Here is a 54886-nt window from a genome sequence, read left to right as displayed (position 1 = left end):
GCCACGCCATCCTGCAGGAAGTCCACATCCACGAAGTCACCATCCGGCGTCTCCCAGCGCTCGCGGCGGTACTCGGGGCGGGGCCCGAACACCCGGCGCGAGTACAGGGCCGGCCAGATGGTCTGGAGCTGGCCTCCGGGCAGCCAGCGGGGTGCTACATATTTCATAGCTGCCAGCGCTTACAGTTCCGGGGCAAGAAGGCAAAAAGGCTCGAACATGGGAAGGCCATCGGCTCAATGGAGCACGGGCCGCTGCGCGTCCGCCGTCTGCACGTCCGGCGCGGCCCCGGGGCTGGCGTGGTGCGCCACCATGCGCCAGCCTTCGGGGGTCTTGTGGTAGACGTTGGTGGCCAGCACCACGGCCTGGTGCAAGCCGTCGGGCAGCATCACCTCCACCTGTTCGGCGACGCTGTGCACGGCGCTGGTGAGGGCCACCACCCGGTGCACCTGCACGGGCCGGGCCCGCACCGTGCCATGCGAAAACATGGCCTCGAATGCCGCCCGGATCGCCCCCGCGCCCAGCAGCCGCGGCCCGCCGGGGTGCACGCAGACGATGTCGTCCTCGTCGGCCCAGCAGGACATCAACAGCTCGATGTCGCCACGCTGCAGGGCCTCGTAGAACGCGGCTTCGGTTTCGTCCGAGGAACCTCCGAGGGTGGCGGCGCTGGAGCGGGGACGGGGCATGGTGATCGGCAGGATGGGGTGAAGGAAAGGCATGGCGGCCGGGGGCCCGTCCACGCGCAGGGCACTATTGTGCGGCCATCCCCTTGCGGGCGTGGTGACCATGTGCGGCCTGCCCGGCACCGGAAAGCGGTGGCGGCACGCGCACTTGTTGCAGAATCTGCCGGGCGGCCACTGTCTGGCCCATTCGCACCCCGGTCCCTTGTCCTGACTCCACCTGGCGAACACCACCATGATGATGAAACGCATCCTTGCACTTCTGGCAGCCGTGCTGGCCCTGAGCGGCTGCGGCTACAACGACTTCCAGCGCCTGGACGAGCAGTCCAAGGCCGCATGGAGCGAGGTCCTCAACCAGTACCAGCGCCGTGCCGACCTGGTGCCCAACATCGTCGCCACCGTCAAGGGCGAGGCGAACTTCGAGCAGGAAACCCTGACCCGCGTGGTCGAGGCGCGCGCCAAGGCCACCTCGATCCAGGTCACGCCCGAAACCCTGAACAACCCCGAGGCATTCAACAAGTTCCAGCAGGCGCAGGGCGAATTGTCGGGTGCGCTGTCTCGGTTGATGGCGGTCTCCGAGCGGTATCCCACGCTGCAGGCCAACCAGGGCTTCCGGGACCTGCGCGTCACGCTGGAAGGCACCGAGAACCGCATCACCGTGGCGCGCAACCGCTACATCCAGACCGTGCAGGAGTACAACGTGCTCGCGCGCAGCTTCCCCACCAACCTGACGGCCATGGCCTTCAGCTACCAGCCCAAGCCCAGCTTCACGGTGGCCAACGAGGCCCAGATCTCCGCGCCCCCCACCGTGGATTTCTCCGCCTCCAAACCCAAGCCCTGAGCGGACTTGCCCTTCCACCGGACAACCGAGAAAATATGCCCCTAGCGCTTATCCACAAAGCGCTGATAGCTATATTTTTTATAGCATTCGCCTTGCCCTGGGCCCGGGCCGATGGGGGCCTGCTACCCGTGCCTGCGCTCACCGGCCCAGTCATCGACCAGACCGGCACGCTGGACGCCGCCGACACGGCGGCGCTGGAAGCGCAGCTGCGCGCGCTGGAGCAGGCCCGGGGTGCCCAGATCGTGGTGCTCATGGTGCCCACCACCGCCCCCGAAGACATCGCGTCGTTCGCCAACCGCGTGGGCAACACGTGGAAGATCGGCCGCAGGGAGGTGGGCGATGGCGTTCTGGTGATCGTCGCCAAGAACGACCGCAAGATGCGCATCGAGGTCGCCAAGGCCCTGGAGGGCGCCATCCCCGACATCGCGGCGGCGCGCATCATCGACGGCGCCATGAAGCCCAGATTCCAGCAGAACGACTATGCGGGCGGCCTGCGCGACGCCATCGCCCAGCTTGGCGCGCGCATCGCCGGCGAGGCACTGCCTGCGCCCACGGATACCGGCACAGGCCCATCGACGCCGCAGGACAGCGGCCGCGGAGGCTTCGACTGGACCGACCTGGCGATCTTCCTGTTCTTCGGCGTGATGGTGGCCGGTCCGCTGGCGCGCAGCATCTTCGGCGGCCGGCTGGGAGGCCTGTTCATGGGTGGGGGCGTGGGCTTTCTTGCCTTCGTGTTCACGTCCAGCCTGCTGGTGGCCGGCGGCGCGGGGATCATCGCACTGCTCTACACCTGGCTCTTCAGCGGCGTGGGCGGCGGCGCCCGGCAGGGCCGAAACGCCGGCCCGATCGGCGGCTGGGGCCATGGCGGCGGCGGTGGCTGGGGAGGCGGCACCAGCGGCGGCGGCGGGGGCTTCAGCTCCGGAGGGGGTGGAGATTTTGGTGGCGGCGGCGCCTCGGGAGACTGGTGACATGGGCCCTGAAACTGCAGCACCCTCGACCTTCCCGGGCCTGGCCACCGCCCTGTGGCGCCTTGCGCAGCATCGCTGGGGCGAACCCGGTGCACGCCGTGCGCTCTCCAGCGAAGCCCTGGAGCGGCTGGCCGCGCGGGTTGCGGCCAGCGAGCGGCGGCACACGGGCCAGATCCGCATCGTCGCCGAAGCCAGCCTGCCCTGGAGCTACCTGCGCCGCCATGCCAGCGCGCGCGAACGCGCCATCATGCTGTTCAGCAAATACCGCGTGTGGGACACCGAGCACAACAACGGCGTGCTGATCTATCTGCTGCTGCCCGAGCATGCGATAGAGATCGTGGCCGACCGGGGCCTGACCCGCCACGTGGCGGGCAGCGAATGGCGCGATGTGATCGCACAGATGTCCACCCACTTCCGCCAGCGGCACTACGAGGAAGGCCTCGCGCAAGCCATCGAGGCCGCGTCGTCCCGCCTGGGCAGGCACTTCCCGCTGACATCGGACACGCCCGGCGACAACGAATTGCCGGACGCCCCCGTGGTGCGCTAGGAGTCCACCCGGCTGCAGCCCGGGGCGCACCGAGCGCCGCCGGAGACGGGCGGGCGGACCGTGCGCGCCGGGACCGCGTGCGAGGGACGCAGGTGCGCCGCCACCCTTCGCAAGGGTGCGGCAGCCGCCGCGACGGCCTTTCCCAAGCCATTCACACTGTCCCAAACTCGCACCAGGGTTTTCCTCTAAAAACGGCTTCGAATGCCGCGTCGTGCCGCGAAATCCGACGGGTTGCGGCAGAGTTCCCTCTTCATTGTTTCCAATACTGGAACAGTTAGTTTGCGACCCGGTGGTTTTTCTTCGCGCCCCATCCACGTACAGTTCATCCCATCGATGAGCCGAACCCGCAAGGCGACTCACCGAACCCGGTTTGAAGCAGTTGTCACTTTCCGCTTTGTCCCGGTTTTTCTGAGACGCTTTTTTAACTTCAAGGATTTTCATCATGAACACGACCGCACGTTTCCTCTCCATCGCCGCTGTGGCTGCTTTCGCTTCTTTTGGTGCCCAGGCCGACGAGGCCGATGCCTCGCAGTTCGCCACGAAGTTCGACACCAACCGCACCCGCGCCGAAGTGGCCGCCGAAGCCGCCACCGTGGCCCAGACCCGCTCCATCGAGCCCGCAGGTTCGCGTGTGGTGACCTACCAATCCACCGCCGACCGCGCCGCCGTGCGTGCCCAGGCCGCAGATGCCGTGCGCACCGGCCAGATCCCTTCGGGCGAGCGTGGTTGATCAGCGTTTGATTCGCTGAATCCAGGCCCTCTCCTGCTGCGTATTTCCCAGTACATCGCCCTCATTTTTTTGAATTTCACCGGAGTTTCACCATGAACAAGACCGCACGTTTCCTCTCCATCGCCGCCGTGGCCGCTTTCGCTTCTTTCGGTGCCCAGGCTGATGAAGCCGATGCTTCGCAGTTCGCCACGAAGTTCGAGACGAACCGCACGCGCGCCGAAGTGGCCGCCGAAGCCGCCACCGTGGCCCAGACCCGCTCCATCGAGCCCGCAGGCTCGCGCGTGGTGACCTACAAGTCCACGGCCGACCGCGCTGCCGTGCGTGCACAGGCTGCTGAAGCCGTGCGCACCGGCCAGATCTCGGCGGGCGAAATCGGCAACGCCATGTAATGCCCAGATCCCGCATGCGGCGCATGCGGGACGGAAGGTGCAGATGCAAGCCAAAAAGGCTGGGGCCCCGCGAAGGGCCCCGGCCTTTTTCGCATGGGCCGGTCGGTCACAATGGCCGGGCTGATGGTTCCCACCACGCCGCCGCCATGCCCCCCTTCCAATCCATCGACCACGTCATGCTGCGGCTCCCTGCGGCAGAGCCTCTGTTCGAACTGTTCAGCCGAACCTTCGGCCTGCCCGTGGCGTGGCCCCTGCAGCGCACCGGCTTCGCCACCTATGGCTGGGTGCACGTGGGCAACACGGACCTGGAGTTCTGGGCGGCAGCCGACAATGGCGACCTGCCGGCCTGCGCGCGGCCGCCGCTGGTCCATGGTTTCGCATTGGAGCCCTCCGGGCCCTTGCCCGGCGCCATGGCCCACGCCACCTCGCTGGGCATCGCCTGCAAACCTGCCCGCCCCTTCCAATCTGCAGGCCACCGAGGCGAAGTGGTCACGAACTTCACCAACTCTGTCCTACTGGATCTGTCAGCCCCCAGCTGTTGCGTGTTCTTCTGCGAATGGGCACCGGGCGCCCCCATCTACCCCTGGGACGATGCCACCACACCCGTGGAACGCCGAATGCGGCACAGGCAGGTGCTGGAGGCAAGCGGTGGCGGCCCCCTGGGGTTGCTCGGACTGCACGCGGTCCGCATGGGCACGCCGGATCTGGCGGCCCATCGGCGCCAATGGCAGGCGCTGAGCTGCTCTTCTCCCGGCGGCCACTCCATCGCGCTCACCCCGGAGGTCTCGCTGGAACTGGTGCCGGGCGAGCACCTGCGGATTGAATCGCTGTCCTTCAGGGTCCGTTCGCTGGCCGTGGCACGCGCCTTTCTGGCCCACCACCAACTGCTGGGGGCCGGCACGGAGGATGATCAGCTTGGCGTGGCCTGCGAAGGCCTGCACATCCATCTGGTGGAGGCACCGGCTCCGCCCGGCGTCCGCGGCTGCGGCTGCGGCAGTCCATGAAACACCTGCGCCCGCCCAGGCGCTGCAGCCCGGACAGCGCGGGGTGTGGAGGCTCCTTCATTGCATTGCGGCATAAAAAAACCCGGCAAAGCCGGGTTTTCTCTGGGCAGATCCGCGAGGGCCTGAATTGCTTACTTCTTCTGGCGGAACTTGCGCAGTGCCGCGATCTGCGCAGCCATCACCGCCAGTTCGGACTGCGCCTTGGCCAGATCGATCTCGCTCTTGGCATTCTTCAGTGCTTCCTCGGCAGAGGCCTTGGCAGCATTGGCCTTCTCGTCGTCCAGGTCCTTGCCGCGGATGGCGGTGTCGGACAGCACGGTCACACAGTTGGGCTGCACTTCCAGAATGCCACCGGCCACGAAAACGAACTCTTCGCTGCCGTCGGCCATTTCGATGCGCACCGAGCCCGGCTTGATGCGCGTGATCAGCGGGGTGTGGCGGGGAAAGATGCCCAGTTCGCCAGCTTCGCCAGGCAGCGCGACAAAGCGTGCTTCACCGGAGAAGATGGACTCTTCGGCACTGACCACATCAACGTGGATGGTGTTCATCATTGCTCCTAGGAAAAGGTGGGTTGCTTGATTGCTGAAGGCCGAGCGGCGGTAGGCTGCTCAGCCGCCGGGCAATCAGGCCACCTTCTTGGCCTTTTCGAAGGCTTCGTCGATGGTGCCCACCATGTAGAACGCCTGTTCCGGCAGGTGATCGCATTCGCCGTTCACGATCATCTTGAAACCACGGATGGTTTCCGACAGGGGAACGTACTTGCCTGGCGAGCCCGTGAACACTTCGGCCACGTGGAAAGGCTGCGACAGGAAACGCTGGATCTTGCGCGCGCGGGCCACGGCCAGCTTGTCTTCAGGAGCCAGTTCGTCCATGCCCAGAATGGCGATGATGTCGCGCAGTTCCTTGTAGCGCTGCAGCGTGCCTTGCACCGCACGGGCCGTGGCGTAGTGGTCTTCGCCCACGACGTTCGGGTCCAGCTGGCGGCTGGTGGAGTCCAGGGGGTCCACGGCAGGGTAGATACCCAGCGAGGCGATATCACGCGACAGCACCACGGTCGAATCCAAGTGGGCGAACGTCGTGGCAGGCGAGGGGTCGGTCAAGTCATCGGCTGGCACGTACACGGCCTGGATGGAAGTGATCGAACCCACCTTGGTGGACGTAATACGCTCTTGCAGGCGGCCCATTTCCTCGGCCAGCGTAGGCTGGTAGCCCACGGCGGAAGGCATGCGGCCCAGCAGGGCGGACACTTCGGTACCGGCCAGCGTGTAGCGGTAGATGTTGTCCACGAAGAACAGCACGTCACGGCCTTCGTCACGGAAGGACTCGGCGATGGTCAGGCCGGTCAGCGCCACGCGCAGACGGTTGCCTGGGGGCTCGTTCATCTGGCCGTACACCATGGCAACCTTGGACTCTTCGAGCTTCTCCAGGTTCACCACGCCGGAATCGGCCATTTCATGGTAGAAGTCGTTCCCTTCGCGGGTACGCTCGCCCACACCAGCGAACACCGACAGACCGCTGTGGGCCTTGGCGATGTTGTTGATGAGCTCCATCATGTTCACGGTCTTGCCCACGCCGGCACCACCGAACAGACCCACCTTGCCGCCCTTGGCGAACGGGCACACCAAGTCGATCACCTTGATGCCGGTTTCCAGCAGCTCTTGCGAAGGCGACAGTTCGTCGTACGCAGGGGCCTTGCGGTGGATGGATGCCGTCAGTTCCTGGCTCACGGGACCACGTTCGTCGATGGGCGCGCCCAGCACGTCCATGATGCGGCCCAGCGTCGCCTTGCCCACGGGCACGGTGATGGAGTTGCCGGTGTTGGTCACCATGATGCCGCGGCGCAGGCCGTCGGACGAACCCAGCGCAATGGTACGCACCACGCCGTCGCCCAGCTGCTGCTGCACTTCCAGCGTCAGGGTCGAACCGTCGAGCTTCAGAGCGTCGTAAATCTTGGGCATCTGGTCGCGTGGGAACTCAACGTCCACCACAGCGCCGATACATTGAACAATCTTGCCTTGCACTTGAGCCATTTTTCGCTCCAATAAAGATGTTGGTTGAGCTGCTTACACAGCAGCGGCGCCAGCCACGATTTCCGAAAGTTCTTTCGTGATCGCTGCCTGGCGCGTCTTGTTGTAGACCAGCTTCAACTCGCCAATGACGCTGCCGGCGTTGTCGGTGGCGGCCTTCATGGCCACCATGCGTGCCGACTGCTCGGACGCCATGTTTTCCGCAACCGCTTGGTAGATCAGGGACTCGACATAGCGGACCAGCAGATCGTCGATCACGGTCTGTGCATCGGGCTCGTAGATGTAGTCCCAGCCATGCTCGGTCTTCTCGGCCTGCATCTGCGCGGACGACAGGGGGAGCAGCTGCTCCACCACCGATTCCTGCTTCATGGTGTTGATGAACTTGGTGTACGAGAGGTACACCGCGTTGATCCTGCCTTCCGCATAGGCGTCGAGCAGCACCTTGACCGGGCCGATCAGCTTGTCCAGATGGGGCGTGTCGCCCAGGCCCGTCACGTGCGAAACCACCTTGGCACCGACACGGTTCAGGAAACCCAGGCCCTTGTTGCCGATGGCAACCGCCTCGGTGGACACGCCAGCGCCCTGCAGCTCACGCAGCTTGGACGTCACGACGCGCAGCACGTTGGTGTTCATGCCACCGCACAGGCCCTTGTCGGTCGTCACCACGATCACGCCGGCCGTCTTGGCATCGTTCACCTTCATGAACGGATGCACATATTCCGGATTGGCGTGGCCGAGGTTGGCTGCAATGTTGCGGATCTTCTCGCTGTAAGGGCGGGCAGCCCGCATCCGTTCCTGCGCCTTGCGCATTTTGGATGCAGCCACCATTTCCATGGCTTTGGTGATCTTCTTGGTGTTTTCCACCGATTTGATCTTGCCGCGTATTTCCTTGCCTGCTGCCATGATGGATCCTCGTCCGGTTTAAGCGAACGACTTCTTGAACGCGGCGATGGCAGCGGTCAATTCGGCTTCTGCGTCCTTGTCCATGGCCTTGGCCTGTTCCAGCTTGGCCAGCAGTGCGGCGTGGCTGGTCTTCAGGAACTGGTGCAGGCCGTGTTCGAAGTCGAGAACCTTCTTGACGTCGATGTCGTCCATGAAGCCCTTGTTCACTGCAAACAGCGTAGAGGCCATCAACGAAATGGACAACGGGCTGTACTGCGCCTGCTTGAGCAGTTCGGTCACGCGGGCACCGCGGTCCAGCTGCTTGCGGGTGGCTTCGTCCAGATCGGAAGCGAACTGCGCGAACGCAGCCAGTTCACGGTACTGGGCCAGGTCGGTACGGATACCGCCGGACAGGTTCTTCACCAGCTTGGTCTGGGCAGCACCACCGACGCGCGACACCGAGATACCGGCGTTGATGGCGGGGCGGATACCGGCGTTAAACAGGCTGGTTTCCAGGAAGATCTGGCCGTCCGTGATCGAGATCACGTTGGTAGGCACGAAAGCGGACACGTCGCCGGCTTGCGTTTCGATGATCGGCAGTGCGGTCAGCGAACCGGTCTTGCCCTTGACTTCACCCTTGGTGAAGGCTTCGACGTAGTCGGCGTTCACGCGGGCTGCGCGCTCGAGCAAACGGCTGTGGAGATAGAACACGTCGCCAGGGTAGGCTTCGCGGCCTGGTGGGCGGCGCAGCAGCAGCGACACCTGGCGGTAGGCAACAGCCTGCTTGGACAGGTCGTCATACACGATCAGGGCGTCTTCGCCACGGTCGCGGAAGTACTCGCCCATCGTGCAGCCCGAGTAGGCCGACACGTACTGCATGGCGGCCGATTCGGAGGCCGATGCGGCCACGACGATCGTGTATTCCATGGCGCCGGCTTGTTCCAGCGCGCGCACCACGTTCTTGATCGACGAAGCCTTCTGGCCGATGGCGACGTAGATGCAGGTCACGCCCTGGCCCTTCTGGGCGATGATGGCGTCGATAGCCACGGCGGTCTTGCCGGTCTGGCGGTCGCCGATGATCAGCTCGCGCTGGCCACGGCCCACGGGCACCATCGAGTCGATGGACTTCAGGCCGGTCTGCAGGGGCTGGTCCACCGATTTACGGGCGATCACGCCCGGCGCGACCTTTTCGATCACGTCGGTGAGCTTGGCGTTGATGGGACCCTTGCCGTCGATAGGCTGGCCCAGGGCGTTCACCACGCGGCCGATCAGCTCGGGGCCGACCGGCACTTCCAGAATGCGGCCCGTGCACTTGACGGTGTCGCCTTCGGAGATGTGTTCGTACTCACCCAGAATCACGGCGCCGACAGAGTCGCGCTCGAGGTTCAGGGCCAGGCCGTAGGAGGGCTGGCCGTCCTTGGTGGCGGGGAACTCGAGCATTTCGCCCTGCATCACGTCCGACAGGCCGTGAACGCGCACGATACCGTCGGACACGGACACCACGGTACCCTGGTTGCGGATATCGCTGCTGGCGGCCAGACCTTCGATGCGGCTCTTGATGAGTTCAGAAATTTCTGCGGGATTGAGTTGCATGACTCTTTCCTTCTTTCTTTGGTTCGCTGTCCTCGCCGCGCGTTACGCGGTGAGGGCCGCTTTCATTTGTTCAAGACGGGCCTTGACCGAAGTGTCCAGCACCTCGTCACCCACCACTACGCGAATGCCACCGATCAGGGATTCATCCAGCTGAACGGTGAGATTGAGCTTGCGGCCAAAGCGCTTTTCCAGCGCAGCGCTGACCTCGGCCAATGCTGCTGCGTCCATCGGAAAGGCGCTGTGCACCACGGCATCCGAAGAGCCGCTGCGGCGATTCACGAGGGCACGGAACTGCGCGGCGACTTCCGGCAGCGCGTTGAGGCGCCCGTTGTCGATGACCGTGCGCAGGAAATTCTTGGCCGTGTCGGACAGCGCCGAACGCGCAACCCCCGTGACAACGGCAAACACCTGGTCTGCCGTCACCTTGGGGTTGTCCGCCAGCTGACGCAACTGGGGGTTGGCGGCAATGGCCGCCAGTTCATCGACCCAGGCAGCGGTGCTGGCCAGGTCCATGCCCGCACCCGCGGTAGCGGCCTTGAACAGGGCATCGGCGTAGGGGCGGGCAATGGTGGCGAGTTCAGCCATGTGTGTCCCCTTACAGCTCGGTCTTCAGGCGGTTGAGCAGGTCGGCGTGAACGCCGGCATTGACTTCCTTGCGGAGAATCTGCTCAGCACCCTTGACGGCCAGCGCAGCCACCTGCTCGCGCAGGGCTTCGCGGGCTTGCACCGTTTGCTGTTCGGCTTCGGCACGGGCGGAAGCAACGATCTTGTTGCCTTCTTCCGTGGCGCGTGCCTTGGCTTCTTCGATGATGGCCTGGGCACGTCGGTCGGCGTCCGCAAGACGCGAGGCCGTTTCGTTGCGTGCCTGTGACAGTTCCTTCTCGACGCGCTGGTTCGCAGCGGTCAGTTCGGACTTGGCACGGTCGGCAGCAGCGAGGCCTTCGGCGATTTTCTGGGCTCGTTCATCCAACGCCTTCGCGATCGGGGGCCACACGAATTTCATCGTGAACCACACCAGGATCAGGAAGACGATGGCCTGAATGAACAGGGTCGCGTTGATACTCACGGCAACACCTTTCTAGAGTGGCGTTGAGTGGGAATTACTTGGGCAGGTTGACCAAGAACGTGGAGACGAAGGGGTTGGCGAATGCGAACAGCAGGGCGATGGCCACGCCGATCAGGAAAGCAGCGTCGATCAGACCGGCCAAGATGAACATCTTGGTTTGCAGTTCGTTGATCAGCTCAGGCTGACGTGCCGACGATTCGAGGAACTTGCCACCCATCAGTGCGATACCGATGGAAGCGCCGATAGCGCCCAGACCAACGATCAGACCACAAGCCAGAGCGACGAGACCGAGAATGTTTTCCATGATGACTCCTGAGTTAAAAAAGAAAGGTTGAAAAGGAAAGAGAAACGAAAGGGAACCGTTAGTGCGCGTTGTGCGCCTGACCGAGGTAGATCAGCGCAAGCATCATGAAGATGAAGGCTTGCAGCGAGATCACCAGAATGTGGAACAGCGTCCAGATGGTGCCAGCGATGACGTGGCCCACAGGCAGCAGCACACCCGACAGCGACAGTGCAGCCGCGCCACCCATCAGGGCGATCAGCATGAACACCAGTTCGCCAGCGTACATGTTGCCGAACAACCGCATGCCATGCGACACGGTGTTGGCGACATATTCAATGACCTGCATGAGCAGGTTCACCACGCCCAGGATCAGGGCGAAGATGGGATTCTTGCTGGTGCCGAACGGGGCCGACACGAGTTCGTGCGCCCAGCCGCCAGCGCCCTTGATCTTGACGCTATACCAGAAGCGCAGCACCAGGATGGCGAACGCCAGGCCCAGGGTGGTGGACAGGTCGGCCGTGGGCACGACGCGCAGGTAGGCGTGGTGCGGGTCGTGGCCGGCGGCGCCATAGATCTGGGCCCAGATCGCGGGCAGCAGGTCCACGGGCAGCATGTCCATGAAGTTCATCAGGAAGATCCAGACGAACACCGTGAGGCCCAGGGGGGCGATGAACTTGCGGCTTTCGGCGTTGTGGATGTTGGCCTTGGCCTGGTTGTCCACCATCTCGACCAGCATCTCCACAGCCGCCTGGAAGCGGCCCGGCACGCCGGAGGTTGCCTTACGGGCAGCTGACCACAGGATCAAAAGAGTGAGGGCACCCAGAACCAAACCCACGATGATCGAGTCATAGTTGATGACCGTGAAGTCAACAATCTTGGTCTGGTTGATGTTTTGAAGATGCTGCAGGTGGTGAACGATGTATTCACTTGCAGTCGGAGCGTGCGCTTCTGCGGCCATCGGACAACTCTTCTCTCTATCAATCGGTTTTTCGGACACCGGGCCGCACCAACAGTGCCACCCAGTACGTTTTCATTGTGATCACCATGCCTACCAGCAGGGCAATCCAGTTCAGGCCCGCCACCAGCCGGGGTGCCGCTGCGAGCAGCGCCACCGTCAACACGATCTTGGCGATTTCCCAACCAAAGAACCCCACCATGGCGGCACGCGGATTGGAAGACGCCTTGTGGCGCAACACCCCCCGTGCAAACAAGCCAGCCGGAACCACCACCGCCAGAGCGCCATAAGCCGCAGACCAGCCCACCGACGCCCTGCCCGTCAGAAGCCAGGCCACCAGGGCCACCAGCATCCCGACCAGCGCCTGACCCGCCACCACCTTCCATACGGAGATGGGAGGATTGCGACTACGCCACTGTTCGGCCTCTTGGGCCGTCAGGGGCTTGAAGTCAGATTCTTCAGCCTCAGTTTCAGTCTCAGGCGCGATTGTTTTCATTGTTGAATGACGCCCGCGTTACAGACTGCAACTTTCACAAAGCCTCTAATTATAAGTAAAAACCCGTGGCGCTCGACAAAGACCCGCAACCCCGGTCCAAAACCGGTGCGCAAGCCTGCGCCGTTGTGGTGACGGGCCAACGGCTTTTTCCCTTTCCCTGCGGCCCCCGCGCACCGATCTGGCGCACGCCGCCCGGCCAGGGTTTTCACAACGGACACGCCGTTGAAGCACAATGGCAAAGCCCTGCCAGCTCCTGAAACCGAAGCACTTTCCGCCATGACATCCTCCAGCCTGCCGCCTGAAAACGGCCCCGACACACAGCCTAACGATCCCCGCAAGGACTCTCTGATCGAATACCCCTCCAGGTTCCCGATCAAGGTCATGGGTGCGAAGGTGGATGGCTTCGTGCATGCCGTGACGGAACTGGCCCGCCAGTTCGACCCGACCTTCGACGCTGGCACCATTGAACTGCGCGACAGCCGGGCCGGCAATTACCTCGGAGTTACCATCACCATCACCGCGACCAGCCGGGAGCAGCTCGACAATCTGTACCGCGCGCTGTCGTCGCACCCCATGGTGAAGGTGGTGCTGTAAGGCCCGCGCCCGCATCAGCCAGACAGAGATAGATAGAGATAGCACTCATGGCCATCGACCTTCGCGTGCTTGGCCGCGTGGACTATGCCGCCACGGTGCAGGCCATGCAGGACTACACGGCCACCCGCGCAGCCGAGACCGTGGATGCGCTATGGATATGCGAGCACGCGCCGCTGTACACCCAAGGGCTGGCCGGCAAAAGCGACCACCTCCTGCACCCCGGAGATATTCCTGTCGTTGCCACCAACCGGGGGGGCCAGGTCACTTTCCATGGCCCCGGCCAGGTCGTGGCCTATCCCCTGATCGACCTTCAGCGCGCGGGCTACTTCGTCAAGGAGTATGTGTACCGCGTGGAGGAAGCCGCGATCCGCACGCTGGCGCACTTTGGCGTCACGGGCCATCGCGTCGCCGGGGCCCCCGGCATCTACGTGCGCCTGGACGACCCGCACAGCCATGCACTGCTGCCGCAGCGCCCCCAGAAGCGCCCGGAGAACGGCGCCATCGCCGCGCCGGACTTCACGGGCCTGGGCAAGATCGCGGCCCTGGGCATCAAGGTCAGCCGGCACTGCACCTACCACGGCGTGGCGCTCAACGTGGCGATGGACCTGGAACCCTTTGAGCGCATCAACCCTTGCGGTTACGCAGGATTGCGAACGGTGGACCTTTCTACAATCGGGGTCCACACCACCTGGGAGGAAGCCGCACAGGTGCTGGGCCAGCAGCTCAGCATCCGGCTCGCGCCCTGAACCGCCTACACGCCATGAGCACCCCTGAAGTCGTCCGCGAAGCGCAATCCACAGAAGCCTACAACCCGCTGGCCAAGCAGAAGGCCGCGGCCAAGCTGTCGCGCATCCCCATCAAGGTGGAGCAGGGCGAGGTGCTCAAGAAGCCTGAATGGATCCGGGTGAAAGCCGGCAGCCCGACAACGCGCTTCTATGAAATCAAGGAGATCCTGCGCGAGCACAAGCTGCACACGGTCTGTGAGGAAGCCTCCTGCCCCAACATCGGCGAATGCTTCGGCAAGGGCACGGCCACCTTCATGATCATGGGCGACAAGTGCACGCGACGCTGCCCGTTCTGCGACGTGGGCCACGGCCGCCCCGATCCGCTGGACAAGGACGAGCCGCTGAACCTGGCCAAGACCATCGCCGCCCTCAAGCTCAAGTACGTGGTGATCACCAGCGTGGACCGCGACGACCTGCGCGACGGCGGCAGCGGCCACTTCGTGGAATGCATCCAGAACATCCGCGAACTGTCGCCCGCCACGCAGATCGAGATCCTGGTGCCCGACTTCCGGGGCCGCGACGACCGCGCGCTCGAGATCCTCAAGGCCGCGCCGCCCGACGTGATGAACCACAACCTGGAGACCGCGCCCCGCCTGTACAAGGAAGCGCGCCCCGGCTCCGACTACCAGTTCAGCCTGAACCTGCTCAAGAAGTTCAAGGCGCTGCACCCCAAGGTACCGACCAAGAGCGGCATCATGGTGGGCCTGGGCGAGACAGACGAAGAGATCCTGCAGGTGATGCGCGACATGCGCGCGCACGACATCGACATGCTGACCATCGGCCAGTACCTGTCGCCCAGTAACAGCCATCTGCCGGTGCGCCGCTACGTGCATCCCGACACCTTCAAGATGTTCGAGCAGGAGGCCTACAAGATGGGCTTCAGCCACGCTGCGGTGGGCGCCATGGTGCGCAGCAGCTACCACGCGGATCAGCAGGCGCACGCCGCAGGCGTCGCCGCCGCCTAGTCCGAACGCCTCGCGAAGCCAGGCGGCCGGGGCCTTCGCCCCCTAGCGGGCAGCGGCGGGCCGGGGCGCACCCGTGGGCTGCGCGGGCAGCGTGGCACGCGGGCGTGCCGGCGTATCGGCAACCGCCCTCGCCTTGTCCACGGCGATCGATACAGGGACTTCGGCGGGACACAGATCGGCGGGGTCGATGCCACTGCGCTGCTGGCCCGCGTCTGCGGGCGAGGGCATGTCGGTCCGGCTCACATTCAACGCGGCCAGCAGCTGCCCCATCGCGCCCAGGGTCCGCGCCTGCGCCACCACCTGGTCGTAGCGCGCGTTGACATAGGCCCGGCTCGCCTGGAATGCCTCGTTCTGCGTGTCCAGCAAATCCAGCAGGGTGCGCTGCCCGAGATCGAATTGCTGGCGGTAGGCTTCCCGGGCCTTTTCCGTCGACAGGCGGTGCTGGTCCAGATAGGTCATCTGCTCCACCAGCCTCCGCGCATCATTGAACGCGATCGCCGTGGTCTGGCGCACGTCCCTGCAGGCCTTTTCCTTCAACTCCCGGGCCTGGAACTTGTTCTCCACCGCCTGCTGCTCCCGCGCCTTGTCGGCACCGCCCCTGAAGAAGTTGTAGGTCAGCACCAGCTCCACGGTGCTGTCGCGCGAGCGCCCCTGCTCCCCGATGAGGTTGCGGTCCCACGACTGGCGGGCCCTGAAGTCGACCCGGGGCATGAAGCCGGCCTTCTGCGATGCAATGCCTGCCTCGCTGGCCAGCATGTTCTCGATGGCAGCGTTGATCGTGGGACTGTTGTTGAGCGCAAGGGCCACCACCTCGTCGGTCTTTTGCGGCAGCTGGGTGAGCCGAAAGCCTTCGGGCAAGGGCGGCAGCGCGGGCGGCGGCAGCTCGCCCACCAGCCGCTGGTAGCGGGCGCTGACATCGTGCAGGTTGGAGATTTCCGTCAGCAGATTCGACTCCGCCAGCGCGAGGCGGCCCGTCGCCTGTTCGAGATCGACGCGGCGCCCCACACCCGCGGAAGTGCGCTCGTCAATCTGGTTGGTGGTCAGCTTGTGCTCCACATAGTTCTGCTTGGCCTGCTCCACCAGTTCGCGGTACCGCGCCACATCGGCATAGGCGCGCACCGCTTCCAGCGCCGCTGTCTCGGAGGCCTCCACCAGTTCGTAGTACCGCGTGAGCTTGGCGTGGCCGAGCCGCCGCACTTCACTGCTGGTGAAGAAGCCATCGAACAGCATCTGGTTCAGCGTGAGCGCCGCGCCGGTATGGTGGTACGAGCCCGTGCTGCCGGAAGGCCGCACACGGTTCTCGCGGCCGGTGCTGGCCACCGCGTCCAGCTGGGGAAGGAAGCCGGCGCGCGCAACGCTTCGCTCTGAATCGGCTGCCCGGAAACCGAACCATCGCGCCTGGACGTCCGGGTTGCTCACCACCGCCTTTCGGGCTGCGTCCACAAGGCCTTCCGGGAGAGCTTGTGCGGATGCACTAGTGCTGACCACGACGGCCGCGGCGATCAGGGTAAGAGGAAGTTTCATGACAACTCCGAATCATTTGTGATGCAGAATTGAAACGTAGCATTTCGATTGAAACTCGCACAGTTTTTTTTTACAACTCTGCAACTACTGGTTGAATCCAGTTACTTCCGCGCAAGGTAGCCGCGTTCCGCGTGTTCCATGCATTTCCTGCAGCCACTTTTCCAGCACGCGCCCCGGGCCACCGCGCACTTCCGGGTGGTGCTGGCATTGGCCGTCGCAACCCTGCTGGGGGCCGTATTCAGCGCCCCTGACCTGGACAGGATTCAAGCCCTCGCCCTCCAGCGCCACGGCCCCAAGGGGGCCGAGCAGGTCAGCGCCTGGCGCGCCATGCTCAACGAGGGCCAGCACCTGAGCGAGGTGGACAAGCTCGCCCACGTCAACAGCTTCTTCAACCGCCGCATGCTGTTTGAAAGCGATGCGGTGGTCTGGCAGCAAAACGACTACTGGGCCACGCCGCTGGAGTTCATGGGGCGCGGCGCGGGCGACTGCGAAGACTTCTCCATCGCCAAGTACATCACGCTGCTGCACATGGGCGTGCCCAACGACAGGCTGCGGATGATCTACGTGAGGGCCCGCATCGGCGGCCCCGGCAGCAGCAAGAGCGAAGCCCACATGGTCCTGGGCTACTACGCCCATCCGGCCGAAGAGCCGGTGGTGCTGGACAACCTGATCACGGCCATCCGCCCGGCCTCGTCCCGGCCGGACCTGTCCCCCGTGTTCAGCTTCAACAACGAAGGGCTGTGGGTGTCCGGCGCATCCACATCGTCGGCAGACCCGACGACGCGGCTGTCACGCTGGCGCGACGTACTCGAACGCATGCGGCAAGAGGGTTTCTGACCCCTGCACCAATCACCGGAGATAGCGACCATGTCACTCACCAAACAACTCTGGCTTGCCATCGGACTGGTCATGGCGCTGGCCTTTGGAGGCAGCATGCTCGTCAGCGTCCTGTCCGCGCGGCACTACCTGCAGCAGCAGCTGCAGATCAAGAACTTCGACAACGCCACGTCACTGGCGCTGGCGCTTTCGCAGCTCGACAAGGACCCGGTCACGGTGGAGCTGCAGGTCGCCGCGCAGTTTGACGCTGGCCACTACCGCTTCATCCGCATCGCCTCGCCCACGGGCCAGACGCTCGTGCAGCGCACCTTCGACGGGCAGCTGGAAGGCGCGCCCGGCTGGTTCGCCCGGCTGATCCCGATCAGCGCGGAGCCTGGCAGGGCGCTGATCCAGGATGGATGGAAACAATATGGAACGCTGACCCTCGCAAGCCACGACCAGTACGCCTACCGCAGCCTCTGGAGCGGCACGCTGGAGCTGCTGGCCTGGTTCGTCCTGGGCAGCCTTGTCGCGGGCGGCGCGGGAACCATCGCGGTGCGCCGTATCACGCGCCCCTTGCGCGATGTGGTCGCGCAGGCCGAGGCCATAGCGGAGCGGCGTTTCATCAAGATCACGGAGCCGCGGACACCCGAACTGCGCAGCGTGGCGCGGGGCATGAACGACATGGTCGCGCGCCTGCGGTCCATGTTCGGGGAGGAGGCGGCCCGCCTGGAAGGGCTGCGCAAGAAGGTCAACCGCGATGCAGTCACCGGCCTCTCCAGCCGCGAGTACTTCCTGTCGCACCTGCGCGAAGCCCTGGAAGGCGAGCAATTCCTCTCATCGGGCAGCCTGGTGATTGTCCGCCTGGCCAATCTGGAGAGGCTGAACGCGCAACTGGGCCATCAGCGGGTGGATGCCCTGCTCAAGCACCTGGGCTCCGTGCTCTACAAGAGCGGCGAGGGCAAGCCCGGCCAGCGCGCGGGGCGCCTCAACGGCGGTGAGTTCGGCGTCCTGTGCCCCTCCACACCCTCCCCTTCCGAGGCCGCGCAGGATATCTTCGCGCGCCTGTCATCGCAATGGCTGCCCCACTGGTCTGCCACGGCCCCCGACCTGTTCCACATCTGCGCCGTGGGCTACCGGCGCCAGGAAACCCTGGGCGCGCTTTTCAGCCGGGCGGACGAGGCGCTGGCGCGGGCGCAATCCCTGGGCCCCAACAGCATGTTCGCCGACGAAGGCGAGCACCCCGCCGAGGCCCGCCCCGCCGAACAATGGCGCACGCTGCTGACCGAAGCCGTCACCGGTGGCAGGCTGCAGCTGGCCTTCTACCCCGTTGTCGACGGACGCGGCGAAGGCGCCATCCACCAGGAAGGCGTGATCCGCCTGGCGTCAGACGCCTCGGGCGCCCTGCTGTCCGCGGGCGACTTCATGCCGATGGCAGCGCACCTGAACCTCACAGCCCCCATCGACCTGCGCGTGGTGCGCCTGGCCATCGAGCACCTGCGCGGCACGGCCGGCGACATCGCGATCAACCTGTCGTCCGAGACCATCGCGGACTTCCACTTCCGCAACGAGCTGATGCAGTTGCTGCGCGCCTATCCCGACATCTGTCCACGCCTGCTTTTCGAGGTGCCGGAGTACGGGGTGTTCCGCGCCTTCGATGCGTTCAAGGAGCTTGCCCACACCCTGCAGCAACTCGGATGCCGCGTGGGCATCGAATACTTCGGCCAGCGGTTCACCGAAGGCAACAAACTCGCCGACCTGGGGCTGGACTACATCAAGGTGCATCCCAGCTATGTGCGCGGCATCGCGGGCAATCTGGGCAACCAGGAGTTCCTCAAGGGGCTGTGCAGCATCGCCCATGCCATTGGTATCCAGGTCATCGCGCTGGGGGTCGAATCGCGGGACGACCTGCCCCTGCTGGCCTCGCTGGGCTTTGATGGCGCCACGGGGCCGGGCATCCGTTGAGGCGTTCCGGCGGCGCCTGGCATCTTCCTTGCCATCCTCGCGCGCTGCCGCACGCAAGGGATGCCGCTCTGGCGCGGCGTCATGCGCCGCGGTGGCTCCGCGCGACATGAAGGGTCCGGTGCCAGCGAGGGCGAAGGCACTCTGCCGCCGGCCTCTTGCCTGTCATCAAAACAGATAGCTGCCACCGCTTGATCCACAAGCGGTGGCAGCCTTTTTCTTGCCCATCCACAACCCACGCACCCCAGGCCCCTTGCGCCTGGGGTGCGTGGCTCAGTCGTCGTTTGGCTTGGTCACCGTCGCCACATCGGGGGTCCCCAGGGCCAGGTCCACGGCCAGGGCCTCCGGCGTGGTGTCTTCCACCACCACGGTCTGGGACGCTCCGCCCGCCGCCGGTCCGTTGCTGTCCACCGCGATGTTCGTGTCGCCCGAGGCATCCGCCGCCAGAGGCAGGCTTGCGAGCAGGTCGCCACCGTCGTCCGTCAGCAGGTCCACCACCTCGATCTTGTCGCCCTCCTCCAGGTCCTTGACGACATCCTTGTCGGTGCCGCCGGGGCTGCTGTCCGCGAGGTTGATCTCGATGGTGTCGTCGCCATCGCCGCCGGCCAGGATGTCGCTGCCAGGGCCCCCATCCAGCACATCGTCGCCGTCACCTCCCTGCACGGTGTCATTGCCCTCGCCAGCCTGCACGGTATCGTCGCCCGCGCTGCCCACGATGGTTTCCGGCGCATCGCCACCCTTGATGGCCAGCCCGCCCGCCGCCGCATCGGACAGCTCCACCTCGTCGCCATCGAGCGTGTTGCCGGTGTCGATGACGATCTTGACGTCGATCGGGTCCGCCAGCGTGTCGCCGTCGCCATCGACGATCACGGCCTGCAGGTCGATCCACATCTGGTCGGCATAGACAGGCGTCGTGACCGGAGGTGTCGTCACCGTCTCGGTGTAGGTCAGGGTGGCCGCATCGGTCACCCGGTAGTCCGTGCAATCCTCGGCGGTGAACTGGACGGTGTTGAATGTGGCCGAGCCCGCCGGATCCACCCTAACGGGCGTCTCCACGCTGGCGGTACCACCATTGGTGTTGCCGCCGCTGGCCGTGCCCTCCTGAACGATGGGCGATCCCACCACGGTCGTGGCGCCGCCGCTGCCGGTGTTCACCGCCGTGACCACGGCGGCTTCCTCCTTGCCCAGGTGGTCGAGCTTGAAGTCGGCGGAGGTCACGTTCAGGCGCGTGCCGTCGGCCTTGAAGAACTCGACCACCAGGCGCTCGCCCGCGCCGTCGCCGGCCTTCACGGCATCGCTCCTGTCGGAATCGCGCTCGCCCACCGAGCTGTCGTTGCCGATGAAGTTGTCGCCGACGCCAAAGCCCCCGCCGCCATTGCCGTTGCCCGTGGACGACCAGTTGACCTCGGGGTCGTTGGCCTGGTTGCCGTCGGTCTGCAGCGAGGTGTCGTCCTGGGTGACCTCCCACTTCCCGTTCTTCCACTGCACGGTGTTGGCCTTGGTCTCGTCCTTGTCGGCCGAGATCTGCATGTAGATGCCCGTGGCGGAGTCCACGTACCGCGCGCCCATTTCGCTGCCGCCAGCCGACGAGTGGGTATAGCTGCTGGGCTTGAACACATCGTCGTTCTTGCTGTCGCCAAAGACCACGGTCTTCTCCACGGTCGTCGTGCTGCCGGGTGTGACCGTCTCGCCCACCTGCACCTTGTCGGCCACCGCCACCATGTTGGTGACGTAGCTGGTCGTGCCGTCGGCATTCACCACGCCGTTCACGGTGAACGCGGTCTTCAGCACACCGCCGTCGTCGTACACCGCCTTGATGCTGCCGTCGCTCGTGGCCTGGTAGAACACCTTGTTGCCGTCCACCGTCATCACGGTGGAATGCACATCGCCGCCCTGCAGGTACGACATGGAGACATACCGCACGGGGGACGTGCCCACGGTGGCGGCCGAGGTCGCCGTGAGGTTCACGTCCGCCCCCACCACGTCGGCACCCACGCGTGCGCCCAGGTCCGCCGTGACCTCGCCCACGCCGCTGTTGGCGACCAGGGTGTCCTGCGTACCGCCCACGTAGACCGGCGCGTCGTCCTGGATCTTGATGTTGAAGCCCTGGACCTCGGTCTCGCCGTCCACCGTCTTCTGCGCCACCAGCTGCAGGTACAGGTTTTCCTCGCCGCTCTCGGTGTAGGCGTGGTCCACCTGGCCCTTGAGTTCCACCTTGTACTGGCCGCTGTCGTCGATGGTGGCCACGGCCACCGTGCGCACATCGGCGCCCGCGCCGGCCGTGCCGGTCAGGGTCTTGCCATCGGCCGACGTGCTCCAGCGCACCTCTTCGCCCGCCGAGGTGATCTTCTGCACCGGGGCCACCAGCGCGTAGGTGGCGCCCCCCATGCCCAGCGTGCCAGCCGTATCGGTGGTGTGCGGGCTGCTGTCCACGTTGCCCGTGGCCAGGCCGTCCTCGTACACCATGCCCAGGCCCTGAGTGCTCTGCTGGTGGCCGGTTTCGATGGTCAGCGTGGCACTGTCGGTGTCGCCATCGCCGTCCTTCATCTGGTAGCTGAACGTGTCCGTCGTCTTGGGCGCCACGGCTTCCTCGAAGCTGACCGCCTTGACGAAGTAGTCCGAGCTGTCGCTGCCCTTGTCACCGGCGAGATAGTCCACGCCCGAGAACACCACGTTCTGGAAGGCGATGGGGTTGCCGTCGGCGCCCAGCACCTCGATCTCCACCTGGCCCTGGTGCACGGGGTCGCTGCCGTTCGCACCGTTGTGGAACAGCGCGCCGCCGATCATGCCCTCGCCCACCTTGTTGCCGGCGGCATCGAACGCCTCCCAGCGCCCGGTCTCGCCCTGGTTGCCCGTCTGGCCCGATTCGTTCTGGAACAGGTTGGAAATGTCCACCACGGCCCGCACGGCCATCGTGCCCAGGTCCACCGACAGGGCCTCCGTGCCCTGGCTGGGCGAGTAGCCCACCTGCTCGGGTGTGCTGGCGCCCACGTCGCCCGGCACGGGCTCGGTGGGGTCGTCCACGCCCGCGCCATTGCCCTGGCTGGTGACCACGGCGCCGCCGGTCTGCGCGGGCGTGGGGCTGGTGATCAGCTGCTCGCCCAGGTTCGTGGTGTAGGGCTTGCCGTAGTCGAAGGCATCGGTGCCGGCCGGCACGCCCGCGCCCCCTCCGAGCTGCACGGTGGTCTGGTGCCCGGTGTAGGTGTAGTCGCCATCGGACTCGATGGTGAGCGAGCCGTACTGGCCCGCCACCGTGGCGCTGCCGCCGCTGGCCACGGCCGTGCCAGGCGTCCACACAGCGCCCTCTGCACCCGCGCGCACCTGCACGACCTCGGCCTTGGCGCCGTCCTGCATGCCCTCGTGCTGGTCCTTGCCGGCATCGCCCGAGGTGGTGCCCGCCCCCGTGAGCACGTTGCCGGTGGCGACCCAGTGGTCCACCACCCACTGCGTGCCATCCGTGTCGTCCTTCGCCACGGGGCCATCGTCCGCGATGAACAGCATGCGGCCCAGGTCGATGCTCGCGTTGACATGGTCGCCATCGCCATCGGTGGCCGTGAGCTGCAGGCCGATCTTGCCCGCCAGCGCCGACTGCACCTCGTTGGAGTCGCCCGGCGTCGAATGCACCACCGTGCGCTGCTGGTCGAACGTGACCTCGCCCGTAGCGGCATCGACCGACAGCTGGAAGACCGTCTTTTCCACGCCGTCCACCGTCACGTAGCCGATGAGCGTGCCGCCGGGCCCGCTCTTGAGCAGCACATCGGCGGGCTGGCCGTTCGAGTACTGCGCGGTGTCCTTGAAGCCCGAGGGCGTGCCTTCACCACCGGTCAGGACCAGCCCATAGGCCTTGCCCTGCAGCGCGGCCGCACCGTCGGCGCCGTAGCTCACGGTGAAGCGCGTGGAGCCCACATCGGACTCCGCGTCGATGTTCAGGAAGCTGTCGTCCACCAGCAGCGGCATGGTGACGTTGAGCAGCACGTCGTTGTAGTCCAGGTCGCCGCCGCCCGCGATGTCCTCCCAGTTCTGATTGCCCGAGACAGGGCCCACCGCGAGGGTGTTCACATGGGACAGGCCGTCGAGATTGAGCGCGCTGTTGTCGAACAGTGCGGCCGCGCCCTGCCCGGCGAGCGGAGCGCCACCCGCGTGCGCGACCCACTGGCCGCCGCTGTCTTGCGAGAAGGTGACCGCCGTGTTGTTGCCCAGCGAACCATTGAGGCTGTCGCCATTGGGGATCATGAAGAAGCCGACCTGGCCGGGCAGCACGCCCGGCGGCAGGGTGACGCTGGTCACCGGCTGGTTCTTCACGTTGTCCCACACCACCGTGCCCGTGGTGGGCATGCCGCTGGCGTCCTTGATGTAGTAGCCCCAGGTGTTGTTGTAGCCCGCGTCGCTGCCCACCAGTTGCACGGTGATGCCCGGCACGGGCACGGGCTCCACCGTGGTGATGACGGGGATGTCGTCCTTCACGCTGGCGGCCAGCTCCACGCCGATGGCGTCGCCGTCACGGTCCTCGCCCACGATCTGCACGCGGCCCAGGTTCAGCGTGTCCTCGCCTTGCGCCGAGTGCAAGAGCGCCCCCGTCACCGTGAGCGTGTACTCGCCATTGGCCTGGACCTCCAGCACGGCAGCCGCCCCCGTGGAACTGCCTTGCGGCTGCCCGTCGGCATTGAAGTACACCTTGCCCCCCGTGCCCAGATCCACGTTCACGGTGGTGCCGCCGAACTGCAGGCCGGTGACCTTGCCGAAACCGTCGGCGCCCCACTTCACGGCGCCGGTCATCACCTGCACGCCGGTCGATGCCTCCAGCTGCGCGCCATGGACCAGGTCGCTCGCATCCCGTTCGTCATTGCCGATCTTCGCGCCGCCACGCAGTGCGGACTCTTCCTCGAGCGTGGCGCTCAGCACCATGGCGGCGCCATCCACGAGCCTGGCGGTGGGGGCGTCGTCCTCCACCGTCACCTTGAGCGCCATGGTGTCCGTGAGGCCGGTGGACGGGTTGAGCGGGCGGTCGTTCGCGATGACGGTGAAGTTCAGTTCCTTCACATCGCCATCGGTGGCAGTGCCCGCGGGGGGCGGTGCATGGTCCACGGGGCCCAGCAGCACCACGCTGCTGGTGTAGCCGCTTTCATAGGTGCCCCCGATGGTCACCTTGATGATCTCGGTGCCGCCCACCTTGCCAATGAGTTCCGTGCCCGACGCGTTGGGGGTCCAGACGATGGGCGCACCGCCCGAGGTCAGCGCTGGCAGCAGGCTGCCCGTCGTATCGAAGCGCACGCCCACGGTGTCGCCGATGTCGGGGTCGGCCACACCGAAGCTGGCCGCATCCGTGGTGGTCTGGTCCGGGCTCTCGCGGTTGCCCGGCTCCAGCGCGTCTTCCTGCACGCTCACCGCGATCTGGTCGGCATTCGGCCCGGAATAGCGCGAGACCTCGTCGCCGTCCTTGTTGCCATCACCATCCTTGTCCACCCAGATCTCGGTCGTCTGGTCGTTGCCGGTCACGAATTCGGGCGCGTCGTTCACGCCCTGCACCGTCACGCGCACATTGGCCACGTCGGTGTCGCCATCCGCATCCTTCATCTGGTAGTTGAAGCTGTCGGTGACCGAGGCGCCTTCGCCCAGCGCCATCGCCTTGAGGTCATTCAGCGCATAGGTGACATCGCCATTGGCCGCGATCCTGAGTGTGCCCAGGGTGCCGTTGGCATCGAACGACGGGCCGTCCAGGTCGGTCGTGTTGCCCGACCTGTCGCCACCGGCGCGGTTGAACACCACCTCGGCATGGGCGCCATCCGCCTTGGCCTCGTACATGTCGTTGCCCAGCACATTGCCCACGGCATGCTCCGTGGTGCCCATGGTCCCCGCCGAGGCCGTGAGATTGGCGGCATCGTCCGCAGCCACCGGGCCCGTGTCCTGGAAGTTGATCTGCCGGCCGATGTCGTAGGTGGCGGTATTGGACTTGTCGCCATCGCCATCCTTGGCCTGCGCGGTGAGCTGGATCACGCCGCCGCCGATGTTGACGATCTCGTGCGGATCGTTGGTGGGGTGCACCACCGCGCGGTACTGCTCCACCGTCACCTGGCCGTTGTTGGCCGCGTCGCCCGCCACCGAGACCTTGAACACATTGGTCTGCACACCGCCGATGAGGATGTAGCCGACGGCCGCACCGCCCTCCATCTTCACCAGAACGGCAGAGCCGGTCGCGGTGTCCTTCAGCGCCGACGCCTGGCCCTGCGCGCCGACGCTCAGGCCGAAGGTCTTGCTGCCGCTGGCCGCCGCGCCATCCGCGCCGAAGTGGAACTGGAAGCTGCCCGACAGCGCCTTGCCGTCGTTGTCCGCACTCGTTCCCAGATCGGCTTGCGCATCCTTGACCAGCAGCGGCACGTTCCAGTTCAGGTCCAGGTTGACGTCGTCGTAGTCCTTGTCCGAGCTGCCGGAGGTGATCTTGAGATCTTCCCAGTTGAAGTTGCCCCTGCTGTCCTGGCCGGCCGCCGTGCCCGACGGGGTTTGCTGCAGGTGGGACTGCCCGTCGCTGTTGAGCGCCTGGTCGGAGAAGTAGATGGGTGCCCCCTCGCCCGCGAGCGGCGATCCGCCGGCGAACGCCGTCCACTTCCCGCCCACGAGCTGGAACGACACCGCCTGGGCGTCGCCCAGCGCGCCGTTCTGGCTGTCGCCGTTGGGGATGATGAAGAAACCGATCTGGTCGGCCGTCACGCCCGTGGGCAGCGACACGGTCATGCCGCCTTCGGTCTTGACGTTGTCCCACAGCACGAACCCGCCCCTGGAGGTGTCGATGGAACCATCCGGGTTCTTGAAGTAATAGCCGAAGCTGTTGTTGTAGCCGGCCTCGCCGCCCTTGTACTCCACCGTGAAGCTGTGCTCGGCGACCGGCACGGCGTCGGACACCGTCACGATGGGCACGTCGTCCTGGATGGAGGCGTTCAACTCCACGCCGATCCTGTCACCATCGCCATCCTCGCCCACGAAGGTGATCCTGGGCAGGTTCAGCCAGTCTTCGCCCGCGCCTTTGTGGATGAGGTTGTCCAGCACCTCGAACCGGTAGGCGCCGTCCGCATCCACCGTCAGCACCGCCGCGCCGCTGGTGGCTCCGGGGGGCAGGGCCTTGCCGTTCTGGTCGAAGTACACGGTCACCACGCCGGCCACCGGGCTGTAGCTGTTCTCGGTGAAGATGCCCGTCTGCACCTTGACGCCCGTGATGCCGCCGAAGTCATCGGCGCCCCACTTCACGGCGCCCTGGAAGCCCGTGGCGTCGGTGTGGGCGTGGCTCAGTCCATCCGCCGTTTCGTTGTTGCCCAGCGTGCCGCCGCTGTGGGGCACCGACTCTTCCTCGACTTTCAGGCTGAGCTTGACGACACTGCCATTCTCCCTGGCGTGCTCGGGCACATCATCCTGGATCTTGGCGTAGAGATCCACGCCGATCCGGTCGCCGTCGCCATCAATGCCCACGAAGGTGAAGGTGCGCAGCATCAGGTTCTCGCCCTGGCCCGGATCGTGGTCCAGCGGCCCGATGACCGTCAGGCGGTAGCCGCCCGTGGCGCCGTCGATGCGCAGTTCGACCGACCGGGGGGTTGTGGTGTCCCCATCTGCAATGGGCTGGCCCTCGCGGTCCAGGTACACGGTGGCAATGGTGTTGCCCACGGCATATTCCTGAGCGCCGACCTGGACGGCGGCCACGCCGCCGAACTGGTCTGCGCCCCAGCGCACCACCCCCGTCATGGACTGGGCACCCGTCGACGCGCTCAGCGAGCCCACGGGGATGATGGCCAGCCAGTCGAGCGACTCGTCATTGCCGATCACGCCGCCGTCGCCGTTGGAGGCGGATTCCTCCTCCAGCAGCGCGACCAGTGGCACCGGGATGCCCAGCAGCTTGACGTGCACGGGGATGTCGTCCTGCACCCGCGTTTCCAGCGCGACGGTGATGGCATCGCCGTCGCCATCTTCGCCGACGAGGCGCACGGTTTCGAGATTGAGCCAGTCCTCGCCCTGCACCACGGTGCCGCCCGCGGCGTGGTTCATGGTGGCAAGCACCGTGAGCGTGTAGCTGCCCGTGGCCTCGACCACCAGGCTGGCGGCGGCCCCGTCGGGCTGCGCTCCACCGGGGCCCGAGGGAATCACTTCGCCGTTGGCATTGAACCAGACCGCCTGGCCAACAGGAACGTTGGTCGCGCCTTCACCGCTGCCCACGCGCACGCCCGTGAGCTTGCCAAAGCCATCGGCGCCCCAGTTGATCGCGCCATTGATCTGGGTCAGACCTCCACTGTCGGCGGATGTGAGCGGAAGGTCGTTCTCGTCGTTGCCTATCGTGTGTCCGCCCTCCATGGCGGACTCTTCTTCGGCCTGCAGCGAGAGGACGCGCTCCACGGGTTCCCCGGGGCCCTCGCCCTGCCCGGGGGCCTCGTCATAGCGGTGGACCGGCACGTCGTCGCCAAACAGCAGGCGCCCGCCCAGGTCCAGCTCGGCCGCCACGGTATCGTCGTCGTTGTCGGTGGCCTCCAGCACCACGCTGAGAACCCCGGTTCCCAGCGCCTGCAGCTCGTCGCCGCCGCCATCCACGCCATCGGGCGCGGCATGCCGGATGGCCCCGGTCTGCGTCATCACCACGGCACCGGTCTGCGGGTCGATCTGCAGCGTCAGGATCACGTTGCCGCTGCCGTCGCGCCCCACCACCACGGAGGGGTCCCCGGTCGTGCTCAGCACAATCTCGGTGTTGGTGCCGGTGGCGTAGAGCCCCGTGGCTCCGCCATTGCCGATCTGGAATGCGAAGGCATAGCCGTCGCGCACGGCAGGGCCTTCTCCCTCGCTGCCGCCAGGCAGCAGCTTGGGGCCGTCCGCCCCGAAGGACACCACAAAGGCCGTGCCGTTGAAGGTGTTGCTGTCCGTGTCCGAGTCCACGGCGTCCGGGTTGTTCTCCGTGCCCTCGTACCCCGTGTTGGTGGCCTGGTTGACGCCGCGGTCCGACGTCGTCAGCGTGGGCGCATCCTCGGCGCTGGTCGTGATCACGGGGATGTCGTCCTGCACCGACATGTTCACCTCGGCGGTGAACTCCCCGCCCTCTCCGGTGACGCCGTTGAAGGTGATCAGCGGCAGCGCCAGGAAGTTCTCACCGTCTCCGGGCGCGTGGTGCAGGGGCCCCACGACCGCCAGCGTGAAGCTGCCGTCCGGCAGGATCACCAACAGCACCGCGGGCTGGGCGCTGCTGTCTCCCTGGGGAATGGGCTGCCCCAGGGCATCGAAGTAAATCGTCACGCCGCCCGGCGGCACCGGCACGCCGGCATAGCCGGGCAAGGTGACGGAGAAGATCGAGCCGCCGCCCAGGTCGAAGTTTCCGTTGCGCACGCTGGACAGGCCATCGTCCTCGTCGTTTCCGATGACACCGTTGCCCCCCGAGCTGTTGCCCTGGTTGCCGCCCGCCGAAGCCACGGACTCTTCCTCCAGCGTCACATTCAGGTTGACCCGCACGGGCCCCGGTGGCGGAGGTGGCGGTGGCGCAGGAGGGGGTGGACCGGGAGGGCCGGGTGGGGGCGGAGCCGGCGGAGGAGGAGGTGCGGGCACCGGGGGAGTGGGTGGCGCAGGGGGAGGAGGCGCTGGCACCGGCGGGGGCGGCGGAGCCACGGGCGGGGGCGGCGCCGGCGTGGGGGCCGCGTCGACGGTGAGCACCGCCAATGGATTGAAGTCGATGTCGGGCGCCGATTGCGGTGTGAAGCTGTATTGGTAGGCCAGCGGGTCCACCCCCTCGAAGATGCGCAGCAGCTGCACGAAGCTGCTGCCCTCGCCTTCGCCCCCGGCACCGCCGCCCAGGCCGGCGGCCGTGGCGTCCAGCTGCTCGTTGAGGTCGCCCCCACGCTGCAGCGCCTGGATGACCGTGTCGATGGTGCCCTGCCCGACGCTGGCCTCCTGGGCGGTGGCGCGTTCAGCGGTCTGCGTGACGCTGTCATCGATCTTGACGCTTTGCGCGGGCGCCACGGCCAGCGTCTGGCCGTCGTCCAGCAGCAGCTCCACCCGGCCTCCTGCCGTGGTCTGGACGATTTCACCCTTTTGCAAGACGTCTCCGGCCTTGAGGGGACGGCGATGGCCATCGGCATCGACCGCGAAAGCGGTGCCGGTGACGGCAACCACGGTGGCGATTTGGGACATGGGCTGGCTCCGGTAAACCCCTACGCCCTGCGCAGCGGCAGGAAGTAACGGCATGTGACTGATGTCAGTGAAGGCTACTGACGCCACCCCGTATCCACTATTGGACTTAGGTCCACTTTTGGGCCCGCCGGCCCCGGAAACTCAAATAGTTTCGTTGCCCGAATCGTCACCCAATAGATCCAGGCTATTGCTCAGGCGGGCCCGGGTCTCCTTGCGCTCCAGGAGCTTGTTCTGCGCAGCCAGCGGCAGGTCGGTGAAGCGGATCACGCCGTGCACGATGAGCAGATCTATCAGGTCCTCGGTCACCCGGGCCAGCCCCGCGTCGGAGGAGCTCAGCGGATTGCCATGGGGCGGCAGGCTCTTGTCAGGCATGGGAAGCGGGCCCCTGTGCAACCTGCGGGCCCTGGTTCATGCGCAGCACGAGCTGCACCCGGTCGCGCACGCCGAGCTTCTCGAAGGTGGCCCCCAGGTGCGCCTTGACGGTGCGCTCCGAGATGAACAGCCGGTCCGCGATCTCCTTGTTGGACAACCCCTGGGCCACCGCGCGCGCGACCTCCAGCTCCCGCGAGGACAGCCGCAGCTGCAGATCCTGGTGCGCCTGTGGCACGGCGTGCGGCGCCGTCAGGCCCGCGGTGGCGGCGGCCAGGCGCGACACCAGTGCCCGGCCCACCCACAGGCCGCCGTGCTGCACCACCAGCGCCACTTCCTGCAGCATCTCGGGCACGGCAAACAGGTGGCAATAGGCGCGAGCGCCTTCGTTGATGGCCTTCAGGCCTTCGCGGTCGTCCGGTACGCCGGTGGCCACGACCACGCGCGCGCGCTTGTCCGACTGGACCAGTTCGCCCAGCAGCGCCGGCCACTCGGGGTACTCGGTGCTCAGCCACACGATGGCCGAGCGCCCCCCGCCGCCGTCGCGCAGCGCGGCCACCATGGCGGGCCACTGCGCCTTGTCGATGCGCGTGCCGTGCGGGAATGCGGCCCCCCAGCGGTCCAGGGACTGCGGCACATCGCTGGCCAGGTAGTGGTTCATCGCATTCACCTCTCGGACAAGGCGTTCGCCTTGGCGCGCAGCACCGGCTTGAGCAGGTAGGCCAGCACGGTCTTCTTGCCCGTGAGGATGTCCACCTGCGCCACCATGCCGGGGATGATGGGCAGGTTCGCCCCCAGGCTGGCCTTGCGCGTGCGCACGCGCACCAGGTAGTTGGCATTGCCCTTGTCATCGACGACCGAGTCCGCGCTGATGTTCACCACCTCGGCCGCCAGGCCGCCGTAGATCGAAAAGTCGTAGGCCGTGAACTTGACCATGGCCTCCTGGCCCGGGTGCAGGAACGCGATGTCGCGCGGACTGACCTGCGCCTCCAGGATGAGCGCGTCGTCCAGCGGCACGATCTCCACCACCTCCTTGCCAGGCTGCACCACGCCGCCCACGGTGTTGACCAGCAGGCGCTTGACGGTGCCCCGCACCGGCGAGCGGATGTCCGCGTGCTTGACCTTGTCGGCCAGCGCCCGGCCGCCCTCGGACAGGCTGGAGAGCTTGCTCATGGTCTCCGACAGCTCGGCGCTCATCTGGTTGCGGGCCGTGAGCTGCACCTCCTCGATGCGCCGCGAGGCCTCCTGGATCGCGGCCTGCACGCGGGAGATCTGCGCATCCGCCTGCTCGCGGTCGCCGCGCAGGCGCGCCACCTCGCGGTCCAGCCGCAGCACCTCCACCTCCGACACCGCGCCCGTGGCCACCATGGGCCGCGTGGCGTTCAGCTCCTTGAGCATCAACTCCAGGCCACGCTCGGCCTGCTCCTTGCGGGCACGCACCTCATTGAGCTCCTGCTGGCGCTGCAGGAGCTGGTTCTGCGAGATGGACACCTGCGCGCTGATCTCCTCGCGCCGCGAGCGGTACAGGCGCATCTCCTGCGCAACGATGTCCGGCGCGTCCCGCAGGAGGTCCGGCGGAGGAATGAATGTGCCGCCCTGCGTCAGGGCCTGCAGGCGCAGGGCCTTGGCCTGCAGCGCGAGCAGGCTCGCCCGGCTTTCCAGCATGTTCGACATGAACCGGGTGGAGTCCACGCGCAGCAGCAACTGGCCCGCTTCGACGATCTGCCCCTCCCGCACCGGCAGCACTTCCACGACGCCGCCATCCACGCTCTGGATGACCTGCACCTGGCTCGTGGGCACCACCTTGCCGTCGCCCCGCGTGACTTCGTCGAGCTCCGCATACGCGGCCCAGAGCACCAGCAGCAGCAGAAAGAGCACCGCCAGGCGCAGCAGGACCCGGGCGCGCAGGGGCTCCTGCTGCAGCCGCGCCCAGTCGGCATCGTCCGCCCAGTCCAGCGTGTCGGCCGCGCCCGCGGGCGTCAGGCGCCGGACCATGCGCCCGAAGACGGATTCGCTGGCCGCCCCGCCCGTCCTGACGGCACGGCCGATCTGCTCGAAGGCTTTCTCGTTGAGTTCGGCCATCTCACACCGCCTTTCCGATGCGGCCCTGGCGCAGGGCCTGCACCACCTGCTCCTTGGGGCCATCGGCCACGATGCGGCCCGCGTCCATCACGATGATGCGATCCACCAGGGCCAGCAGCGAGGTCCTGTGGCTGATGAGCACCAGCGTGCGCCCCTTCGAGAAATCGGCCAGCCTGCGCTTGATGTCCTCCTCGCTGGAATGGTCCATGGACGAGGTGGGTTCGTCCAGCAGCAGCACCACGGGATCGTTGATGACGGCGCGCGCGATGGACACGCCCTGCCGCTGCCCGCCCGACAGCGACTCGCCCCGCTCCCCCACCAGCATGTCGAAGCCCTGCGGGTGCGCATTCACGAGCGGCAGGATGCCGCCGATCTCGGCCGCCCGCACCACGGCCGCGTCGTCGGCCAGCGGGGCGCCCAGCGTGATGTTCTCGCGCAGCGAGCCATAGAAAAGCACCACGTCCTGCTGCACGTAGCCCACCTGGCGGCGCAGCTCGGCGGGGTCCAGCTGGCGCTGATCGATGCCGTCGACGAGCACCGCGCCCGAGGTCGGCCGGTACAGCCCCAGCATCAGCTTTTGCAGCGTGGTCTTGCCCGAGCCGATGCGCCCGAGGATGGCCACCCGCTCGCCGGGCTTGATGGACATCGTCACGTTGCGCAGCGAGGCCGTCTGCTGGCCCGGGTAGGTGAAGCCGACATCCCGGAACTCGATCGCGCCCTGCAGCCGCCCCCGGCTGATGAAGCTGGCGCCCTCGGGGCGGTCCACCTCGCGCTTCATCATCTCGTTGAGCGAGGTCAGCGCCGTCGATGCCGTGTGGTACTGCACGAGCAGGCCCGCCACCTGCCCCACCGGCGCCATGGCCCGCGACGCGAGCATGGTGCATGCGATCAGCCCCCCCATGGTGAGCTGGCGCTCGCCGATCATGTGCACGCCCACGATCACGATCACCAGGTTGATGAGCTGCTGCAGGAAGGCCGAGGTGTTGCTGGCCGTGGCCGACAGAAGGCGCAGCTGCACGCCCACGCGGGCCAGCAGCGCCGTGCTGCGCTCCCACTTGCGCTGCAGGGGCGCCTCCGCGCCCAGCGCCTTCACGGTCTCGAAGCCCACCAGCGCCTCCACCAGCGTGGCATTGCGCTGCGCGCCCGCGCGGTAGGTGGTTTCGGACAGCGCGTGCATGCGCCCCTGCACGGCCAGGGCGTAGAGCAGCATCACCGCCGCGCCGCACAGCAGCGGGATCAGCATCGGCCACGAGATCCAGCCGATCACCACGATGAAGATCAGGCCGAACGGCAGGTCGATGAACGCCACGACGGAGGCCGAGCTGATGAAGTCCCGCACCGACTCGAACGAGCGCAGGTTCGACGCGAACGAGCCCGCCGAGGCCGGCCGCTGCTCCATGCGCGTGCCCAGCACCTTTTCCATGATGTAGGCCGACAGCTTCACGTCGGCACGGCTGCTGGCCAGGTCCACGAAGCGCCCGCGCAGCGTGCGCAGCACCAGGTCGCCCACGAGCATGATGGACAGCCCCAGCGCCAGCACCCACAGGGTGTCGATGGCGTTGTTGGGCACCACCCGGTCATAGACATTCATCGTGAAGATGGGCATGCCCAGGGCGAACAGGTTGGCCAGGAAGGCGGCCATGAGCACGTCGCGGTACAGCCCGTGGTTTTCGGCCAGCACGGTCCAGAACCAGTGCCCATGGCGGCCCGCCCTGACCTGCGGGGCACGCGCATCGAAACGCTGGGAAGGGCGCACATACACCGTGGTGCCCAGGTAGTCCGCCTCCAGCGCCGCGCGCGACACCTGGATGGGCGCGTCCCCCAGTTCGGGCAGCACGACACGCGCTTCGCTGCGGCCGTCGCTCCAGCCCAGGAGCACGCACGCGCGCTCGCCCTGCAGCAGCAGGACCGCCGGGAGCAAGGCGTCCTTGACGCGGGTCAGCGGCTCCCGCACGAGACGGCTGCTCATGTGCGCGCGCTGGGCCGCACGGGCAAAGAGGCCGGGGGTCAGCCGGTGGTTTTCAGCAGGCAACCCGGCCATCACCGCCTCGGGCGTCGAAGGCAGGCCGTGGGCCTTGGCAACAATGAGCAGGCACGCCAACAGCTCGTCGGAACCGCTGCCTGAAAGTTCTGCAGGCTGCGCCAAGCCCGCACTTGAAACCATATGAATTCCTTGTTGCCACTTGTTGAAATTCACTCTAGCAACATAAATTCAAAGCGCGAAGGAAAAAATCGCCACCCCGGCGCGCGCCCGCCCGGCTGGTGGTCCGTGTGCGGTTGCAGCAAAATCCACGGTGCACATGCCCTCCTCCGAACAGCTTTCGCTGCGCCGCTACGGTGCCTCTCCCGGCAGCCACAGCCATGACCACTTCCAGGTCCTGCTGGGGCTGTCCGGCGCCCTCGACCTCGAAGTCGAGGGGCGCGGCGTGCGCGTCAGCCCCGGCGGGGGGTGCGTGATCGCCCCGGGCGACCGCCATGACTTCGAGTCGGCGCGCGGCAGCCTGTGCCTGGTGCTCGACAGTGCGCAGCCCGGATGGGCGCGCTGCCTGCGGCCGCACGGCCAGGGCGCCAGCGCGCCCCCCGCCGAGGCCCTGCCGCTGGCGCACTACCTGGCGGGCGCACTGCAGCAAGGCCGCCCCCTGGCGCAGGCCCACGGCCCGGCGCTGTTGCTGGAGGCGTGGCTGGCAGGCTCCGGCCCCCGCGCCTGGCCCCCCGGCCTGGCACCCTCGCGCCAGCGGCCGATCGACTGGGCCGCGCTGCGGCAGTGGGCCGCGCAGCAGTGGGACGGGGCGCTCTCGGTCGCCGACCTGGCCGCGCGCGTGCACCTGAGCCCCAGCCAGTTCGCGGCCCGCTGCCGCGACGAGCAGGGCCTGGGCCCCATGGCCTGGCTGCGCGGCCAGCGGCTGGCGCAGGCCCGGCTGCTGCGCGGCGGCGGGATGGCCGTGGCCGAAGTGGCGCAGCGCACGGGCTACCGTTCACCCTCGGCGCTGACCGCGGCGCTGCGGCGCCAGGCGGGCCCGGCGGGGAGCCCGGGCCCGGTGAATGAACCGGCGAATGGGTGAGTGAGCAAATGAATGGATGAATGGATGCATGGATCGGTGAGGGAATGACCGGTGCGGCGCCGCCGCACCCCCGCTGCGCGACGAGCGGCCGCCGTTGCGCGACGATGCGGGCCGCCGCTCGCGCATACAGTCAAGCCCATGCAAGCCAATCTCTATGCCCTCGGCGCCATCGCCCTGTGGGCCTCGCTCGCCTCGCTGGGCGTGTCGCTCACCCACATTCCGCCGTTCCTGCTCACGGGCATCGCGCTCATCATCGGCAGCGTGCCGGCCTGGCCCTTCGTGCTGCGCGATCCGTCGCAGTGGCGCATTCCGGCGCGCACGCTGGCGCTGGGGGTGTACGGCCTGTTCGCCTACCACTTCCTGCTGTTCATCGCGCTGCGCCACGCGCCGCCGGTCGAGGCCAACCTGGTCAACTACCTGTGGCCGCTGTTCATCGTCGTGCTCTCGCCCGTGGTGCTGCCCGGCGTGTCGCTGCGCACGCCGCATGTGCTGGCGGCACTGCTGGGCTTTGGCGGGGCCGCCATCGCCATCGCGGGCGGGCGCGCGCTGAGCGGCACCCTCGCCTGGGGCTACCTGCCGGCGCTGGCGGCGGCCTTCATCTGGGCCACCTATTCGCTCATGACCAAGCGGGTGGCGGCGTTCCCCACCACCGCCATCGGCCTGTTCGGGCTGGTGTCGGGCGTGCTGTCGCTGCTGTGCCACGCGCTGCTGGAGCCCGCCGTGGCGCTGCAGCCGCGCGACTGGGCGCTGCTGGCCGTGCTGGGCCTGGGCCCGCTGGGCGCCTCGTTCTTTCTGTGGGACAAGGCACTCAAGCTGGGCGACGCGCGGCACATCGGCATCCTGAGCTACATCACGCCGCTGGCGTCCACCGCGCTGCTGATCGCGGTGAGCGGCCGCCCGTTCACCTGGAGCATCGCGCTGGCCACGGTGATGATCATCGGCGCGGCCGTGATGGGCATGCGGGCGCGCTGATTCAATCAAAATGGCCCAGGCGCTTGCCCATCAAGCGCTGATAGCTATCTATCCGATAGCAAACCCGATCCTCGCATGGACACCCTCCCCATCCCCGGCACGGCGGGCTATGGCACGCACGCCGCCGCGCTGGCGGCGCAGTATGAAAGCATCGCGTTCGCCGATGTGCACCGCAGCACGCTGCACCTGTTCCCGCGCGCGCCCAGCCGGGTGCTCGACATCGGCGCGGGCTCGGGGCGGGACGCTGCCGCGCTGGTGCGCGCGGGCCACCATGTGGTGGCCGCCGAGCCCACGGCGGCCTTGCGGCAGGAGGGGCAGCGCATCCACGCGGGGCTGCCCATCGAGTGGGTGGACGACCACCTGCCCGCGCTCACCGGCCTGCGGGGCCGCCAGTTCGACCTGGTGCTGCTGACCGCCGTGTGGATGCATCTGGACGCCGCGGAACGCGCCGCCGCCATGCGGGCCGTGGCGGACCTGCTCGCGCCGGGCGCGCTGGTGGTGATGTCTCTGCGCCATGGCCCCGTGCCCCGGGGGCGGCGCATGTTCGACGTGTCGATGCAGGAAACGGCGGCGCTGGGCGCACGGCACGGGCTGGCCACCGCGCACAGCGGCAGGCGGGACGACGCCCAGGGGCGGCCGGACGTGCGCTGGAGCGTGCTGGCCCTGCGGCGGCCCGTGTGAATCTGCATCCAGCGGGCCTCCCGTGCTTGTCCGGAAAGCGCGGAAAGCTATCTATTCAGGAGCAATTCACGGCATGCGCGGGGCCGCGCGCTCCCGGCGCACGCGCAGGTAGAGCCAGCCGGTGATGGAGAGGTTCAGCAGGTTCCAGCCGATGCCGTTGAGAAAGGCGGCGTGGTAGCTTCCCGTGGCGTCGAATATCCAGCCGGAAAGCCAGCCGCCCAGCGCCATGCCGACGAGCGTGGCCATGATGACGCCCCCCACCCTCACGCTCGCCTGGCCGGGCGGGAAGTACTCGCGCACGATGATGGCGTAGGTGGGCACGATGCCGCCCTGGAACAGCCCGAATAGCCCCGAGATGACGTACAGCGGCACCAGGCCGTCGTAGGGAAGGAAAAGCACGAGGGCGATGCCCTGCAGCGCCGATCCCAGCAACAGGGTGCGGATGCCGCCGATGCGGTCGCAGATCAGCCCGAACACAAGACGGCTCACGATGCCGCAGGCCAGCATGAGCGACAGCATCTGGGCGCCCTGGGCGGCGCCGAAGCCCAGATCCGTGCAGTAGGCCACGATGTGGACCTGCGGCATGGCCATGGCGACGCAGCACGCGATGCCTGCCAGGCACAGCAGCGCCATCGCGTGGTTCGGAGCCAGGCCGAAAGGGCGGGCACGGTCCGGCGCCGCCCGGTTCGCGCCCGCTGCCGCAGACGCCGGAATCGCGGGAGGGCGCTGGCGCATGCGCAGGGACAGCGCGAGCATACCCACGCCGCAGATGCTGCCCAGCACCATGTAGGTAGGCCGCCAGCCGATGGAGTCGACGCCGTATTGCACGATGGGCGGCCAGACCGCGCCCGCCACGTAGTTGCCGCTGGCGCACACCGCCACCGCGATGCCCCGCCGGCGATTCCACCAGAGCGCCGTATCGGCCAGCAAGGGCGCGAACGTCGCGGAGCCGCCAATGAACCCCATCACCGCGTGCGCAAGGCCGAAAGCCCAGATGCTGCCCGACAGGCTCGCCCCCATGAAGCCGCCAAACACCGCCAGGGCACCCAGCCAGAGCACGGGCATCAGGCCGTGGCGGTCCGCCAGCCGCCCTGTCCATAGCCCGCCCAGGCCCAGGCAGACCATCATCAGGGTATAGGGCAGCGAGGCGCTGGCGCGGCCGATTCCGAACTCGGTCTGCACCGCCGGAAGCACCACCGACACCACGTACATGCTGCTGTTCCCCAGCACGACGAGGCCCAGGGTCGCAAGAAGCCGCCGCAGGGCCTGGGGCGAGTCGATGAGGGACGGGTCTGCGTGGGCGAGCTGCATGGGAGGCATGGGTTTTTCTGGATGCAGCGCAGGCCATCAGAACGGGCGGAGAGAAGTGCATCCGCCGGCCTTGCAGGCTGGCGGACGCCGCGCTTCACTTTTCAAAAAAATCTGGCGAAACCGGCCCCTGGCGCCGGTCCATCAAGCGCAGAAAGCTATCAATTAAGGAGCATTTCAGCATCACCCTACGGCGCCAGCGCGGCCGCGGGTTCGTCCCCCTCCAGCACCTGGCGCGCCCACGGCGCGAGCTTGCGCGTGTCGGCGCGCAGCACCTCCTGCTTGATGGCCAGGATCTGCGCGGGGTGCATGGAAAAGCTGCGCAGGCCCAGGCCCAGCAGCAGGCGCGTCATGGTCACGTCGCCGGCCGTTTCGCCACACACGCAGACGCTCTTGCCCTGGCGTTCGCCCTCGGCGATCACATCGCCCACCAGGCGCAGCACGGCGGGGTGCAGCGGGTCGTACAGGTGCGCCACCGCCTCGTCCGCGCGGTCGATGGCCAGCGTGTACTGGATCAGGTCGTTGGTGCCGATGGAGAGGAAATCGAAATACCGCAGGAAGGTGCGCACCATGAGCGCCGCCGCAGGCACCTCGATCATCGCGCCCAGCTGCACCGGGCCGTAGGGCACGCCGCGCGCATCCAGCTCGGCGCGGGCCAGGTCCACCTGCGCGATGGTCTGCTGGATCTCGTGCGTGTGCGCCAGCATCGGGAACAGCAGGTTGACCTTGCCATGCGCCGCCGCGCGCAGCACGGCGCGCAGCTGGGTGCGGAACATGGCCGGGTCGGCCAGGCTCCAGCGGATGGCGCGCAGGCCCAGGGCCGGGTTCAGGTAGCTGTCCTTGTGGCTCTTGTGGTCCAGCGGCTTGTCGGCGCCCACGTCGATGGTGCGGATGGTGACGGGCAGGCCCTGCATGCCGTCGATGGCTTCGCAGTAGGCGCGGTACTGCTCGTCCTCGCCGGGCAGGTTGCCGCTCTTGCCCATGAACAGGAACTCGCTGCGGAACAGGCCCACGCCCACGGCGCCGGCGCGCACGGCGGCGGCGGCGTCGCCCGGTTGCTCGATGTTGGCCAGAAGCTCGATCTTGTGGCCGTCGAGCGTGATGGCCGGGGTGTGGCGCAGCCGGGCCAGGCGCTCGCGTTCCAGCTCCACCTGGCGCTGGCGAAAGCCATACTCGGCCAGGATGATGGGCGACGGGTCCACGATGACCACGCCCGCATCGCCGTCGATGATGACCCAGTCGTCCTGGCGCACCAGCTGGCTGGCCGCGCGCGCGCCCACCACGGCCGGAATGTCCATGCTGCGCGCCACGATGGCGGTGTGGCTGGTCTTGCCGCCCACGTCGGTCACGAAGCCCGCGAACACGCTCTGCTTGAACTGCAGCATGTCGGCGGGCGAGAGGTCGTGCGCGACCAGCACCAGGGGCACGTCCACCGTGTCGTCGAGCAGCAGGTCCTGCTGGGTCTTGCGGCGCGGGCTGCTGGCGGGGGGCGCCACGGGGCTGGCCACGCCCTTCATGTAGCGCAGGATGCGCTCGACCACCTGTTCCAGGTCGGCCTTGCGCTCGCGCAGGTATTCGTCCTCCATCTCGTCGAACTGGCGCGCGATGACTTCGAGCTGCGTGGTGAGCGCCCACTCGGCGTTGTACAGGCGCTCGGTGATCCAGTGCTTGACCCCGCCCGTGAGGGCCTCGTCCTGCAGCAGCATCAGGTGCACGTCGAGCAGCGCGGTCAGTTCATGCGGCGCATCGGCGGGCATCTCCACCTGCAGGCGCTGCAGCTCCTCGACCACGGCATTGCGCCCGTTGCGCACCCGCTCGATCTCGCCCTCGATCTGCTCGGGCTTGACGAAATAGTGCGCCACGTCCACCCGGCTGGACGCCACCAGCACCGCACGGCCGATGGCGATGCCGCGGGCGACTGCGAGACCGTGGACGGAGAAGGTCATTCACCCTCGCCAAACTTGTCGGCAATCAGGGCCAGGAGCCCGTCCATGGCCTCCTGTTCGCGCTCGCCGCTGGTTTCGATCTCCACCTCGGTGCCCATGCCGGCGGCCAGCATCATCACGCCCATGATGCTCTTGGCGTTGATGCGCCGGTCGCCACGGCTCATGAAGACATCGCAGGGAAAGCTGCCGGCCAGCTTGGTGAGCTTGGCCGACGCGCGGGCATGCAGGCCCAGTTTATTGTTGATGGTCGTACGGGTCTTGATCATGTCGGTTGCGGGTATTCTGGTTCTGCGGTGCGGAGATGGCCACCTGCATGACGCCCTGGGTGCCACCCACCACGGCGCGGGTGACCACCGAATCAAGGGGCTCGTGGCGGTAGCTCACGGCCCGCAGCAGCATGGGCAGGTTGGCGCCCGTCACCAGGCGCGAGCGCACGTTGCCGATGAGGCGCTGCGCAATGTTGCAGGGCGTGGCGCCGAACACGTCGGTGAGCACCAGCGTCGAATCCGCGCCCAGTTGATCGAGCATGATGCGGGCCTGCGCCAGCGACTCCTCGGGCGGCTGGTTGGGCTGCACGTCGAGCGCGGACACGCTGCCCCCGCAGTCGGGGAACACATGCAGCGCGCATTCGCGCAGCGCATGGGCCAGCGGGGCGTGGGCGATGATGAGGATGCTGGTGGTGCTCATGGCGCGGTGGTTTGCAGCACATTATGGCGCCGCCCCCGCAGCAGGAACCACGCGTAGGCGCCCGCGTTGCACGCGAGGTACACCGCCATCGCGGCCTGGAAGGACTGCACCGCGGACAGGCCCGCGGCGGCGAAGGCGTCCACCGCCAGGCCGATGCCCCACTGCACCACGAACACCCCCGCAAAAATCACGAGGTTGTAGGCCGACAAGGCCCGCCCCGCGAGCGCCTGCGGGAACGCCATGGCCACCGCGGGCTGCGACAGCGATACGAACGTGCACGACATGCAGAACAGCGCCCACGCCCCGCCCCCGGCCCGGGGCCCCGCCACGATGGTGCCCAGCAGCACCACCAGGCACAGCGGGAGGCCCGCCGCCATCAGGCGGTCAGCCCCCAGCCCTTTTCGCAGCAGCCAGGGGTTGAGCATGCCCCAGGTCCAGAACGTGCACAGCATGGAGACATTGATCCAGAAGAGGCCCGTGGCGGCCTCCAGCGGCGTGTAGCCCGCCACGCGCTGCATCCAGGGCCCGGCCCACAGGGTCTGCATGGCCACCATGCCGCCGTACACGAAGAACCCCAGGGGCGCCAGGCGCTGGAAGTAGGGATGGCGCCACACCATGGCGTAGCCGTGTTGCGCGCCCTCGGTGGCCCCGGCAGGAGACACCGGTCCGTCTGCCCGCGGGGTGGCGGCGCCCCAGGCCGGCACCCAGACGGCAATCACCACCATCGATACCGCGATCAGCGCGGCCAGGACCCAGAACAGGGGCCGCCATCCCACCAGCGGCAGCGCCCACTGCACCGGCAGCGTGGACGCCACCATGCCCAGCGAGCCGGTCATCAGCATCCACGAGTTCGCCCGCATCTGCAGGGTGGGCTCGAACCAGCGCCGGTAGCCGGTGAGGGGCGCCATCAGGCAGGCACTGACGCCGGCGCCGCACAGCACGCGGCCGGCCAGCAGGCCCGAGAACCCCGTCGCCACCGAGAACACCAGGCTGCCCACCACGGCCACGCCCAGGAAGCCGAGGGCGACCTTCTTGGGCCCGTGCCGGTCCAGCCAGGTGCCCAGCGGCAGCTGCGTGGCCGCGAACCCCAGGAAGTACCCCCCGGCCAGCAGCCCCAGGTCGCTGGCGTGCAGCGAGAACTCCTGCGACAGCGTGGGCGCCAGGGTGGCCGTCACCGCCCGCACCAGGGCCGACAGGAAATACGCGAAGGCAAACGCCAGGAAGACAATCACCGCGGCCCGCCGCGGCAGCACGCCGGGGGCCGTCATTGGAGCGTGAGCCCGGCAAAGAACTGGTCGGCCACCTCGGGGCGGGGCTTGGGGGTGTAGACCACCGCGTGGTACAGCCGCACCTGCGGGCCCACGGCGCGCGCGAACCACACGGCCTGGGCCGTGACGGCGCTGCCATCCGGGCGCTGGCCCTGGACCACGGTGCGCACCGACTGGGGCAGGGGCAGCACGCCCGGCGGCGCGTACGGCGTGTCGACCGCGCGGGCGGCCGCGCCGCTGCCCAGGTTGGCGATGGCGGCCGCCCGCCAGTGCGTGAGCGCCGCGCCCACCTGCGCGGGGTCGGCCAGCGCGGCATGCGACACCGCAAAGGTCGCGCCATCCGCATCGCAGCCCGCCATGGCCAGCTCGACGGGCGAGCCCGCCAGCTCCACCGGGCGCACGGCCCGGTCGGGCTTGCAGGGCAGCGTGATGGTGATGGCCGCCTCGGGCAGCGGCACGCTGCGCCAGTTGAGCGCGGGGCTGCAGCCTGCCAGCCACGCCAGCAGGAGCATGGGCGGCAAGGCGGCCGCGCGGGTTGGTGTTCGGTTCATTGGCCGATTATCGGCACAGCACGCAGCGCGGGCCGCGTGCGCCGTTTTGCGCGAACTTTTGCGCAGCACACGACTCCACCCAAGCTGCGACAATCGGGGCACCGGCTGCGGCCGGGTTTCGGCGCGGGCCCGGCCCACAGTTCTGGATGGATAGGAAGTCATGGCGATCAAGCATTGGGCAGCAGGTGTGGCGGTGGCGGCGTTCGCGGCCGTGGGCGCCTATGTGTACCTGGATACGGGCCGCTCCGTGGCGCCGGAGTCGAACTTCGTGCTGCTGGACGGCTCCAGCAAGTCCACCGCCGATCTGCGCGGCAAGGTCACGCTGGTGAATTTCTGGGCCACGAGCTGCACCACCTGCGTGGCCGAGATGCCCGAGATCGTGGCGACCTACAACAAGTACCACGCCAAGGGCTTCGACACCCTGGCCGTGGCCATGAGCTACGACCCGCCCAGCTACGTGGTGAACTTTGCCGAAACCCGCAAGCTTCCCTTCCAGGTCGCCATCGACAACACCGGCAAGGTGGCCCAGGCCTGGGGCGATGTGCGGCTCACGCCCTCGACCTTCATCGTGAACAAGCGCGGCGAGATCGTGAAGACCTACGTGGGCGCACCCAACTTCCCCGAGCTGCACCAGCTCATCGAAAAGCTGCTGGCCGAGACCTGAGCCGCTACGGCACCTTCAAAGGCAAAAGGCCGATTTCATGCGAAATCGGCCTTTGTCGCTTATGGGTTCAGCGCAAACAGCTACCATTTTAATAGCATGCGCATTGAGCGCGCGCGGCCCCGGCCAGCGGACGCCGCACAAGGGCTGTCCCGCCGCGCTGGCGTCGTCCCCCCTCCCGGAGCGCGCAGCGCGCAGAGAGAAGGGAGAAGCGGCAACGCCGCTCAGGGCGATGCACTTTACTTGGCGCGGTAGTTGTCGTGGCAGGCCTTGCAGGTGCCCGCGGCAGCGCCAAAGGCCGTCTTCAGGTTGTCCAGGCTGCCGGTCTTGGCCGCGGCGGCCAGCTTGACGGATTCGGCCTCGAGCTTCTCGGAGTGTTCCTTGAACTTGGCCTGCTCGGTCCAGATCTCGGGCAGCGCCTTGGTGGGAGCGCCCTTGTCCGTGCCCGCCCCGAAGCCCGCCCAGGGCAGCTTGGCCATGTGGGCCACCACATCCGCGTTCTCCTGCGCCGCCTTGGCATCGAACGGAATGCGCCCGTTGGCCATGGCACCGAGCCGGCCAAAGTGCTGGCCCATCACGAAGAGTGCGCTCTGGCGGTATTTGATGGCGTCCTCGGCCTTGGCGAACTGGGCGGAGGCCGGTGCCGACACGGTCAGCGTGGCAGCGGCAAGGGCGAACGCGGCAAGTGCTTTCATGGGGGTATTTCCTTTTTTCGTGGGGGGGGTAAATGCAAAAACCTTTTGACCCGCAGGGAGTATGCCGGTTTACCACGGGTTTCGCAGCGGCGCCCTCCTTCCGGGTTTACCCCGCCTCCTTCACAATGCGGCCATTCCCCTCCTCCTCAACACCCAGCCCACCGCCACCATGACGCAGCAGCACACCGTACGCATCTGGGACCTTCCCACCCGCATCTTCCACTGGACCCTGGCCGCCTGCGTCGTGGCACTGGTGGTCACGGCCAAGGTGGGCGGCAACGCCATGGAGTGGCATTTCCGGCTGGGCCACGTGGTGCTGGCGCTGCTGGTGTTCCGCGCCGTCTGGGGACTGATCGGCGGGCGCTGGTCGCGTTTCGCGAGCTTCCTGTACTCCCCCGCCCGGGTGCTGCGCTATGTGCGCGGCGCGGCGCACGCCGAGGACAGCATCGGCCACAGCCCCCTGGGGGCGCTGTCCGTGTTCGCGCTGCTGGCCGTGCTGGCCGCGCAGGTGGCAACCGGCCTGCTCAGCGATGACGAGATCGCCTTTGCCGGCCCGCTCACCCGGTTCGTGCCCAATGCGGTGGTGGGCCAGGCCACGGGCTACCACAAGGAAATCGGGCAGTACCTGGTGCTGGCGCTGGTGGCCTTGCACCTGCTGGCCATCGTGTTCTACGTGCTGGTGCGCAAGCAGCGCCTGGTCAAGCCCATGCTGCACGGCGACAAGCTGCTGGCGGCGCCCGCGCCTGCATCGCGCGACGATCTGGCCACCCGGGTGGTCGCGCTGGTGGTGCTGGGACTGAGCTTCGGGCTGGCCTGGTGGGTGTCGACACTGGCGGCGGCGCCCGGGTTCTGAACCGAACTGGCTACACTGCGGCTTCCGTCGTTTCACACCACTTTGTGCCTTGGACAAGCCTGCCGTCACCCTGCGGATCCCCTCCTCGCCTGCCGAGCTTCAGGCGGTCCGCGACATCTTCCGCGAATACGCCGACACCCTGGGCGTCGATCTGTGCTTTCAGGACTTCGAGAGCGAGCTGGCCCACCTGCCCGGCGACTATGCCGCGCCGCGCGGTGCCCTGCTGCTGGCCGAGGTGGAGGGTGCGATAGCGGGCTGCTGCGCCCTGCGGCCGCTGGATGCGGCCGACTACCCCAATGCGAGCGAGATGAAACGCCTGTACGTGCGCAAGGCGTTCCGTGGATTCGGCCTGGGCCGCGAGCTGGCCGAAGCCATGCTCGACCTCGCGCGGCAGGCAGGCTATGCCTGTGTGCTGCTCGATACCCTTGACGACATGGAGTCGGCGCGCGCGCTGTACACCGACCTGGGCTTCGAGGAGATTCCGCCCTACTACCACAACCCCATTGCGGGGGCCCACTACCTCAAGGTCGATATCTTCTGAGGTTTTTGGGCTCTGGCGCCTGGTTCACAAGCGCCAGAAGCTACCAATTGAATAGCAAATCAGGGCATCACGCCCTGGCCTGGGCCAGCAGGGTGTCGGCGTCGCTCACCTCGAACTTGCCAGGGGCCTCCACGTTGAGCGTGACCACCTTGCCATCGCGCACCAGCATCGAATAGCGGTTGCTGCGCAGGCCCAGGCCCTTGCCGTTCAGGTCCAGCGTCAGGCCGGTCGCCTTGGCGAAGGTGGCATCGCCGTCGCCCAGCATGCGCACCTTGCCGTCGGTCTTCTGGTCGCGCGCCCAGGCGCCCATCACGAAGGCATCGTTCACGCTCACGCACCAGATCTCGTCCACGCCGGCGGCCTTGAATTCGGCTGCCTTTTCCACGTAGCCAGGCACATGCTTGGCCGAGCAGGTGGGCGTGAAGGCGCCAGGCAGCGCGAACAGGGCAATCGTCTTGCCTGCCGTGGCCTTGTCCACCGGCACGGGATTCGGGCCGATGGAGCAGCCTTCGCCCTCGACTTCCGAGTATTCCATCAGGGTGCTGGCTGGCAGGGTGTCACCGACTTTGATCATTGATCTCTCCTTGGGTTGCTGGGGGTATTGAACACATTCGCCTGCAGGCCTGCAAAAAAACGCGGCCCACAAAACAAAACGACCCACATTGTGGGTCGTTTTGAGGGGCTGTGCTGCCTGGAAGCCGGGAGGGCTTAGAGCAGGCCGGCCTTTTGCACCAAGCGGGTGGCAACCCAGTTCTTGGTCTTGGAGAGCGGACGGCTCTCGGTGATTTCGATCACGTCGCCCAGCTTGTACTCGCCCTTTTCGTCATGGGCGTGGTACTTGCTCGACTTCGCAACGATCTTGCCGTAGAGCTCGTGCTTCACACGGCGCTCGACCAGCACGGTCACGGTCTTTTGACGCTTGTCGCTGACCACCTTGCCAACCAAGGTGCGCTTGAGGGATTTTTTAGGTTCCGTCATGTGGGCTCCTTACTTGGCGGCTTGCTTTTCAGCAAGAATGGTCTTGGCACGGGCGATATCGCGGCGGGTGGTGCGCAGCGTGTTGGTGTTACCCAGTTGCTGCGTGGCCTTTTGCATGCGCAGGCCGAAATGGGCCTTTTGCAGCGCCTTGATTTCGGCTTCGATGCCGGCGACGTCTTTTTGGCGCAGTTCAGTAGTCTTCATTGCTTGTTCTCCTGAATTACGCGCCGATCAGGCGGCTGACGAACGTGGTGCGCAGCGGCAGCTTGGCGGCAGCCAGGCGGAACGCTTCACGGGCCAGTTCTTCGGGCACACCGACGATCTCGAAAACGATCTTGCCGGGCTGGATTTCGGCCACGTAGTACTCGGGGTTGCCCTTACCGTTACCCATACGCACTTCTGCGGGCTTGGTAGAGATTGGCTTGTCCGGGAACACGCGGATCCAGATACGGCCGCCACGCTTGACGTGACGGGAGATTGCACGGCGTGCAGCCTCGATCTGACGGGCCGTCAGACGGCCACGGTCGGTGCACTTCAGACCGAAATCACCGAACGCAACGGAGGAACCCCGCGTTGCGACACCAGTGTTACGGCCCTTTTGCTCCTTGCGGTATTTGCGGCGAGCAGGTTGCAGCATAGTTATTCTCCTTTACCGTCCGCTGCTGTAGCGGGCGCGGCGACTTTGCGTACGCGCTTAACGGCGGTGTTATCAGCGCCACCAGCTTCCGCTGGCTTGTCGCTGCCGTCGGCCGGAGCGGTGTTGCCACCGACAGGACGACGTGGGCCACGGCCTGCGCCTGGACGGTCGCCACCTGGGCGGCCATCACGGCGTGGACCGCGTGGGCGGCGCTCTTCGTCTGGACGAGGCGTTTCCACGGCGGGCAGGTCATTGCGGCCCAGCGTGTCACCCTTGTAGACCCAGACCTTGACGCCGATCACACCGTAGGTGGTCTTGGCTTCAGAGGTACCGTAGTCGATGTCCGCACGCAGCGTGTGAAGTGGCACGCGGCCTTCGCGGTACCACTCGCAGCGAGCGATTTCGATACCGTTCAGACGGCCGGACGACATGATCTTGATGCCCTGGGCACCCAGACGCATGGCGTTCTGCATGGCGCGCTTCATGGCGCGGCGGAACATGATCCGCTTTTCGAGCTGTTGCGTGATGCTGTCGGCGATCAGCTTGGCATCGATTTCAGGCTTGCGCACTTCTTCGATGTTCACTGCGACGGGCACGCCCAGGCGAGCAGCGAGTTCCTTCTTGAGGTTCTCGATGTCTTCACCCTTCTTGCCGATCACCACACCAGGACGAGCCGAGTAAATGGTGATGCGGGCGTTCTTGGCAGGACGCTCGATCAGGATGCGCGACACGGCGGCGTTCTTCAACTTGGCCTTCAGGTACTCACGCACCTTGATGTCTTCGGCCAGCATGCCCGCGAAATCGCGGTTGCTGGCGTACCAACGGCTGGACCAGTTGCGGCTGACCGCAAGGCGGAAGCCGGTAGGATGGATTTTCTGTCCCATAGTCTTCCCGAGCCTTTAGTTGCCAACCGTCACGTACACATGGCACGTGGGCTTGCTGATGCGATTGCCGCGGCCTTTGGCGCGCGCGGTGAAGCGCTTGAGCGTGGTGCCTTGTTCGACGTAGATGGTCTTGACCTTCAGTTCGTCGATGTCGGCGCCATCGTTGTGTTCGGCGTTGGCGATGGCCGACTCCAGAACCTTCTTGACGATTCCCGCAGCTTTTTTCTGCGTGAAGTTCAGGATGTTCAGAGCCTGGTCCACCTTCTTGCCGCGGATCAGATCGGCGACCAGACGGCCCTTGTCGACCGACAGACGGACGCCCCGGAGGACTGCACGTGTTTCAGACATGGTCGTTCCTTACTTCTTCGCTTTTTTGTCAGCGGGGTGACCCTTGAAGGTGCGCGTCAGGGCGAATTCGCCCAGCTTGTGGCCCACCATCTGGTCGGTGACATAGACAGGTACGTGCTGCTTGCCGTTGTGCACGGCAATGGTCAGACCGATGAACTCGGGCAGAACCATGGAGCGACGCGACCAGGTCTTGACTGGTTTCTTGTCCTTGGTGGCAACGGCCTTTTCGACCTTGGCCAGCAAGTGATGGTCAACAAATGGACCCTTTTTAAGAGAGCGAGTCATCTGTTACCCCTTACTTCTTGCGACGCGACACGATCATGATCTGTGTGCGCTTGTTGTTACGGGTGCGATAACCCTTGGTCAGATTGCCCCAAGGATCGACTGCATGGCGGCCTTCGCCGGTGCGGCCTTCGCCACCACCGTGAGGGTGATCCACCGGGTTCATGGCAACGCCGCGAACCGTGGGACGAATACCCATCCAGCGCTTCACACCGGCCTTGCCCAGTTGGCGCAGGCTGTGTTCTTCGTTGGCCACTTCGCCAATGGTGGCGCGGCATTCGATGTGGATCTTGCGAACTTCACCCGAGCGCATGCGCACCTGGGCGTAAACGCCTTCGCGGGCCAGCAGCGTTGCCGAAGCACCTGCCGAGCGGGCGATCTGCGCACCGGCACCGGGCTTGAGCTCGATGCAGTGGATGGTCGAACCCACGGGGATGTTGCGGATCGGCAGCGTGTTGCCAGCGCGGATCGGGGCTTCCGAACCGGACAGCAGGGTTGCGCCCACTTCCAGGTTGCGGGGAGCGATGATGTAGCGGCGCTCGCCGTCGGCATAGCACACCAGAGCGATGTGGGCCGTACGGTTGGGGTCGTACTCGATGCGCTCAACCTTGGCCGGAATGCCGTCCTTGTTGCGCTTGAAGTCCACCACGCGGTAGTGGTGCTTGTGACCACCGCCCTTGTGGCGGGTGGTGATGTGACCGTTGTTGTTACGGCCGGCCTTCTGGAATTGTGGTTCCAGCAGAGGGGCGTACGCTTCACCCTTGTACAGGTGGTCACGCGTGACCTTCACCACGGCACGTTGGCCGGGCGAAGTGGGTTTCATCTTGATGACAGCCATGATTACGCGGCCTCCCCGGAGAGGTTCAGCTCTTGACCTGGCTGCAGCGTGACGTATGCCTTGCGAACGTTGTCGCGGCGGCCGACGGTCTTGCCGAAGCGCTTGGTCTTGCCTTTGGTGTTCACCACAGAAACGCCCTTGACCTCGACCTTGAACATCAATTCCACAGCGGCCTTGATTTCTGGCTTGGTAGCGTTCTGCAGCACCTTGAACGTCACAGCATTGGACTTCTCGGCAACCATGGTGGCCTTTTCGGACACGATGGGAGCGACCAGCACTTGCATCAGACGACCTTCGTCAAACTTGAGTGTGCTCATGCGAACATCTCCTTGAGTTTGTCGATTGCACCCTTGGTGACGAGCACTTTCTTGAAACGGACCAGCGACACGGGATCTGCGTAACGGGGCTCGACGACGAGCACGTTCACCAGATTGCGCGAAGCCAGGTACAGGTTTTCGTCCACTTCATCGGCGATCACCATCACCGATTGCAGGTTCATCGCCTTGAACTTGTCAGCCAGGACCTTGGTCTTGGGCGAGTCCAGCTTCAGCGAGTCGACCACAGCCAGACGGCCTTCGCGGGCCAGCTGCGACAAGATGGCAGACATACCAGCGCGGTACATCTTCTTGTTGATCTTCTGCGTGAAGTTTTCGTCAGGCATGTTCGGGAAAATCCGACCGCCCCCGCGCCACAGTGGCGACGAGGTCATACCTGCACGTGCGTTACCCGTACCCTTTTGCTTGAAAGGCTTCTTGGTCGAGTGACGGACTTGCTCGCGGTCCTTCTGGGCGCGAGTGCCTTGGCGGGCGTTGGCCTGATAGGCCACCACGATCTGGTGCACCAGATCTTCGTTGTATTCACGACCGAACACGGTTTCAGGAACATCCAGCTTGGATGCGCCCTGGCCTTGGTCATTCAGGAGTTCGAGCTGCATTAGTTCGCTCCTTTGGAGGCTTTGGCCTTGACCGCTGGACGCACCGTCACGAACCCACCCTTGGAGCCCGGAATAGCGCCCTTGATCAAGAGCAGTTGACGCGCTTCGTCGATGCGGATCACATCGAGGTTTTGCGTGGTCTTGGTGACATCGCCGAGGTGGCCCGTCATGCGCTTGCCGGGGAACACACGACCTGGGTCTTGTGCCATACCGATCGAGCCAGGCACGTTGTGCGAACGGCTGTTACCGTGCGACGCGCGCTGCGAGCTCATGTTGTGGCGCTTGATGGTACCGGCGTAGCCTTTACCGATCGAGGTGCCTTGCACGTCGACCTTCTGACCCACGGAGAACACGGACGTCACAGCCACCGAAGCGCCAGCTTGGTACTGGGCTGCGGTATCGGCGGTCACGCGGAATTCCTGGATGATTTCACCGGCTTCCACACCTGCCTTGGCAAGGTGGCCGGCTTCTGGCTTGGTCACGCGCGATGCTTTGCGCGAACCGAACGTGACCTGCAGGGCCACGTAGCCATCGTTCTCTTGGGTTTTGATCTGGGTAACGCGGTTGTTGGACACATCCACCACCGTGACAGGCACTGCGTCCCCATCATCGGTGAACAGACGCATCATGCCCACTTTGCGACCCAGCAACCCGAGGGAGTTGCTCAGACTCATTGGTTTTCTCCAAAACTCTCACCGCCGCAACTTCAATTGGCTACGGCGTTTCCGCAAGCTCTCGCCTGCGTGCATGAAAGAAGGTTAATAAAACTCCGCACGGCCGGCACCTTTTCAAAGGCGCAAATCGAGCGAAGCCCTAAAGTATAACGCGAACTGCTTTCGCAAGCAAGTTCGCGTTATTTCGGACCTTACGGGGTGGGCGAACCCACCCCGCAAAAGCCATTACTGCAGCTTGATTTCGACGTCCACGCCCGCGGGCAGGTCGAGCTTCATCAGGGCGTCCACGGTCTTGTCCGTAGGGTCCACGATGTCCATCAGGCGCTGGTGCGTGCGGATTTCGAGCTGGTCGCGGCTGGTCTTGTTGACGTGCGGCGAGCGCAGGATGTCGAAACGCTTCATGCGCGTCGGCAGGGGCACAGGGCCCTTGACGATGGCGCCGGTGCGCTTGGCGGTGTCAACGATCTCGGCAGCGGACTGGTCGATCAGCTTGTAGTCAAACGCCTTCAGGCGGATGCGGATTTTTTGCTTGGACATGGCAAGTTCCTTGTTCTGCTTATGAATTAAGCAATGATCTTGGCCACGACGCCAGCGCCGACCGTACGGCCGCCTTCGCGGATGGCGAAGCGCAGGCCTTCTTCCATGGCGATGGGGTTGATCAGCTTGACGGTGATCGACACGTTGTCGCCAGGCATGACCATTTCCTTGTCGGCCGGCAGCTCGATGGCGCCGGTCACGTCGGTCGTGCGGAAGTAGAACTGTGGGCGGTAGTTGTTGAAGAACGGGGTGTGGCGGCCGCCTTCGTCCTTGCTCAGCACATACACTTCAGCGGTGAAGTGGGTGTGGGGCTTGATCGAGCCGGGCTTGCACAGCACTTGGCCGCGCTCCACGTCTTCGCGCTTGGTGCCGCGCAGCAGCAGGCCAACGTTGTCGCCAGCTTGACCTTGGTCCAGCAGCTTGCGGAACATTTCCACGCCCGTGCAGATGGTCTTTTGCGTGTCGCGGATACCGACGATTTCGATTTCTTCGCCGACCTTGATGATGCCGCGCTCGACGCGACCGGTCACCACGGTGCCGCGGCCGGAGATGGAGAACACGTCTTCCACGGGCATCAGGAAGGCACCGTCCACAGCGCGCTCTGGCGTGGGGATGTAGGTGTCCAGCGCTTCGGCCAGCTTCATGATGGCTTCTTCACCCAGCTTGCCCTTGTCGCCTTCCAGGGCGAGCTTGGCAGAACCACGGATGATGGGGGTGTCGTCGCCTGGGAAGTCGTACTTGTCCAGGAGTTCGCGCACTTCCATTTCGACGAGTTCCAGCAGTTCTTCGTCGTCCACCATGTCGCACTTGTTCAGGAACACGATGATGTAAGGCACGCCCACCTGGCGGGCCAGCAGGATGTGTTCACGGGTCTGGGGCATGGGGCCGTCAGCAGCCGAGCACACCAGGATGGCGCCGTCCATCTGGGCAGCGCCGGTGATCATGTTCTTCACATAGTCGGCGTGGCCGGGGCAGTCCACGTGGGCGTAGTGGCGGTTGGCCGTTTCGTATTCCACGTGCGCGGTGTTGATCGTGATGCCGCGGGCCTTTTCTTCGGGCGCCGCATCGATCTGGTCGTATGCCTTGGCTTCGCCGCCGAACTTGGCGGACAGCACGGTGGCGATGGCCGCCGTCAGCGTCGTCTTGCCATGGTCCACGTGGCCGATCGTGCCCACGTTGACGTGAGGCTTGGTCCGTTCGAATTTACCTTTTGCCATTTTGAATCTCCAAAGAGCAATGCCTGTGTTGGGGTTTAACGTCTGCACCCGATTGCTGGTTCGTCCCGCACAGGGCAACAGGACGGCACCGGGTCGCAGATTGCAAGAATTTTGCTACTGTTTTAATAGCTGCTAGCGCTTTATAGACAAGCGCCAGCAGCCAATTTGACTCAAAAAAAAGAGGAAAGGCTGCCCAGGGCAGACCTTTCACTCGACGCGCTTACTTGGCGCGTGCAGCCATGATGGCTTCGGACACGTTGCGAGGCGCTTCGCTGTAGTGCTTGAATTCCATCGAGTACGTGGCGCGGCCTTGCGTCGCGGAACGCAGCGAGGTCGAGTAGCCGAACATTTCCGACAGCGGCACTTCGGCGCGGATGGCCTTGCCACCGCCCGGGATGTCGTCCATGCCCTGGACCATGCCACGGCGGGAGGACAGATCGCCCATCACCGTGCCGGCGTAGTCTTCAGGCGTTTCCACTTCCACGGCCATCATGGGTTCCAGGATGACGGGGTTGGCCTTGCGGCAGCCTTCCTTGAAGCCGAAGATGGCAGCCATCTTGAACGCCAGTTCGTTCGAGTCCACATCGTGGTACGAACCGAAGTGCAGCGTGACCTTGACGTCCACCACGGGGTAGCCGGCCAGCACGCCTTGCGTGACGGCTTCGTTGATACCCTTTTCCACGGCCGGGATGAATTCGCGAGGAACCACACCGCCCTTGATCGCGTCGACGAACTCGATGCCCTTGCCGGCTTCGTTGGGTTCGATCTTGAGCACGACGTGGCCGTACTGGCCCTTGCCGCCGGACTGGCGCACGAACTTGCCTTCGGCTTCTTCCACCGTCTTGCGGATGGTTTCGCGGTAGGCCACCTGGGGCTTGCCCACGTTGGCTTCCACGCCGAATTCACGCTTCATGCGGTCCACGATGATTTCCAGGTGCAGCTCGCCCATGCCGGCGATCAGCGTCTGGCCCGATTCTTCGTCGGTCTTCACGCGGAAGGATGGATCTTCTGCAGCCAGGCGCTGCAGCGCGATGCCCATCTTTTCCTGGTCGGCCTTGGTCTTGGGTTCCACGGCCTGCGTGATCACGGGCTCAGGGAACACCATGCGCTCCAGAATGATCTGGGAGTCGATGTCGCTCAGCGTTTCACCGGTCGTCACGTCCTTCAGGCCCACGCAGGCAGCGATGTCGCCGGCGCGGATTTCTTCGACTTCCTGACGCTCGTTGGCGTGCATCTGCACGATACGGCCGATACGTTCCTTCTTGCCCTTGATGGGGTTGTAGACGGTGTCGCCCTTGCTCAGAACGCCGGAGTACACGCGCACGAAGGTCAGCTGGCCCACGAACGGGTCGGTCATCAGCTTGAATGCCAGGGCCGAGAACTTCTCGTTGTCATCCGCCTTGCGGGTGACAGGCTTTTCGTCTTCGTCCGTGCCGGTCACGTCAGGAATGTCCGTCGGTGCTGGCAGGTAGTCGATCACGGCGTCCAGCATGCGCTGCACACCCTTGTTCTTGAAAGCGGTACCGCACAGCATCGGGTGGATTTCCGTGGCGATGGTACGCGTACGCAGGCCGAACTTGATCTCGGCTTCGGAGAGGTCGCCCTCTTCCAGGTACTTGTTCATCAGCTCTTCGGAGGCTTCGGCAGCGGCTTCCACCATCTTCTCGCGCCATTCCTTGGCGGATGCGACCAGGTCGGCTGGAATTTCTTCGTAGGTGAACTTCATGCCCTGCGAGGCTTCATCCCACAGGATGGCCTTCATCTTGAGCAGGTCGACCACGCCGGTGAACTTGTCTTCGGCGCCGATCGGGATCACCACGGGCACGGGGTTGGCCTTCAGGCGCAGCTTCATCTGCTCGTAGACCTTGAAGAAGTTGGCACCGGTACGGTCCATCTTGTTCACGAAGGCCAGACGGGGCACCTTGTACTTGTTGGCCTGGCGCCAGACGGTTTCCGACTGGGGCTGCACGCCACCCACGGCGCAGTACACCATGCAGGCGCCGTCGAGCACGCGCATCGAACGTTCCACTTCGATCGTGAAGTCCACGTGACCGGGGGTGTCGATGATGTTGAAGCGGTGCTCTTCGTAGGAGTTGTCCATGCCCTTCCAGAAGCAGGTCGTGGCAGCCGAGGTGATCGTGATGCCGCGCTCTTGTTCCTGCTCCATCCAGTCCATGGTGGCAGCGCCGTCGTGCACTTCACCAATCTTGTGGCTCACGCCCGTGTAGAACAGGATACGTTCGGTGGTCGTGGTCTTGCCAGCGTCAATGTGGGCCGAGATACCGATATTGCGGTAGCGCTCGATGGGAGTCTTGCGAGCCATGGTGGATCCTTGGATGGGTCGTGTTATTCAGGGGAAGGGCCCAGCATTGTGGCGCTGCGACCCGTCAATTTTGTGACCGCCTCAATCGCCACAAGGCTGCAGGCAAGAATGCCGGCAGCCTTGCGCTTGGCGACGAGGGCAGTTCGTCGATTTAGAAGCGGAAGTGGCTGAATGCCTTGTTGGCTTCGGCCATGCGGTGCACTTCGTCACGCTTCTTCATGGCGCCGCCACGGCCTTCGGTGGCTTCGAGCAGCTCGTTGGCCAGACGCTGGGCCATCGACTTCTCGCCGCGCTTGCGGGCGGCTTCC

At 66.0% G+C, this 54886-nt stretch carries 56 protein-coding genes (2 of these 56 cut by a window edge); 17 read left to right on the top strand and 39 right to left on the bottom strand.

Features of this window, described 5'->3' with window-relative positions:
- Positions 1–167, bottom strand: partial view of a YheT family hydrolase gene (locus AC1RCS_RS01565; RefSeq protein WP_492245746.1) — the 5' portion only. The gene continues 853 nt to the left of window position 1, outside the view; 167 of the gene's 1020 nt are visible here — the first part of the coding sequence; it begins with the start codon at positions 165–167; the stop codon falls past the left edge of the window.
- Between the two features lie 66 nt (positions 168–233).
- Entirely contained in the window at positions 234–683 is a 450-nt protein-coding gene (locus tag AC1RCS_RS01560; protein ID WP_492245747.1) for a YybH family protein, read from the bottom strand.
- Between the two features lie 235 nt (positions 684–918).
- Between AC1RCS_RS01560 and AC1RCS_RS01555 the strand changes: the two genes are divergently transcribed.
- From AC1RCS_RS01555 to AC1RCS_RS01530, 6 genes are all read left to right on the top strand, one after another.
- The gene (locus AC1RCS_RS01555) at positions 919–1518 is read left to right on the top strand and encodes a LemA family protein (RefSeq protein WP_218341852.1); all 600 of its coding nucleotides are present in this window, start codon (positions 919–921) and stop codon (positions 1516–1518) included.
- 35 nt (positions 1519–1553) lie between these two features.
- Positions 1554–2486 (top strand): TPM domain-containing protein, encoded by a 933-nt coding sequence (locus AC1RCS_RS01550; RefSeq protein ID WP_492245748.1) that lies wholly within the window; start codon positions 1554–1556, stop codon positions 2484–2486.
- Between the two features lies 1 nt (position 2487).
- Positions 2488–3033: a TPM domain-containing protein gene (locus AC1RCS_RS01545; protein ID WP_492245749.1), complete on the top strand. Its 546-nt coding sequence runs from the start codon at positions 2488–2490 to the stop codon at positions 3031–3033.
- A 442-nt stretch (positions 3034–3475) separates the two neighbouring features.
- Positions 3476–3763, top strand: a complete 288-nt coding sequence (locus AC1RCS_RS01540; RefSeq protein WP_492255463.1) for a DUF4148 domain-containing protein — start codon at positions 3476–3478, stop codon at positions 3761–3763.
- Positions 3764–3855: 92 nt separating this feature from the next.
- Positions 3856–4152 (top strand): DUF4148 domain-containing protein, encoded by a 297-nt coding sequence (locus tag AC1RCS_RS01535; RefSeq protein WP_218298038.1) that lies wholly within the window; start codon positions 3856–3858, stop codon positions 4150–4152.
- A gap of 146 nt (positions 4153–4298) precedes the next feature.
- The gene (locus AC1RCS_RS01530; RefSeq protein WP_492244698.1) at positions 4299–5156 is read left to right on the top strand and encodes a hypothetical protein; all 858 of its coding nucleotides are present in this window, start codon (positions 4299–4301) and stop codon (positions 5154–5156) included.
- Positions 5157–5287: 131 nt separating this feature from the next.
- Here AC1RCS_RS01530 and AC1RCS_RS01525 read toward each other — a convergent pair whose 3' ends face one another.
- The 9 genes from AC1RCS_RS01525 to AC1RCS_RS01485 all read right to left on the bottom strand — a co-directional run bounded on the left by AC1RCS_RS01525 (position 5288) and on the right by AC1RCS_RS01485 (position 12458).
- Positions 5288–5704, bottom strand: a complete 417-nt coding sequence (locus tag AC1RCS_RS01525; RefSeq protein WP_218298036.1) for a F0F1 ATP synthase subunit epsilon — start codon at positions 5702–5704, stop codon at positions 5288–5290.
- A gap of 75 nt (positions 5705–5779) precedes the next feature.
- Positions 5780–7186 carry a F0F1 ATP synthase subunit beta gene (gene atpD / locus AC1RCS_RS01520; protein WP_055396243.1) on the bottom strand — a complete coding sequence of 469 codons (1407 nt, stop codon included), beginning with the start codon at positions 7184–7186 and terminating at the stop codon, positions 5780–5782.
- A gap of 33 nt (positions 7187–7219) precedes the next feature.
- Positions 7220–8086: a F0F1 ATP synthase subunit gamma gene (gene atpG / locus AC1RCS_RS01515; RefSeq protein WP_492244699.1), complete on the bottom strand. Its 867-nt coding sequence runs from the start codon at positions 8084–8086 to the stop codon at positions 7220–7222.
- A gap of 18 nt (positions 8087–8104) precedes the next feature.
- Complete coding sequence (gene atpA, locus AC1RCS_RS01510; protein ID WP_055396240.1) at positions 8105–9658, bottom strand: F0F1 ATP synthase subunit alpha; 1554 nt, start codon at positions 9656–9658, stop codon at positions 8105–8107.
- A 42-nt stretch (positions 9659–9700) separates the two neighbouring features.
- The gene (locus AC1RCS_RS01505) at positions 9701–10243 is read right to left on the bottom strand and encodes a F0F1 ATP synthase subunit delta (protein ID WP_218341840.1); all 543 of its coding nucleotides are present in this window, start codon (positions 10241–10243) and stop codon (positions 9701–9703) included.
- 10 nt (positions 10244–10253) lie between these two features.
- Positions 10254–10724: a F0F1 ATP synthase subunit B gene (locus AC1RCS_RS01500; protein ID WP_007847746.1), complete on the bottom strand. Its 471-nt coding sequence runs from the start codon at positions 10722–10724 to the stop codon at positions 10254–10256.
- 34 nt (positions 10725–10758) lie between these two features.
- Entirely contained in the window at positions 10759–11028 is a 270-nt protein-coding gene (atpE, locus tag AC1RCS_RS01495; RefSeq protein WP_099657604.1) for a F0F1 ATP synthase subunit C, read from the bottom strand.
- Between the two features lie 58 nt (positions 11029–11086).
- Positions 11087–11965: a F0F1 ATP synthase subunit A gene (gene atpB / locus AC1RCS_RS01490; RefSeq protein WP_218298033.1), complete on the bottom strand. Its 879-nt coding sequence runs from the start codon at positions 11963–11965 to the stop codon at positions 11087–11089.
- Positions 11966–11984: 19 nt separating this feature from the next.
- Positions 11985–12458, bottom strand: a complete 474-nt coding sequence (locus tag AC1RCS_RS01485) for an ATP synthase subunit I (RefSeq protein WP_218298032.1) — start codon at positions 12456–12458, stop codon at positions 11985–11987.
- Between the two features lie 276 nt (positions 12459–12734).
- Between AC1RCS_RS01485 and AC1RCS_RS01480 the strand changes: the two genes are divergently transcribed.
- From AC1RCS_RS01480 to lipA, 3 genes are read left to right on the top strand one after another with little or no spacing between them, the layout of a single operon-like run.
- A complete protein-coding gene (locus tag AC1RCS_RS01480) occupies positions 12735–13052 on the top strand; it encodes a YbeD family protein (RefSeq protein WP_218298031.1) in 318 nt (105 codons plus the stop codon).
- 47 nt (positions 13053–13099) lie between these two features.
- A complete protein-coding gene (lipB, locus tag AC1RCS_RS01475) occupies positions 13100–13798 on the top strand; it encodes a lipoyl(octanoyl) transferase LipB (RefSeq protein ID WP_369641159.1) in 699 nt (232 codons plus the stop codon).
- Between the two features lie 14 nt (positions 13799–13812).
- A complete protein-coding gene (gene lipA, locus AC1RCS_RS01470) occupies positions 13813–14802 on the top strand; it encodes a lipoyl synthase (protein WP_218298029.1) in 990 nt (329 codons plus the stop codon).
- 42 nt (positions 14803–14844) lie between these two features.
- On the opposite strand, the gene AC1RCS_RS01465 is transcribed toward lipA, so the two are convergent.
- Positions 14845–16326 (bottom strand): TolC family outer membrane protein, encoded by a 1482-nt coding sequence (locus AC1RCS_RS01465; RefSeq protein ID WP_492244700.1) that lies wholly within the window; start codon positions 16324–16326, stop codon positions 14845–14847.
- A gap of 138 nt (positions 16327–16464) precedes the next feature.
- Here AC1RCS_RS01465 and AC1RCS_RS01460 point away from each other — a divergent pair, with 138 nt between their 5' ends.
- Positions 16465–17163 (top strand): transglutaminase-like cysteine peptidase, encoded by a 699-nt coding sequence (locus tag AC1RCS_RS01460; RefSeq protein WP_369641157.1) that lies wholly within the window; start codon positions 16465–16467, stop codon positions 17161–17163.
- A gap of 30 nt (positions 17164–17193) precedes the next feature.
- Positions 17194–19107 carry an EAL domain-containing protein gene (locus AC1RCS_RS01455; protein ID WP_218298026.1) on the top strand — a complete coding sequence of 638 codons (1914 nt, stop codon included), beginning with the start codon at positions 17194–17196 and terminating at the stop codon, positions 19105–19107.
- A 270-nt stretch (positions 19108–19377) separates the two neighbouring features.
- On the opposite strand, the gene AC1RCS_RS01450 is transcribed toward AC1RCS_RS01455, so the two are convergent.
- From AC1RCS_RS01450 to AC1RCS_RS01430, 5 genes are all read right to left on the bottom strand, one after another.
- On the bottom strand, positions 19378–29250 hold the full coding sequence (locus AC1RCS_RS01450) for a retention module-containing protein (protein WP_492244701.1): 9873 nt from the start codon (positions 29248–29250) through the stop codon (positions 19378–19380).
- A 141-nt stretch (positions 29251–29391) separates the two neighbouring features.
- The gene (locus AC1RCS_RS01445) at positions 29392–29622 is read right to left on the bottom strand and encodes a hypothetical protein (RefSeq protein WP_492244702.1); all 231 of its coding nucleotides are present in this window, start codon (positions 29620–29622) and stop codon (positions 29392–29394) included.
- Complete coding sequence (locus AC1RCS_RS01440; protein ID WP_492244703.1) at positions 29615–30280, bottom strand: LuxR C-terminal-related transcriptional regulator; 666 nt, start codon at positions 30278–30280, stop codon at positions 29615–29617. Before AC1RCS_RS01440 ends, AC1RCS_RS01445 begins: the two co-directional genes overlap by 8 nt.
- A gap of 5 nt (positions 30281–30285) precedes the next feature.
- The gene (locus AC1RCS_RS01435) at positions 30286–31701 is read right to left on the bottom strand and encodes an HlyD family type I secretion periplasmic adaptor subunit (protein ID WP_218298023.1); all 1416 of its coding nucleotides are present in this window, start codon (positions 31699–31701) and stop codon (positions 30286–30288) included.
- A gap of 1 nt (position 31702) precedes the next feature.
- Positions 31703–33865, bottom strand: coding sequence for a type I secretion system permease/ATPase (locus AC1RCS_RS01430; RefSeq protein ID WP_492244704.1), 2163 nt, complete (start codon positions 33863–33865; stop codon positions 31703–31705).
- Positions 33866–34001: 136 nt separating this feature from the next.
- Between AC1RCS_RS01430 and AC1RCS_RS01425 the strand changes: the two genes are divergently transcribed.
- The 3 genes from AC1RCS_RS01425 (at position 34002) to AC1RCS_RS01415 (ending at position 36416) form a co-directional block, all read left to right on the top strand.
- Positions 34002–34763, top strand: a complete 762-nt coding sequence (locus AC1RCS_RS01425; RefSeq protein ID WP_492244705.1) for an AraC family transcriptional regulator — start codon at positions 34002–34004, stop codon at positions 34761–34763.
- Between the two features lie 138 nt (positions 34764–34901).
- Positions 34902–35735, top strand: a complete 834-nt coding sequence (locus AC1RCS_RS01420; protein WP_218298020.1) for a DMT family transporter — start codon at positions 34902–34904, stop codon at positions 35733–35735.
- Positions 35736–35810: 75 nt separating this feature from the next.
- The gene (locus AC1RCS_RS01415) at positions 35811–36416 is read left to right on the top strand and encodes a class I SAM-dependent methyltransferase (protein ID WP_492244706.1); all 606 of its coding nucleotides are present in this window, start codon (positions 35811–35813) and stop codon (positions 36414–36416) included.
- Between the two features lie 66 nt (positions 36417–36482).
- On the opposite strand, the gene AC1RCS_RS01410 is transcribed toward AC1RCS_RS01415, so the two are convergent.
- The 6 genes from AC1RCS_RS01410 to AC1RCS_RS01385 all read right to left on the bottom strand — a co-directional run bounded on the left by AC1RCS_RS01410 (position 36483) and on the right by AC1RCS_RS01385 (position 42176).
- Positions 36483–37727, bottom strand: coding sequence for an MFS transporter (locus AC1RCS_RS01410; RefSeq protein ID WP_218341845.1), 1245 nt, complete (start codon positions 37725–37727; stop codon positions 36483–36485).
- A 185-nt stretch (positions 37728–37912) separates the two neighbouring features.
- Positions 37913–39670, bottom strand: a complete 1758-nt coding sequence (gene ptsP / locus AC1RCS_RS01405; protein WP_218298017.1) for a phosphoenolpyruvate--protein phosphotransferase — start codon at positions 39668–39670, stop codon at positions 37913–37915.
- On the bottom strand, positions 39667–39936 hold the full coding sequence (locus AC1RCS_RS01400; protein ID WP_218298016.1) for an HPr family phosphocarrier protein: 270 nt from the start codon (positions 39934–39936) through the stop codon (positions 39667–39669). Before AC1RCS_RS01400 ends, ptsP begins: the two co-directional genes overlap by 4 nt.
- Positions 39905–40357 (bottom strand): PTS sugar transporter subunit IIA, encoded by a 453-nt coding sequence (locus tag AC1RCS_RS01395; protein ID WP_218298015.1) that lies wholly within the window; start codon positions 40355–40357, stop codon positions 39905–39907. Before AC1RCS_RS01395 ends, AC1RCS_RS01400 begins: the two co-directional genes overlap by 32 nt.
- Positions 40354–41625 carry an MFS transporter gene (locus tag AC1RCS_RS01390; RefSeq protein ID WP_369641150.1) on the bottom strand — a complete coding sequence of 424 codons (1272 nt, stop codon included), beginning with the start codon at positions 41623–41625 and terminating at the stop codon, positions 40354–40356. The genes AC1RCS_RS01395 and AC1RCS_RS01390 overlap by 4 nt, the downstream gene beginning before the upstream one ends.
- Positions 41622–42176, bottom strand: coding sequence for a hypothetical protein (locus AC1RCS_RS01385; protein ID WP_492244707.1), 555 nt, complete (start codon positions 42174–42176; stop codon positions 41622–41624). Before AC1RCS_RS01385 ends, AC1RCS_RS01390 begins: the two co-directional genes overlap by 4 nt.
- Before the next feature lie 160 nt (positions 42177–42336).
- On the opposite strand from AC1RCS_RS01385, the gene AC1RCS_RS01380 reads away from it, so the two are divergent.
- Complete coding sequence (locus tag AC1RCS_RS01380) at positions 42337–42840, top strand: TlpA disulfide reductase family protein (RefSeq protein ID WP_218298012.1); 504 nt, start codon at positions 42337–42339, stop codon at positions 42838–42840.
- A gap of 236 nt (positions 42841–43076) precedes the next feature.
- On the opposite strand, the gene AC1RCS_RS01375 is transcribed toward AC1RCS_RS01380, so the two are convergent.
- Positions 43077–43532 (bottom strand): c-type cytochrome, encoded by a 456-nt coding sequence (locus tag AC1RCS_RS01375; RefSeq protein WP_218298011.1) that lies wholly within the window; start codon positions 43530–43532, stop codon positions 43077–43079.
- 169 nt (positions 43533–43701) lie between these two features.
- Between AC1RCS_RS01375 and AC1RCS_RS01370 the strand changes: the two genes are divergently transcribed.
- Both AC1RCS_RS01370 and AC1RCS_RS01365 read left to right on the top strand, forming a co-directional pair.
- Complete coding sequence (locus AC1RCS_RS01370) at positions 43702–44385, top strand: cytochrome b/b6 domain-containing protein (RefSeq protein ID WP_492244708.1); 684 nt, start codon at positions 43702–43704, stop codon at positions 44383–44385.
- A 49-nt stretch (positions 44386–44434) separates the two neighbouring features.
- Positions 44435–44926 carry a GNAT family N-acetyltransferase gene (locus AC1RCS_RS01365; RefSeq protein WP_218298009.1) on the top strand — a complete coding sequence of 164 codons (492 nt, stop codon included), beginning with the start codon at positions 44435–44437 and terminating at the stop codon, positions 44924–44926.
- A gap of 67 nt (positions 44927–44993) precedes the next feature.
- Here the strand turns inward: AC1RCS_RS01365 and AC1RCS_RS01360 are convergent, their stop codons facing one another.
- The 15 genes from AC1RCS_RS01360 to rpsG form a co-directional block, all read right to left on the bottom strand.
- Positions 44994–45500 (bottom strand): peroxiredoxin, encoded by a 507-nt coding sequence (locus AC1RCS_RS01360; protein WP_218341849.1) that lies wholly within the window; start codon positions 45498–45500, stop codon positions 44994–44996.
- A gap of 134 nt (positions 45501–45634) precedes the next feature.
- Positions 45635–45904: a 30S ribosomal protein S17 gene (gene rpsQ / locus AC1RCS_RS01355; RefSeq protein ID WP_218298007.1), complete on the bottom strand. Its 270-nt coding sequence runs from the start codon at positions 45902–45904 to the stop codon at positions 45635–45637.
- 9 nt (positions 45905–45913) lie between these two features.
- On the bottom strand, positions 45914–46108 hold the full coding sequence (gene rpmC, locus AC1RCS_RS01350) for a 50S ribosomal protein L29 (RefSeq protein ID WP_008906429.1): 195 nt from the start codon (positions 46106–46108) through the stop codon (positions 45914–45916).
- A gap of 16 nt (positions 46109–46124) precedes the next feature.
- Positions 46125–46541, bottom strand: a complete 417-nt coding sequence (gene rplP, locus AC1RCS_RS01345) for a 50S ribosomal protein L16 (protein ID WP_218298006.1) — start codon at positions 46539–46541, stop codon at positions 46125–46127.
- A 2-nt stretch (positions 46542–46543) separates the two neighbouring features.
- Positions 46544–47425, bottom strand: a complete 882-nt coding sequence (gene rpsC, locus AC1RCS_RS01340; RefSeq protein WP_142149114.1) for a 30S ribosomal protein S3 — start codon at positions 47423–47425, stop codon at positions 46544–46546.
- 15 nt (positions 47426–47440) lie between these two features.
- Entirely contained in the window at positions 47441–47773 is a 333-nt protein-coding gene (gene rplV / locus AC1RCS_RS01335; RefSeq protein WP_007847806.1) for a 50S ribosomal protein L22, read from the bottom strand.
- A gap of 9 nt (positions 47774–47782) precedes the next feature.
- Positions 47783–48058, bottom strand: a complete 276-nt coding sequence (rpsS, locus tag AC1RCS_RS01330) for a 30S ribosomal protein S19 (RefSeq protein WP_010467177.1) — start codon at positions 48056–48058, stop codon at positions 47783–47785.
- Positions 48059–48068: 10 nt separating this feature from the next.
- Positions 48069–48893 (bottom strand): 50S ribosomal protein L2, encoded by an 825-nt coding sequence (rplB, locus tag AC1RCS_RS01325; RefSeq protein WP_010467175.1) that lies wholly within the window; start codon positions 48891–48893, stop codon positions 48069–48071.
- A gap of 2 nt (positions 48894–48895) precedes the next feature.
- Complete coding sequence (gene rplW / locus AC1RCS_RS01320; protein WP_007847815.1) at positions 48896–49210, bottom strand: 50S ribosomal protein L23; 315 nt, start codon at positions 49208–49210, stop codon at positions 48896–48898.
- Complete coding sequence (gene rplD, locus AC1RCS_RS01315; RefSeq protein WP_008906425.1) at positions 49207–49827, bottom strand: 50S ribosomal protein L4; 621 nt, start codon at positions 49825–49827, stop codon at positions 49207–49209. Before rplD ends, rplW begins: the two co-directional genes overlap by 4 nt.
- Positions 49827–50501 (bottom strand): 50S ribosomal protein L3, encoded by a 675-nt coding sequence (gene rplC / locus AC1RCS_RS01310; protein WP_218298005.1) that lies wholly within the window; start codon positions 50499–50501, stop codon positions 49827–49829. The genes rplD and rplC overlap by 1 nt, the downstream gene beginning before the upstream one ends.
- 225 nt (positions 50502–50726) lie before the next feature.
- Positions 50727–51038: a 30S ribosomal protein S10 gene (rpsJ, locus tag AC1RCS_RS01305; RefSeq protein WP_005796953.1), complete on the bottom strand. Its 312-nt coding sequence runs from the start codon at positions 51036–51038 to the stop codon at positions 50727–50729.
- A 26-nt stretch (positions 51039–51064) separates the two neighbouring features.
- Positions 51065–52255, bottom strand: a complete 1191-nt coding sequence (gene tuf / locus AC1RCS_RS01300; protein ID WP_056642984.1) for an elongation factor Tu — start codon at positions 52253–52255, stop codon at positions 51065–51067.
- 220 nt (positions 52256–52475) lie between these two features.
- Positions 52476–54578 (bottom strand): elongation factor G, encoded by a 2103-nt coding sequence (gene fusA / locus AC1RCS_RS01295; RefSeq protein ID WP_218296707.1) that lies wholly within the window; start codon positions 54576–54578, stop codon positions 52476–52478.
- Between the two features lie 151 nt (positions 54579–54729).
- Positions 54730–54886: the end of a 30S ribosomal protein S7 gene (rpsG, locus tag AC1RCS_RS01290; RefSeq protein ID WP_005798541.1), read on the bottom strand. 317 nt of this gene lie beyond the right edge of the window; only the last 157 of its 474 coding nucleotides appear in the window; the start codon falls outside the window, past its right edge; its stop codon occupies positions 54730–54732.

Source organism: Acidovorax sp. GW823-FHT01C06, assembly GCF_058798375.1.
Note: the sequence above shows the minus strand (reverse complement) of the source record. Positions and strands in the feature narration are given on the sequence as shown.

Excerpts from the sequence above, each read along its gene's own strand:
- AC1RCS_RS01560 (WP_492245747.1), bottom strand. The coding sequence starts at position 683 with ATGCCCCGTCCCCGCTCCAGCGCCGCCACCCTCGGAGGTTCCTCGGAC.
- AC1RCS_RS01555 (WP_218341852.1), top strand. The coding sequence starts at position 919 with ATGAAACGCATCCTTGCACTTCTGGCAGCCGTGCTGGCCCTGAGCGGC.
- AC1RCS_RS01550 (WP_492245748.1), top strand. The coding sequence starts at position 1,554 with ATGCCCCTAGCGCTTATCCACAAAGCGCTGATAGCTATATTTTTTATA.
- AC1RCS_RS01545 (WP_492245749.1), top strand. The coding sequence starts at position 2,488 with ATGGGCCCTGAAACTGCAGCACCCTCGACCTTCCCGGGCCTGGCCACC.
- AC1RCS_RS01540 (WP_492255463.1), top strand. The coding sequence starts at position 3,476 with ATGAACACGACCGCACGTTTCCTCTCCATCGCCGCTGTGGCTGCTTTC.
- AC1RCS_RS01535 (WP_218298038.1), top strand. The coding sequence starts at position 3,856 with ATGAACAAGACCGCACGTTTCCTCTCCATCGCCGCCGTGGCCGCTTTC.
- AC1RCS_RS01530 (WP_492244698.1), top strand. The coding sequence starts at position 4,299 with ATGCCCCCCTTCCAATCCATCGACCACGTCATGCTGCGGCTCCCTGCG.
- AC1RCS_RS01525 (WP_218298036.1), bottom strand. The coding sequence starts at position 5,704 with ATGAACACCATCCACGTTGATGTGGTCAGTGCCGAAGAGTCCATCTTC.
- atpD (WP_055396243.1), bottom strand. The coding sequence starts at position 7,186 with ATGGCTCAAGTGCAAGGCAAGATTGTTCAATGTATCGGCGCTGTGGTG.
- atpG (WP_492244699.1), bottom strand. The coding sequence starts at position 8,086 with ATGGCAGCAGGCAAGGAAATACGCGGCAAGATCAAATCGGTGGAAAAC.
- atpA (WP_055396240.1), bottom strand. The coding sequence starts at position 9,658 with ATGCAACTCAATCCCGCAGAAATTTCTGAACTCATCAAGAGCCGCATC.
- AC1RCS_RS01505 (WP_218341840.1), bottom strand. The coding sequence starts at position 10,243 with ATGGCTGAACTCGCCACCATTGCCCGCCCCTACGCCGATGCCCTGTTC.
- atpE (WP_099657604.1), bottom strand. The coding sequence starts at position 11,028 with ATGGAAAACATTCTCGGTCTCGTCGCTCTGGCTTGTGGTCTGATCGTT.
- atpB (WP_218298033.1), bottom strand. The coding sequence starts at position 11,965 with ATGGCCGCAGAAGCGCACGCTCCGACTGCAAGTGAATACATCGTTCAC.
- AC1RCS_RS01485 (WP_218298032.1), bottom strand. The coding sequence starts at position 12,458 with ATGAAAACAATCGCGCCTGAGACTGAAACTGAGGCTGAAGAATCTGAC.
- AC1RCS_RS01480 (WP_218298031.1), top strand. The coding sequence starts at position 12,735 with ATGACATCCTCCAGCCTGCCGCCTGAAAACGGCCCCGACACACAGCCT.
- lipB (WP_369641159.1), top strand. The coding sequence starts at position 13,100 with ATGGCCATCGACCTTCGCGTGCTTGGCCGCGTGGACTATGCCGCCACG.
- lipA (WP_218298029.1), top strand. The coding sequence starts at position 13,813 with ATGAGCACCCCTGAAGTCGTCCGCGAAGCGCAATCCACAGAAGCCTAC.
- AC1RCS_RS01465 (WP_492244700.1), bottom strand. The coding sequence starts at position 16,326 with ATGAAACTTCCTCTTACCCTGATCGCCGCGGCCGTCGTGGTCAGCACT.
- AC1RCS_RS01460 (WP_369641157.1), top strand. The coding sequence starts at position 16,465 with ATGCATTTCCTGCAGCCACTTTTCCAGCACGCGCCCCGGGCCACCGCG.
- AC1RCS_RS01455 (WP_218298026.1), top strand. The coding sequence starts at position 17,194 with ATGTCACTCACCAAACAACTCTGGCTTGCCATCGGACTGGTCATGGCG.
- AC1RCS_RS01450 (WP_492244701.1), bottom strand. The coding sequence starts at position 29,250 with ATGTCCCAAATCGCCACCGTGGTTGCCGTCACCGGCACCGCTTTCGCG.
- AC1RCS_RS01445 (WP_492244702.1), bottom strand. The coding sequence starts at position 29,622 with ATGCCTGACAAGAGCCTGCCGCCCCATGGCAATCCGCTGAGCTCCTCC.
- AC1RCS_RS01440 (WP_492244703.1), bottom strand. The coding sequence starts at position 30,280 with ATGAACCACTACCTGGCCAGCGATGTGCCGCAGTCCCTGGACCGCTGG.
- AC1RCS_RS01435 (WP_218298023.1), bottom strand. The coding sequence starts at position 31,701 with ATGGCCGAACTCAACGAGAAAGCCTTCGAGCAGATCGGCCGTGCCGTC.
- AC1RCS_RS01430 (WP_492244704.1), bottom strand. The coding sequence starts at position 33,865 with ATGGTTTCAAGTGCGGGCTTGGCGCAGCCTGCAGAACTTTCAGGCAGC.
- AC1RCS_RS01425 (WP_492244705.1), top strand. The coding sequence starts at position 34,002 with ATGCCCTCCTCCGAACAGCTTTCGCTGCGCCGCTACGGTGCCTCTCCC.
- AC1RCS_RS01420 (WP_218298020.1), top strand. The coding sequence starts at position 34,902 with ATGCAAGCCAATCTCTATGCCCTCGGCGCCATCGCCCTGTGGGCCTCG.
- AC1RCS_RS01415 (WP_492244706.1), top strand. The coding sequence starts at position 35,811 with ATGGACACCCTCCCCATCCCCGGCACGGCGGGCTATGGCACGCACGCC.
- AC1RCS_RS01410 (WP_218341845.1), bottom strand. The coding sequence starts at position 37,727 with ATGCAGCTCGCCCACGCAGACCCGTCCCTCATCGACTCGCCCCAGGCC.
- ptsP (WP_218298017.1), bottom strand. The coding sequence starts at position 39,670 with ATGACCTTCTCCGTCCACGGTCTCGCAGTCGCCCGCGGCATCGCCATC.
- AC1RCS_RS01400 (WP_218298016.1), bottom strand. The coding sequence starts at position 39,936 with ATGATCAAGACCCGTACGACCATCAACAATAAACTGGGCCTGCATGCC.
- AC1RCS_RS01395 (WP_218298015.1), bottom strand. The coding sequence starts at position 40,357 with ATGAGCACCACCAGCATCCTCATCATCGCCCACGCCCCGCTGGCCCAT.
- AC1RCS_RS01390 (WP_369641150.1), bottom strand. The coding sequence starts at position 41,625 with ATGACGGCCCCCGGCGTGCTGCCGCGGCGGGCCGCGGTGATTGTCTTC.
- AC1RCS_RS01385 (WP_492244707.1), bottom strand. The coding sequence starts at position 42,176 with ATGAACCGAACACCAACCCGCGCGGCCGCCTTGCCGCCCATGCTCCTG.
- AC1RCS_RS01380 (WP_218298012.1), top strand. The coding sequence starts at position 42,337 with ATGGCGATCAAGCATTGGGCAGCAGGTGTGGCGGTGGCGGCGTTCGCG.
- AC1RCS_RS01375 (WP_218298011.1), bottom strand. The coding sequence starts at position 43,532 with ATGAAAGCACTTGCCGCGTTCGCCCTTGCCGCTGCCACGCTGACCGTG.
- AC1RCS_RS01370 (WP_492244708.1), top strand. The coding sequence starts at position 43,702 with ATGACGCAGCAGCACACCGTACGCATCTGGGACCTTCCCACCCGCATC.
- AC1RCS_RS01360 (WP_218341849.1), bottom strand. The coding sequence starts at position 45,500 with ATGATCAAAGTCGGTGACACCCTGCCAGCCAGCACCCTGATGGAATAC.
- rpsQ (WP_218298007.1), bottom strand. The coding sequence starts at position 45,904 with ATGACGGAACCTAAAAAATCCCTCAAGCGCACCTTGGTTGGCAAGGTG.
- rpmC (WP_008906429.1), bottom strand. The coding sequence starts at position 46,108 with ATGAAGACTACTGAACTGCGCCAAAAAGACGTCGCCGGCATCGAAGCC.
- rplP (WP_218298006.1), bottom strand. The coding sequence starts at position 46,541 with ATGCTGCAACCTGCTCGCCGCAAATACCGCAAGGAGCAAAAGGGCCGT.
- rpsC (WP_142149114.1), bottom strand. The coding sequence starts at position 47,425 with ATGGGACAGAAAATCCATCCTACCGGCTTCCGCCTTGCGGTCAGCCGC.
- rplV (WP_007847806.1), bottom strand. The coding sequence starts at position 47,773 with ATGTCTGAAACACGTGCAGTCCTCCGGGGCGTCCGTCTGTCGGTCGAC.
- rpsS (WP_010467177.1), bottom strand. The coding sequence starts at position 48,058 with ATGACTCGCTCTCTTAAAAAGGGTCCATTTGTTGACCATCACTTGCTG.
- rplB (WP_010467175.1), bottom strand. The coding sequence starts at position 48,893 with ATGGCTGTCATCAAGATGAAACCCACTTCGCCCGGCCAACGTGCCGTG.
- rplW (WP_007847815.1), bottom strand. The coding sequence starts at position 49,210 with ATGAGCACACTCAAGTTTGACGAAGGTCGTCTGATGCAAGTGCTGGTC.
- rplD (WP_008906425.1), bottom strand. The coding sequence starts at position 49,827 with ATGCAGCTCGAACTCCTGAATGACCAAGGCCAGGGCGCATCCAAGCTG.
- rplC (WP_218298005.1), bottom strand. The coding sequence starts at position 50,501 with ATGAGTCTGAGCAACTCCCTCGGGTTGCTGGGTCGCAAAGTGGGCATG.
- rpsJ (WP_005796953.1), bottom strand. The coding sequence starts at position 51,038 with ATGTCCAAGCAAAAAATCCGCATCCGCCTGAAGGCGTTTGACTACAAG.
- tuf (WP_056642984.1), bottom strand. The coding sequence starts at position 52,255 with ATGGCAAAAGGTAAATTCGAACGGACCAAGCCTCACGTCAACGTGGGC.
- fusA (WP_218296707.1), bottom strand. The coding sequence starts at position 54,578 with ATGGCTCGCAAGACTCCCATCGAGCGCTACCGCAATATCGGTATCTCG.